The organism is Winogradskyella ursingii (genome assembly GCF_013403975.1).
GTDB classification, from domain to species: domain Bacteria; phylum Bacteroidota; class Bacteroidia; order Flavobacteriales; family Flavobacteriaceae; genus Winogradskyella; species Winogradskyella ursingii.
On sequence record NZ_JABFDH010000004.1, the window covers coordinates 461372 to 519042 of the forward strand.

The following is a 57671-nucleotide window of genomic DNA, read 5'->3' on the forward strand; positions in this document are numbered from 1 at the left end:
GTGACCGTATCCAATTACAAAAGTAGCATTGCCCTGTCCGCGATAAAAACCATCAATCTTACCTTGGGAAAAAGTATGTATAGAATACATGAGAAAGAAAGTTAACAATAAATGTTTCATCATTGTATAAGAATTGGATCCGTTATCATACTTACGGAAAAAGTACTATTGGTAGTTTTGTTATGTTGAATTTAAAAAAATAATAATAAGAATTCTGTCTTATTACAAGACTAAGAGCATTTTATGTAAAACTTGACAAAGCCAACTTATGAAGATGGCAATTAATTCATTTCAAGCTATTTATAAAACTGTAATTGTTCTTAATGCGTAATTTTGTATTAGAGGTAATCAATTTACTTTATTATATTTGAGGATAACCAACCAACCATAATTAATGTCTGATATTCATATCATATCAAATGATACTGAGGATATAATAGATTCTCTATCTATAATATCACAAAAAAATAACTTTGCAAGCGAGAATTATATTGACTTATCACTTAGAAAAAATTTTGGTGCCGGTCATATATCTGTTATAAGAATATCGGACTCGATTTTTAGTTTAAATTTTGATTTAGTATTTGGCAACGACCAAAATTTTATTTTCGAAGATAGATTAACCCATACTATTGATTTCGTCTATTGTCTCGAAGGGCACCTAAAACAAAAATTTTGTTACAGGTCCAGTTTAGAAACTATTGAGTTTCGTCAAAATTCTATATTTGGTCGTACGCCAAAAACAAGAAATACCTTAACATTTTTGAAAGATGTGCCAATAAAAGCATGTGTTGTTGTTCTTAAGACTTCAACCGGCCTTTTAATTGTTGATCAAAATATAAAAAAAAATATTAGAGAGGTTGCCTTACAAGAGTTGTCGGATAATTTTGAAAACAATAATTTTAGCTATCTCGGTAGAATTTCTTTTAAACCAGCCATATATGCCAAGGAATTAATAGGACAGGAAAAGAAGACATCAGCTGATCTACTTTTTACTGAAGCGGCAATTTTAAATATGTTAGCAACTCAATGGCGAGAACATCAAAAAGATTCTTTAGATGAAGGCTTAGAGGTTCCGTTGAAGCCGTCAGAATTGGATAAGGTTGCGGCATTAGAAAAATTTATTTCTTCTAATATTGCTGAAAATTTAAGCGTCAATCGGTTGGTTAATTTAACGGGTTTAAATCCTGCTAAACTTCAATTGGGATTTAACTATTTATTTAATAAGACGATTTCAGTGTATATTAAAGATAAACGACTAGATAAGGCAGCAGAATTAATAAGAGAAACAGACTATAATGTATCAGAAATCGTGTATAGTGTTGGGTTATCTAGTAGAAGCTATTTTACCAAAATATTTAAAAATAGATTTGGGGTATTGCCGTCCGAATGTATTTCTGACCCAAATTTATTAATGGTAGTATAAAAAAACCAAGTCAATAAAATGTTTTATTCTGTAATATACCAATCCAAGGCGCAACCAGATTTTAATCTCAAAAAAATAGAGTTGATGCTTTTAAAAGCAAAACGCAAAAATAAGAGACTTAAAATCTCTGGATGTATTGTTTACTGCAATAATAGATTTATACAATTAATTCAAGGTTCAAAGGCAGATATTCAACAGCTTTATAGTGAAATAAGATCAGATAACAGACACCGTCAGGTTACGACACTGCTAGAACAATCTTCTGAGCATAAAATTTGGTCTGATTGGTCCATGGCTTTGTTGGATTTTTCAGGAGATTCAAAACAAATTATGTATTCACGAATTTTATTAGAATCTTATTTAGGTAACGTCAATCAAAACGAAAAAAATTCTGAAGCTTTTAAGGTATTCCGTTCCAGCGTAGATAGTCTGTTGAGAGAATCAGAACCGTATACGGTAGGCTAGAATATCAACGATGGTGATAAGGTTCATTCTTTAAAATTGTAAAACCCCTGTAAAGTTGCTCAATAAAAAATAACCGCACCATTTGATGCGAGAATGTCATTTTAGATAGACCCAATTTGCCATTCGCTCTGGCATAAACTGCATCAGAAAAACCATATGGACCACCAATTACAAATATTATCGTTTTTATACCTGAATTAAGATGCTTTTGGAGGTAGTTGGAAAAAGCAACCGAGTCCATTTGTTTTCCATTTTCATCTAATAAAACCAAAACATCAGAAGCTTGGGTTTTTTTCAAAATCAACTCTCCTTCTTTTTCTTTTTGCTGTGCTTCAGAAAGATGTTTTGCGTTTTTTATATCTGGGATGATTTCCATTTCAAAACGGATATAAAATCCCAGACGTTTTTTATAATCGGCAATTAGAGTTTGCAGATTTTTATTGTCTGTTTTGCCTATGGCTATGAGTTTTATTTGCATGCTCAAATTTACGATTTACAAATTACGATTTTCAATTTTTCTTTGATCAGAATTAGTAATTCCAAAATCGTATATCGTTAATCAATTTCCTATTTTTACATTAAATAATCACATTAATGATTTCAAAAGAACAATTCATAAAAGAAATAGACCTAATTATAGCCAATGCCATAAGAGAAGACGTTGGCGATGGAGACCACAGTTCATTGGCGTGTATTCCAGTATCAGCAAAAGGAAAAGCTAAACTTTTGGTCAAAGATAAAGGTGTCATTGCTGGTGTGGAATTCGCTAAAAAAGTGTTTAACTATGTAGATGCCGATATGAAAGTGGAAACTTTAATCGAAGACGGAGAGCGTGTAAAGCATGGAGATATTGTTTTTTATGTAGAAGGTGCTTCGCAGTCTATTTTAAAGGCAGAACGTTTAGTTCTTAATGCTATGCAGCGCATGAGCGCCATCGCAACTAAAACAAAACATTTTGTGGATTTATTGGAGGGTACCGGAACCAAAATCCTGGATACCAGAAAAACAACACCAGGCATTCGTGCGTTAGAAAAATGGGCAGTAAAAATTGGTGGAGGTGAAAACCACAGATTTGCACTCTACGACATGATTATGCTCAAGGATAACCATATTGATTTTGCTGGAGGCGTTTCAAAAGCTATAAACTTAACGAAGCAATATTTGAAGGACACTGGCAAGGATTTAAAAATTATAGTTGAGGCAAGAAATCTAGAGGAAATCAAAGAGATTTTAGATTGCGGAGGTATATATCGCATTTTAATTGACAATTTTAATTATGAAGATACCAGAAAGGCAGTAAAACTGATTGGCGATAAGTGTCTCACGGAATCTTCTGGAGGTATCAATGAGCAAACACTTAGAAAATATGCCGAGTGCGGAGTGGATTATATTTCGTCTGGTGCCTTGACTCATTCGGTATATAATATGGATTTGAGCCTTAAAGCAGTCTGAAATAGGATGCAAATTGCAATTGCCGTTACCTGTCTCTATGTTTAGAAATAGACATACGTTTATCAAAAACGAGTTGCCGTATTGAAAAATAAAGAAGTTAAAATAATGTGTTTAAAACACCCAATTAATCCAACAACCCAAGATCTAATATTCTAGACAATGTCTAAAGCCATAGAAGAAAAGTTAGAGAATATTCCTGTAATTAACGTCATTGTGCGTTTTATTAAGCAAATAAAGCTGCCAGGATTCGAAGGTTTATCATTCTATGATTTGTTAGAATTGTACATTATGGGAATAATAAAAGGGGCATTGACCACACGCGCCAGTGCCATTGCTTTTAGTTTTTTCACAGCTATATTTCCATTTTTATTGTTTATCATTATTGTCATTCCTTATATACCCATCGAGGGTTTTGAAACAGAGTTCCGGAAATTTCTTAATTCATTTTTACCACCACAAACATCAGATTTCTTCTTTGATTATCTTTTTGAAGATATAAGCACCAATACAAGTGCAGGATTGATCTCAACTGTATTTGTACTTTCAGTTTTTTTAATGGCCAATGGTGTCAATGCTGTTTTTTCCGGGTTCGAAACGTCGTACCACAGGCAATTGTACAGAAACGTTTTTAAACAATATATTTTTGCGACAGGAATAGCATTGATTCTTGCTTTTATATTAATTCTCACCGTTGCTGTTTTTGGTTATTTTCAAATTTATGTGATCGTACCAATTTACGAAGGATTTACAGGCTATGAGGCATTAATTGAAGGTGCCGACATTGATAACGAAACATTCTTAGGCTGGGTGATTTTTGCGAAGTATTTGTTTTTTATCATCATGATATATTTTGTAACGGCAACGCTATATTATTTTGGGACGAAGGAAGGAAAAAATTCTAGGTTTTTTTCTGTCGGTGCATTGCTCACTACTTTACTTATAATACTAACATCATACTTATTTGGTGTTTATATTGAAACCTTTGCGAGATATAACGAGCTTTACGGCTCAGTTGGTGCTTTGTTGATTTTGTTGTTGTATTTATGGTTAAACTCCAATATTCTGTTACTGGGTTATGAGCTTAATGCCTCACTTCAATTTTTGAGAAAACATCCAATGAAAAAGGAAGATTAGTCTATGGATTTTATCGACGTCATACTTCCAATTCCGCTTCAAAAAGCATTTACATATCACATCACTGAGGCTGAAGCTGATTTTCTCAAAGTCGGAATGCGCGTTGCTGTGCCTTTCGGAAAGAACAAAATTTATACCGCGTTACTATATAAAATCCACCAAAATCCACCAACGGCTTATGAGGCAAAGACCATTCATCAGATTTTAGATGAAACACCAATAATTACTGAAAAACAGTTAAAACATTGGGAGTGGATTGCTGATTACTACATGTGCAGTTTGGGCGAAGTAATGCGTGCTTCTATGCCCAACGCTTTTATTCTGGAAAGTGAAACCGTTATTTCAAGAAATGAAAAAGTTAAAATCAAGGATACAGAATTAAAAGATGACGAATTTTTAATTTACGAAGCTTTACAACACCAAACCTCACTCAAAGTTCAGGATGTGATGGCTATTTTAGACCAGAAACGCGTGTTGCCAACCATCAATAGATTGGTTGAAAAAGGTATTTTAAATTTGCAGGAAGAACTTTATGAAAAGTACCAGCCGAAATTGGTACGCTATGTGAAACTACATAGAAATCATAAAACACAGGAAAAGCTACAAGAACTTTTAGAAGAATTAAGTAGAGCACCAAAACAACGTGAAGTTGTTTTGACACTGTTTACTATGGAAGCATCATTAAAAAAACCGATTAAGGTTTCAGAACTTTCGGAACGAAGTGGCGCTTCAAATTCGACAATTAAATCGCTGATTGATAAAGCAATTTTAGAAGAATACCACATCCAAACCGACCGTGTACAATATGATGGCGATGGCGATTCTGACACTAAAGAATTGAATGAAGCACAACAGAATGCCTATAAAGAAATTGAAAGCTATTTTGAAGAGAAGTCGGTCGTTCTATTACACGGTGTAACGTCCTCAGGTAAAACCGAAATCTATGTGCAACTCATCCAGAAACAATTAGATGAGGGAAAACAGGTATTGTATTTATTACCAGAAATTGCTTTAACAACACAGCTGGTACAACGTCTTCAGGATTATTTTGGGCAAAAAGTCGCTGTGTTCCATTCTAGATATTCTGGAAACGAAAGAGTAGAGGTGTGGAACAATTTGTTACATAATTCCGAAAAAGCTCAAATTATCATTGGTGCGCGTTCATCGCTGCTATTACCATTCAGTAATTTGGGATTGATCATTGTAGATGAAGAACACGAGCAGTCCTTCAAACAATTTGACCCAGCACCACGTTACCATGCTCGTGACGCAGCTATAGTTCTCGCCAATTTACACCAAGCAAAAACGTTGCTAGGTTCCGCAACACCAAGTTTGGAAAGCTATTTTAATTCCAGCCAACAAAAATATGGTTTGGTAGAGTTAAACACGCGTTACAACAACGTTCTGATGCCAGATATTGAATTGGTGGATTTGGCGGATAAATATAAGCGTAAACGCATGAAAGGTCATTTTAGCGACCGCCTTATTGCAGAAATGACGGAAACTCTGGAAGAAGGGCATCAAATTATATTGTTTCAAAACAGAAGAGGATATTCGCCAATTGTAGAATGTACCACCTGCGGTACATCTCCACAATGTCCTAATTGCGATGTGAGTTTAACATATCATCAATACAGAGACCAATTGCGTTGTCATTATTGTGGATACAATGCTGTGATGCTTAAAAGTTGTCAAGCTTGTGGTAATGCAACCTTGGATACCAAAGGATTTGGTACCGAGCAGATAGAGGCAGAGGTAAAAGTGTTGTTTCCAGACCACAAAGTGGCTCGTATGGATTTAGATACAACGCGAGGTAAATACGGTTTTGAGAGAATTATTAATCGTTTTGAGCAAAGGGATATTGATATCTTAGTGGGCACACAAATGCTTACCAAAGGATTGGATTTTAGACATGTTAAGTTAGTCGGGATTATGAATGCGGATAACCTTTTAAATTTTCCAGATTTTAGAGCTCATGAACGTAGTTATCAATTGATGGCGCAAGTATCGGGTAGGGCAGGACGAACGGATTTAAGAGGTAAGGTTTTGATTCAGACTTACAATCCACATCATAACATTTTACAGCAAGTTTCTACCAACGACTATAAAAAAATGTATGCTGAGCAGTTAGACGATAGATATAATTATCAATATCCTCCGATTTTCAGATTAATAAAAATAACTTTTAAGCACAAGGATTATAACCGCGTAAATTTGGCAGCAGATTGGTACGCCAAATCCTTGAGACAAGTTTTTAAAGCCAATGTTTTGGGTCCGGAATTTCCGCCTGTATCACGTATCCGTAATCTATATCTAAAAAATATTTTGGTGAAAATTCCGCCTACTCAATCTTTGCCAAAAACCAAAGAAGCGATTATAAAGATTGAAAATAGTTTTAATGCTGTAAAAGATTTTAGAGCAGTGAGAGTGATTTTGAATGTAGATAATTATTAAAAACACTCCTTGAGAAGACTTTAGGGGTGTTTACCCCTTAGTGGCTTTTAAAAAGCACAAACAAAAAAAACCCAAGCTTTAGCTTGGGTTTTTTTCAAATTTTATAATGTGATGCTTTAATTGAGGGCGTAACGACGTTACATATTGTTTAAAGCATCTACCAATTGGGTCTTTTTGTTTCGACTCAGTGGAATTTCATAAGCGCCAACTTCGACATTTTTACTGTTAAAGCGGTCAATTTTGTCTAAATTCACAATGTAGGATTTGTGAATTCTTAAAAATTTACCTTCTGGCAATTCTTTTTCAAAAGCCTTCATGGTACTTAGTACCACTAAGCTGTTCTCTTCTGTTACAACCTTAACGTAGTCGCCAAGAGCTTCAATCCACTTAATATCCTTAATATAGACTTTTCGTTTTTTTAGGTTCGATTTCACAAAAATGTGCTCGCCATCTGTTTCATTAAAGTCTAATTTTAATTTATGCTGCTCAATAGCTTTTTCTACTGCAGTGTTAAATCGTTCTTTAGTGATTGGTTTTTGAAGATAATCGGTAGCATCGTAATTAAATGCTTTAAAAGCATATTCGGTTTTACCGGTAACAAAGATAATTTGGGGTTTGTTGTTGAGAACGTCTAATAGCTCAAAACCGTTTAATACAGGCATCTCTATATCTAAGAAGATAAGGTCTACCTTGTGTGTATTAAGACCGTTTTTTGTTTCTAACGCACTGCTGTACTCTGCAATAAGGTTAAGTGAGGAATGGTTCTCAATTAACTTTACTATAGAGAGGCGCTGAATCGCAGAGTCATCAACAACTACACAGTTTAAAGTCATAACATTATTATTTATTTAGGTTAAGATATCGACAATAGTACGATAAATTCGGTTAAAAAACAAATTTTGACGATAAACCGTAAATTTTAACATTTTCTTGTTCAGAGTTTTTGTAAGATAAATTTACGTAAATAAAACGTTGCTAGTATTATAAATAATATGTATTTTTGCACCCGTTTTAACAACAAATAAAGTTATTTATTATGAATCATTATGAAACTGTTTTCATCTTAAATCCCGTTTTGTCTGATGACCAGATAAAGGAAACAGTAAAGAAATACGAAGATTTTCTTGTTTCTCAAGGTGCAAAGATGATATCCAAAGAAGATTGGGGCTTAAAAAAATTAGCTTACCCAATCCAAAACAAAAAAAGTGGTTTTTACCACCTTTTCGAGTACCAAGTTGCTGGAGAAGTAATCGCACCTCTAGAGGTAGAATTTAGACGTGACGAGCGTTTTATGCGTTACTTAACTGTGAAATTAGACAAACACGCTATTTCATGGGCTGAGCGTAGAAGAGAGAAATTAAAAACTAAATCTAAAGCAAAAGCAAAAGCGTAATTATGTCATCTATAGAACAACAAGCAAAAGGAAAGAAGGACGGAGAAATTAGATATCTTACTCCTTTAAATATTGAGACTTCAAAAAAAGAGAAGTATTGCCGTTTTAAAAAATCTGGTATCAAGTATGTAGATTACAAAGATCCGGACTGGTTATTAGGTTTTGTGAACGAGCAAGGTAAATTGTTACCTAGACGATTAACAGGAACTTCTTTAAAATATCAAAGAAAAGTATCTGTGGCAGTAAAGAGAGCTAGACATTTAGCCTTATTGCCATATGTTGCCGATTTATTAAAATAAAATATCATAACAATGGAACTTATATTAAAACAAGACGTTGAAAATTTAGGATTTAAAGACGATATTGTAACAGTTAAGAACGGTTATGGTAGAAATTTTTTAATACCTCAAGGACAAGCTGTAATGGCTACGTCTTCTGCTAAAAAAGTTTTGGCAGAAACCTTGAAACAAAGAGAATACAAAGAAAAATCTGTTATTGCAGATGCTGAAAAAACAGCTGAAGCACTTAACGCTCTAGATATTAAGATTACTGCAAAAGCTGGTGCTGGCGCAACTGCTGGAGACAAGATTTTTGGTTCTGTAACTAATATGGATTTAGCTGCTGCACTTAAAGAAGCTGGTCACGATGTTGATAAGAAGTATATTTCTATCAATGGTGGTAACATTAAGCGTTTAGGACAGTACGAAGCTGTAATCAGATTGCATAGATCTGTAACTGTAGATTTCGTTTTTGAAGTTATAGCAGAAGCTTAAACAAATAAATTAAAATAATATTTAAGACCGTTTAGTTTTGCTGAACGGTTTTTTTTGTTGAAACTTCTACTTGAAAAGAAGATTGATTCGCATTAAAATCATATTAATTGAAATAATCCAGCTGAGGAGGTGGATTTCATAAATAAAGTAAATGAATAAGGTTCTCATTCTATTAATATTGCTTAGTGTCTTAAGCTGCAAACAATCCCAACCTAAAGAATACAAGGTTGAAACTGCCAACTCGGAACTGATTGAGCTTTTCAAAGTTTCAACATCAGATTTTCCTAAAATAAGTGTGCACAGAGGTGGAAAAGGTTTGAGAAATTATCCAGAAAATTGCTTGGAGACCTTAAAATACGTTAGCGATAGTATCACCGCAATTTTTGAAATTGATGTGGCACAAACTAAAGATGGTCAGTTGGTGTTAATGCACGATAATTCAGTTGATAGAACCACAACCGGAACAGGTTTGATCAAAGAATTGACTTATAACGAACTGCAAAATTTTAATTTAAAAGATGATTTTGGCAACGCAACTGATTTTAAAATTCCTTTGTTATCGGAAGTTTTGGAATGGTCAAAACAAAATAATTCTATTCTCACCATCGATATAAAACGTGGAGTAGAGCCAAAGGATGTAATTAAGGCCATTAAAATGGCGATGGCGTTAGATACAAGTATAATTATCACTTATGATGTAGAACAAGCTAAAAACGCTTATAATTTAGCTCCTCAGTTATTGCTTTCCGTTTCTGCAAGAAATCATAAAGAATACGATAGATTGTTGCAATCCGGCATTCCAAAAGAAAATATGCTAGCATTTACGGGAACACGTTTGTCAGAACGTTCGTTATATGAACGCCTACATAATGATAATATCGTTTGTATTTTAGGAACATTGGGTAACTTGGATCGACAAGCAGAAGCCAGAGGTGATGAACTTTACAGCAAGTGGTTAGATTTGGGAGCAGATGTTTTAGCTACGGATCGTCCCTTTGAGGTGGCTAAAGCAATAAAGTAAAATTTATTTAATGTTGATTCAGGATATAAGATGGTCTATAAAATCATTTTGTCTTGAATTGCCCAAATGGTAAAAATAATATTGAACAAACATTTTTAAAGGTATAACATCTAACCTTTAAGAAAGAATAGATTTAAACGGATGAAATATACAAGATTAACAAAAGAACAATTCGAAGAATTACATAAAGAATTCATTAATTTCCTGGCCACCCAATCCATAACTGCAGATGAGTGGGAAGATATAAAAAAGAACAAACCTGAAGCCGCAGAGCAAGAATTAGATGTTTTTAGTGACTTGGTTTGGTACGGAGTATTAGATAAGGTTGATTATTTAGAGCATATATCTCCACAACAGATTCACTTGTTTAAATGTAAAGAAAAGCAAATGCATTTAATTGCTCTGAAGCTTAAGCATGACAAGGTCGATTTTACAACAAAGGAAGGTTTTCAATGGTTACGGGATAATCTATTATCTGACGATATAGAATTTTTCAACGCAAATAAGCCTTATTCAGATGATAAACATTTAGATATTTTCAAATTGATTCAAACTGGCGCAAATATTACCAAAGGTGAATTGTTTCAATATTTTGAAAAATTGATAAAAGGATAGTTTGTGATTCTTAATTTAATTCAGAATCTTTTAATATTGAGCGAGAAACGAGTGTCTGTTTTCGCAGTAACACTACTCATATCGTAAAGACTCAACAGGATCTAATCTAGAAGCTTTTGTCGCCGGATAAACACCAGAAACCACAGCCACGATAAAAGCAATGCTCGTTGCCCAGATCATTGCCAGCCAAGGCGTGGAAAATTCAAGATCAAAACCTTTGGAAATTCCCCAACCAATAGCGATACCTAGTATAATTCCTAAAATACCACCAAGTTGACCAATAATTACAGTCTCCATAAAAAATTGAAAACGAATGGTGCCCTGCTTAGCACCCAATGCTTTACGTACACCTATTTCTCGAGTACGTTCTGAGACTGAAACAAGCATAATGTTCATAAGGGCGATGGTGGATCCAAATATGGTTACTATACTAATTACCCAAGCAGCAATATAGAGGTACGAAGTTGTTTCCGCAACTCGGTTAAGTAAATCATCGCTACGCTCAATCCCAAAATTATTTTCTTCAATCGGATTGAGTCCGCGGATATTTCTAAAAGTTAATATAGCATCGTCTTGTGCTCCTTCGAGCATATCTTTTTTGTCTGTCTTAACGCTTAAAGTGTAATTGATGTTCGGATTTGTGAAAATAGAACGTGCTTTTTGAATGGGCATTATCACTCTCAAATCTTGATTATTGCCAAATGTGGAACCTTTTTCTTTTAGCACACCAATGACCTTAAACTTAGAACCTCTAATACTAATGGTTTTATCGAGTGGATTTTCTTCTGGAAATAAAGCCTTTTGCAAATCGCTACCAATTACACAAACAGAACTACTATTTTCAATATCAAAGAAATTCATAGACCTACCATTTTCGATTTCTAAACCTGAATTTTCAATAAAATTCTCATTAGCACCAATAACAGATACCTCCGGATCGGTTTTTTGGTTTTCGTACTTTACTTCTGCAGCAAAAGTTCCCGTAAATGATACAGCGACTTTGGTAAACGGAAAATCATAATTATCTTCAAAATCCTTTACATTTCTATATGTAATTATTGGATTCACTTTTTGTCGATCCCTTCCGCTCTGGCGCTGTGCAGTAAATTCATAACGCTGAAAATTAAAGGTGTTCGCACCCATGGATGAGAAATCACTGGATATGGTATTTTCTAGTGCTGTCAGTCCACTTAATATACCGACCAAAGCCATGATGCCGATGGCAATAATTAAAACAGTTAAAATGGTTCTAAGTAGCTGACTTTTAATGGAATCGAAAGCAATTTTAATATTCTCGCGGACTAAAGAAAACATAGTTTTGTATCAGGTTATTTGTATTACTTAATCTATAAGACTAATTAAAGTCAATAAAGTTACTATAAAATTGAATTAACTTGGGATAGCCTATAAAAATTATAATATTTTTGTGAGCTAAGAGATTATATTTCTTTTAATTCTTAAGTCACACTGAGCGGAGCACAAGTGTTGTTTGAGTTATATAATATTTTGAATCATTCTCGTTGGGATTTCTCGATTTCTCTCGAAATGACAGTCAAATATAAAAAGTTTCACTAAAAAAGATTCCCGTTTTCAGGGAAATAAACATGGCACAAAAACCAAGCATACCAAAGGGAACAAGAGATTTTGATGCAGCCGAAGTGGCGAAGCGATCCTACATAATGGATACGATTAAGCAGCAGTTTCAGTTATATGGATTTCAACCTATAGAAACACCAAGTTTTGAAAATTCTGAAACCTTAATGGGAAAGTATGGTGATGAAGGTGACCGCTTGATTTTTAAAATATTGAATTCGGGTGAATTTTTAAGCAAAGTGTCAGATCAAGACTATGATTCCAAATCTGAACAAACAATCACACCAAAAATTTCGGAAAAGGCGCTAAGATATGACCTTACAGTTCCATTTGCACGTTACGTCGTACAACACCAAAACGAGATAGAATTTCCGTTTAAGCGCTACCAGATTCAACCTGTTTGGCGAGCAGACCGACCTCAAAAAGGACGTTTTAGAGAGTTTTTTCAATGTGATGCCGATGTGGTTGGTTCTGATTCTTTGTTTCAGGAAGTTGAATTTGTGCAACTATATGATGCGGTGTTTTCAACTTTAAAATTAAAAGGTGTTACCATTAAAATCAACAACCGTAAAGTTTTATCTGGTATTGCAGAAGTGATTGGAGCACAAGACAAACTTATCGATTTTACAGTTGCCCTTGATAAACTGGACAAAATTGGAGAGGAGAAGGTGAAAGACGAAATGAGAAGTAAAGGAATTTCTGATGAAGGCATCGAAAAACTTCAACCATTGTTTGGTTTAAAAGGTGATTTCGGAACTCAAATTGAAAATTTAAAATCAATTTTGAGCACTTCTGAAATTGGATTAAAAGGTATTGAAGAACTGGAATTTATAAATAATGCTATTTCAACAGTAAAATTAAAAACAGCAAAACTTCAACTCGATGTTACATTGGCTCGTGGGCTAAACTACTACACAGGTGCTATTTTTGAAGTTTCAGCACCGGAAGGCGTCAAAATGGGTTCTATTGGCGGTGGTGGCCGTTACGATGATTTAACAGGAATCTTTGGATTAAAAAATATGAGTGGAGTTGGGATTAGCTTTGGTCTGGATCGCATCTATTTAGTTTTGGAAGAATTGAATTTATTTCCAGAAACCATAGCGGATTCCACAAAGGTGCTATTCATAAACTTTGGTAAAAACGAAGCGATGACCTGTCTCAAAGCTGTAACTAAATTGCGACAAGCGGGTATAAGGGCAGAATTATATCCAGATGATGCCAAGATGAGAAAACAGATGAACCACGCCAACCGTCGTAATATTCCATTTGTAATTTTGGTGGGAGAAGAAGAAATCAAAGACGAAAAGTTTACTCTTAAAAACATGGTCTCAGGTGAGCAAAACAAATTGAGTTTTTCTGAACTTCAGGCAACATTGAAATAACTATTAATAATTTAGAATGATAAAAAAAAGCCCTGATTTCTCAGGGCTTTTTTAGGTTAAGATTTAAGATTTGGGGTAAAGATTATTTAACCAAAACTTTTTTAGATACTGAACCGCTATCAGTATATAATTTAATAATGTAAGTTCCGGTACTTAAGTTCTTAACTTCATATTCAGAGTAACCGCTCTCTGAAATATTTTCAATTGTTGTTACGGATTGTCCTAATATATTGAACAATTCAATAGAGTTGATTTTTGCTGAGTTTGGATTGAATAATACAATCTTTTCAATATCGTTAGAATAAACAATGTTGACACCTTGTATCAGTTCATCATCAATACCTAAGGCATTGTTATTGTCTTTGCTAAATGTAAGTTCAAATCGTTCCAGGTATTCACCAGCGTTTAGGAAAATTACGTAGTCACTTTCTCTAAGATCATGATAAATATCTAATTCCTTATCATGGAGATATATTTCTGTATCGCTAGGAACATTTTCCAGTTTATCGATGGTAATTACGTTATTTCCGTCGTTTTTTGTTTTTATTCCCAATGGGTACACTGACGAAGTTTCAGCTTCATTACTTGCCTGGATATTATACTTTCCATCGTTAATCATCCAGAATAAGTCATCCATTTGCTGTAGATATAAAGCTCCATCATAACCCCAATCTACATCTTTAGTAGCATTATCATCAATAGTTAATAAAAGCTGCCTGTGAATTGTATTTACAGAATTATAACCAAGTCTTATTTTCATTCTTGTGTCAGCATTTTGAGCATCGCCATTTGTTCCATTTGAATTATTGGCAGTAGATCTAACAAAAACAGAACTAGCACCACCTTTTTTCTGGAAAACGCGTTGGCCATTATTAAAGTTTATAGTTCCTGTATTTTCGCCAACTACAAAGAATCCTTGTCCCACAGGAATGTAACGACCTGGCGTTTTAGTTGGTGTACCACCTGTACCTACATCGGGATCATTTGTTCCCATAGAAGCTGCCGCTACACCACCTGAAAGATTATAGGTAGCGTAACCACCTTGATATTCATGTAAATTGTGAGACCCTCCGCCCCAATGTTCCCAGAAATAGAGTGTGCCACTAGTAAGTGGTAATGGATCAATTAATTCATCTAATAGTAATTCTGGACCATTATCAATAATAAATTGATTGGCGTCTATTGCTGAAGCATAAGGATTTCCAACTAAATAATCATTACCAGCATTTAATGTTAAATTAATATCACCGTTATTTGGTTTTCCTAGGTACACATAATTTTGTTCTGCACTGATTGGGCCTGTTCCTGGTCCTTTCATCGTAAATCCTTCGCCAGCTCGTAATGTTCCTGTTCTTCTAACATGTTGCCAAGCAGAGTAATCATCATCTAACTGATTTGCAAATTTCCATATCCAGTAATCTGCAATAGTTATAGGACTTCCACCAGAACCATTATATCCAGCACCTGTAAAATTAATTGGATTTGTACCGTCGTACATGATATCCTGAACTGTGTATTGATAATCATTTTTAGCTGTATCAGTTTCACCGACAGGAGCAGACCAATAATTGTACGTATATGTATCTGCAGTACCTTGTTGGTCTTTTTCGAGTAATCCTGTAGCTGTTACATCTAGATCGCTATTGATTGGCTGAATTAATTGAGACTCTCCTTCAAGATCAATTTTGCCATTTAGTCTGAGATAGTGTGAGACGGTTAGTCCGTTTCCGGTATCAGAAGCATTATTACCAATTAAAGTCAGTTCGTTTGAATCTACATAAAGGCCCAAAAGCTGTCTGTTTTCTAAGCTTGAAGCAGGTAATGAAGCATTGTCGATACTAATGTTGTGATTGGTTCTAACAATATTCCAATTTACCGCAATGGTAGGATCTACTATAGATGCTGATCCTGGAATGTATTGAATATTACCATTTATCCAAGTCGAGTTAGTGTCCCAATTGCCATTTTGAGTTGTCTCGTATGGTAAAGGCGCTGTTTGTCTATCTACAGTATTTAAGTTACGCAATGCTCCTTGACGCCCATTACCTGAGCCATCATCTGTATTTGTATACGTGTAAACAGACATAGGATAGTAACCTGCCAACTCAGTCCAAGGTATGGCGCTTACGTCATTTTTGCTTATTGATGTAGGTAACTCTGTTCCCATCACTTGGCCTGCATTATCAGCAATTTCTTGGTTCATCACAAATCTGAGTTGATCTATTGATAATTCTCGATCCCAAACACGGACTTCGTCAATGTTTCCCTGGAAAAATTGAACAGGTGCATTTTTACCTGCTGCACCAATATAAAAGGATTCGGTGGTTGTTAGTGGGGCAGTTCTATTGGCAGATCTGTCCAAGACACCATCTATGTAAAGACGAACTTCAGTTCCTGAATATATAGCAGCTACATGATGCCATTGGTTGTCAGGTATACTTGTGTTTGATGATAATGTTTGAGCTGTCCCATTCATCCATCTGATTTCGATCCTATTATCATTCAGCACCCTAAAATCATAACCTTGGGTAAACCCAGCATCACTTTTTGAAACTATGGAAGAAGTACCACTATCTGCAGCATCTCTTTTAACCCATGCGGAAATAGTAAAACCAGTAGGGTTTAGGTCAAGATTATCTTTAACATCTATGAAATCATTGGTTCCATCGAAATAAACTGAGCGTTCTACGATGACTTGAGGAGCGTATCCAAAAGTGATGTATTTTGTGCCATCGAAATCATATTCTGTTTCTAGGTTGCCACTACCATCGGGTGTCATAACACTATAATCGGCCGTTGGATCAAACACACCTGTATCGGAAATAAACATATAATAATTTCCTGGAGGTGTAATATTTCTAATAGCAGTTTGAGGTATTCTAACCTTAACTTCAGGAATGTCTCCACCATTTTCTACCACTTTCCATACGCGCTGCATTGCGGTAAAGGTAACGTTGGTTGTTAGGGCAGGTGTAATTCCAGCACTCATGTTTACAGTTACTGTGGATGCCGCGAGGTTTAAATCTGCACCATTATTTCCCCACATTAAGAATTCTTTATTGTCAAATGTTGTAGCGTTAACATCCTTATTTTCTTTGTTTGTATTATAAATATCAGTTAACCCAATTGTTAAAATGCCTTCAATAGGACCAGACACATCCGTTGCATCATTGACGCTACTTGATTGTTTCTGGTTTAATTCTGAAATATCATCTCTGCCAATACCTGCGATATCATAGTTATAGCCTATGTTGGCAGATTGATCCCAAATAACAGAACCATCACTATCTACATAATCTTGAGAGGTGCCATTGACACCAAGGGTAATACCATATTTAATCCCTAAGTAGGATTGAATTCTATTTCTTTCTTGTGTTAAACTGGCATCATTATTAGTATTAGAATAGGTGATGACTTCGGCAATACGGCCATCAAAACTACCATTCCAATACTGGCTTCTTCCCAACCAAAATCGTGTGTTATTGATAGAAGAAAAATCTGCAGGATCATTTGTAGTATCACCCACTTGGTTTGCATTGAGATAGAGCTCAGCACCAGTGTCTGTAGAATTATTTCTTATATTAATTAGACTAATTTGGTTGTAATCATTACTACCAGATGTATCGGCTCTACCATATCCTGGTCCACCGCCCGTTCCAGATGTTACACCAATACAATATCCTAGGTACTCACCAGTGAACCTTGCACTGTAGGCGCCATATCCAAATCCAGTTACATCTTCGGTTTGCGCATCATTTGTAGAAGGGTCTGTACTCGTGAATGTATCCAACGGAATCATAGAAGTCGTAATGGTTGGATCTGGCATAAGTATCACGAACATGTCAGTACTGTTAAAGCCACCTGTACCCATTAATTCGTCACGACTCCCATCGTTAATAATATAGGTCATGTCCCTATTTGCAGTCGTATTGTCATTTTCAAAATCTATAACAGGATTAAAGTTGAAGTTACGAGTAATATTATCTCTGTAAACTGGTTCTTGACCTGCAACATTTGTTTTGGCATCATTACCTCTTCCGTTATCTGCCCAAAGATTTACTAAAGAAGCATCAGTTGCTTCACTAACTCCATCAACCTTATCAGCCTTTAACCAAAGGTCTAAATTAGAAGTAACACCACCTGGTGCTTCTGTAATATCACAAAAATTAGTACCTGTTATAGTAATATTATCTATAAATATTTCATCATCATCGTCACTTGCATTGGCTCTTACCCTAAAGCGACCAGTATTGGTTGATGTTGGATGAGCTACGCGCCAAAGCGTTACCGTTTTGCTATAAAATATAGCTGAAGTAGTAGTTTCAAAGTCCGCATCTTTGGTTGCAACAGTGCCACCTTCAAAATTTTGTATTTCTATCCATGTAGTTCCGCCATCAGGACTATACTCTATTAGGAATTCTTCTCCGTCTTCTACACTATCTGGTGCAAAGAAAAATTTGAAGTCTATTTTATCATAAAAATATAGTGCAAAATTTGGCGAATCAAAAGACGATGCCGCGCCAGAATTATCTCTAACCCTTAAGCTATTGTTTCCTGCATAAGACCAGGTACCATCAGTTACTCTAGCGGCATCTGCACCTCCAGAAGTCCAGCCATCTGTTCCACTCTCAAAAGTGGCGTTGTGGATTACATATTCATCGCAAGAAATATCATTGTAGCCATTACCACGAATATTAAAATTATAGGGATTCTCATTGCTATCATTATTCGCTATATTTAAAACTGCATTTCTTACACCTGTGGCACTAGGGTTGAATGTTACTACTAGATTAGTAGTATTAGCAGGGGCAACTGTTGCAGCGGGACTTGTTGTTACTGTGAAATCTGCTGCATTAGCACCGGTAATTGATATTGTGCCAATAGTTAAATTTGAGGTACCAATATTTTCTATGGTAAATGTTTTTGCAATAGTACCAGCAGTAACTTCAGCAAAGCCAAAATTAGTATTATCGGTTAAACTAGGTGTTGTATCTCCGTCTGTAATACTAATTCCAGAACTTGTTACGTCTATTTCTGGGCCGCCTGAGCCCGCAAGCATACTTACATTATCTATGGCAATATCACTGCTCCATCCATTAACGGTACTACCACTTATAGCTCTAAATCTTAATTTTATAGTCTGACCAACATATGTAGTTAAATCAATCGTATCTCTATTCCAGAAATCTCCTATATTACCAGAAAAGGTTCTTAAGGTCGTTGGGTAAGTTGCTCCGTTGTCAGTACTAACTTGTACTCTCAATGAACCAACATCATTACCATACATATGAAAGCTATAACTAAAAAATGCAGAAGTAGCACTTGAAATATTAAAGCAAGGACTATCAAAATTTGCAGATCTACTAGGATAGCCTGTACCATTACCAGAGGCTTCCATGTACATGTACCATGTGTCGCCATCTCCTGTACTTGGGCCAGTATTGACAGATGGCGTTCCACCAGCATCTCTGGTCCAATTAATATCATCTCCTCCGCCTTGAGTCCATCCTCCGACATTAGTTTCAAAATTTTGTGAATAAGGGAACGTGGAGACTGTTGTGACACATTGTGAATAGGCTAAGTCTGTAAACAAAATTGCACATATCAACAATGCCAACCTTGATAGGGTATAGGTAATAGTTTTCATAAGCGGTTAAATTTAGTTTGGGACTAAAATTATAAGCCAAACATAACCTTTAAGTCTATTAAAAGCAAATTTATTCGACGAAATACATTAAAAGTGTTGTTTTTGTAAGAATTTTAATAAAATTTAATTCTGTAATAAATAATAAAGCCGAAGAAAATACTTCTCCGGCTTTCATTATATCAATTAAATAAATTATTATTCAATAATCACTTTTTGTGAAATATTAGATGTGTCATTGCTCACTTGTACGATATAAACACCACTGTTTAAACCATTGGTATTTATGGTATTTTCTGTTTTGTTAATATTTAATTTTTGTCTGTTTATTTCTCGACCCTGTACATCATATAGAACCAAGTCAGTATTATGGCTTAATCGACCCTGAACAATAATCTGTTGCTCATTTTTATTGGTATATATTTTTATAGTATCCAAGTCTTGAGCATTTACGGTTAATACAGATGCTTCAAACCTTAGGTAGAAACGTCCTGTATTAGATATATTTGAACTTGGAGTAAATATATAATTAGATGTATTTAAAAGTGTATTGCTATTTGTAGCTCTGTCTTCTAAATATATGTCATAGTCAATATTATTGTTATTGAGACTAATATTCACTTGCTGTCCAGCTTTTGCATTCACTCCCAAAGGAATTATAAGGGTATCTACTATATCGTCTGACCCAAATGCTTGTATAGCTAAATCAGAACCATTGTTGTTTTCGACTAATTCTGAATATATAGCGAAGTCAGCAGGTGCACCCTCAAATAACTCAGCGTCGTAACCTAAGTCTAACCCTAAAGAAGCGTCATTGGTAATATAAAAATCTGTACCAAAATTCTTAGTCTCTGAATTCATTTCAAGAGCAAAATGAGTGATTTGGTTGGATGTTCTACCTTCGATAAAATCATCTGAAGAACCTGAAGATCTCATTGTTGGATTAAAGGTCATAGTACCACCACCAGTTTTTGAGGAGACAAAGAAACCTTGTCCAGGTGCTATTAACGTATTAGGATTTGCTGCGGCGTAAGCAAGATTCCATATCGTCCAGTAGCTTCCGTTGGTATTATCTGCGTCATAACCATAAACAGCTACACTTTGCGTGTCAAATTCTGTAATATTGGCATTAATAAAATCTTCTAATTTAATGTATGAGGTATATGGATTTCCAATAAGGTTCCATTGCTCAAAGGCAGTTCCTGTTTTTTCAACAGGTACATTTACGACTGATGTTGTAACGTCTCCTTTAAAAGTAAAAGTTTGATCGTCAGTGGATGCAGCTCTATAACCTATACCAGCTTCAAGTGCACTATTCTCACTATTGGAATAAGTAATATAATCACTTACACTTTTATCAAACGGTCCAAAAAGATAATTTGTGGTATTGTTGACTATATTGTTGTTGTTTGCAATAAAGTTTGTGAAAATTTCACCACTTACAGGTGCTGCGATTAAATCGTTTCTGTCTGTATTTGCATTAACATGACGATTGTATTTAATGTTACCATTAGCCGTACCATTAAGCAATAGACTCGAAAATTCATTAGAATCTGAATTCAATACAAATTCTCCATTGTTTGTAATGTTTCCGTTTACTGTAATGGCATTAGCCTTATCTATATTGATTTCAGATCCAGAAGCAACTATAATATTGTTAACACTAATATCATTGCTCACATTATATATTCCATCTAAAACCATAATGTCTTCAATACCAGTTGAAATTGTGGGAGCATTTGGTGTCCATGCATTACTGCTATATATTAATCCGTTGAATAAATTTATAGTATAATCTTCAACTTCTCCGTACTGAAATGTTTCACAAGAAGTAGGAACTCCGTTCCATTTCATTGCAACTCGCATCCTTGTATTTCCGTTAAGAATAGTTGCTGGAGTTGTAATGTTACCACTTACAGCATTTCCGCCTGTTACAGGATTTACGGTAAAAACTTCTTCGCCAGCATCTTCAAAATCGCCATCTTTATTATAATCAATCCAAACACCATATCCAACAGGCTCAGTTGTTGCTGTATTATAAGTTGGAGTTATGGAAATACTATAAGTTGTGTTCTTAGATATAGTTGTTGAAATTAAAGTAAAATCCGAATATGTATCAGCACTAGTATTTGTATTATTTATTGTGTTGAAGTTTACGTCTCTGATACTTAGGAGTTCTTGAGTATCCGTTGCGGTTGCAAAGCAATTTTCGCCTAAATAAATTTGGTCAATCGCAATATCACTTCTAAATCCACCACCTGTAACAGCGGTAAACCTTAATTTTATAACACTTCCTAAATAACTGCTCAGATTTATATTTTCAATTCTCCATTCATCAAGACTCCCGTCAGCTGCAGATCTAGAAAAAATGTTTGTCCAACTAGACCCGTCGTCATCAGAAATTTCAAGATTTAATGTACCTAAATTATCACCATACATATGGTAGAAGAATGAAAGATTTGCATCAGCCAAATTGGCTATGTTATAACAAGGGCTGGTTAAAATCAAAGTAGCACCTGATCCTACGCCTCCATTTGCAGGTGTTGAAGCTTCTGTATAGAGGTAATTTCCTCCTCCAGAAATATCATCCGAAGGACCTGTTTGTCCAGAAGGTGTACCGTTAGAATCAAGTAGCCAATCTCCATCATCATTAGAGTTTTGACTCCAATCCCCTAAACCTCCATCAAAAGTTTCTAAATACGGAAATGTATCTACAAATGCACCTGTGCAATTGATGACTTCCGTTGTTGTGAAAATTTCAGAAGTGCTATAACTTGAGTCTGTTGTATCACATGTACTCCTTATCTGTACTTCATACTCAGTTAATGGAGTCAATCCAGTAAAAGAATAATCTGCGGCAGTTAAATCAGAAACGTCAATCCATGTAGATGATCCTGTTTCACGATATCGCAAATCATAGGTTGCAGAAGGGATATTATCCCATGATACATCAGCAGTAGCAGACCTTACAGTACTAAATGCGATATTAGCAGGCACACTTAATGTACATGGGATATCTTGACTAATTATTTTAAAGTCATCTATAAAAAAACCATCATTTGTAGTAGTGTAACTCTCATTTACATTTAAGGCATCTGTCCTAAACACAAATCTAATTTTAACGTCATTAGAATTCAGTAAAGATGCGTAGCTATCGTCAATGGTAATTTCTTCCATTACCCAATTATCCATTCTATCTCCGTCGTAAACTTGTCCACTACTATTTGCTTGAAAATTAGCGTAGGTACTACTTTTATTATCATGGCCTGTTGTGGCACTAGTAGCATTTGGTTTAGTGTAATTTCCTTTTAATGATATCCAGTTAGATCCACCATCTGGTGAAGCTAAAACCTCTACAAAATCATAATTTCTTTCAATATCCCATTTTGAATAAAACTGTATGGCAACTTCAGCAGAATTGGAAAAATCAAAACTGTTTGTAGTCGTTAGGGTTTTATTCGCATTAGTAGAATAGGTACCTGTATTTATTGAAGTGCTTCCGGAATAAGCATCAGACGTTGTAGTTGCCCAACCGCCGGACTGTGACCAACCCGTTAAACCATCTGTATCTGGGTTATGACTGAATAAGACTGTTGGTTGGTAATATTTTTCGTAATTAGCTTCGTAAATAACTCCATCATCATTAGACAGTTTCACGTTGTACTCAATTTTTTCGTTGGCTGATGTACTTGGGTCGAGTTCTAAGGTTGCAGTTACATTCCTTTGATTTCTAAAAGAAGGATTTGTTGTAGTCTGGATTGGAATACCTGTTTGTGTGGACGGTGAAGTAATGCTAACAATATTTGAAGAAATAGGTGTTACTGTTACTGTAAATCCACTCTGCGTTTGTCCTATTCTTTCTATACCAAAATCCAAATTTGTTGTAGTGCTATTAATACTAGTTTGAGTTAAATCATGCAGTTTTGCATATTTACCGCCATAGTAAGCTGTAGCTAATGAGATACGCATGGATTGTTGAGCGATAGGAATAATGGTTGATGGTGTAGGCCAAAATCCTTGTCCGCCATGCTCTGGAGTGGTTGCGATAATGCCTTGCCCAGACCCTGTAGATCCATTAAGATCAGCAATTCCTCCCATCATCCAGTCATCTGGCAAACCGTTTGATTCATAAAATATAGTGGCACCATAGAGGTATCTATTATATCGAGTCATTTCTTCATGCCATCTGTAATATTCGTCTTCTCTTCCTGTATTGTCATCTGGTTCACCTCCGTAAGGATGCGGAACAGAATTGGCAAAAGAGTGATTCCAAACGGCAGATTTAAAATTTCTACTCATTATAAAATCTACCATGATTTGAGTTTCTGGTTCAGATTCTGGACTTGGTCCTCTGTAAGTACCACTTGCTCCATTGTTATTTCCTATTGGACTAGAACCAATATCATTATATCCCCAATAATAATCGAAATTCCTATTTAAATCTACACCTCTGGTATCAGATGTGTTTCCAGTACCTCCTGTGTTTGGTCTTAAGTTTTTACGTTGAAATCTACCGCCATCATCTACTTGATTATCAGCTACAGCATCAATATGCTCATTCCATCGTAAACCATCAGGATTTACCACTGGCACAAAATAAAGTTCGTTATTATCCACAAGTTCTTTAATAGCTGGATCTGTATTGTAATTTTCTATAATATACCACATAAAGTAGATGTTGTTCATCAAAGCACTCACTTCTCTTGAGTGAATCATGGAGGTGAACAACATTTGCGGTTTTGTATTTTCTGCTGTATTACTTTGGTTCCCGGTAATTCTTACATACCAAATGGTTTCTGGGTCCCAAAACGTTTTTCCAGTTTCAATATTTGGGTCACTTTCAAAAGAACTAGCTGTTCCTTGCCCCGAATAGGTAAGGCCATTGTTTGTAATTGTCCCTGAAGGATTTCCCCAAGTTGTCTGGTTTGTAGATGACGCATCCGTTCTTTGTGAGACAATATTTAAACCATTGGTTTGTGAATATGCGTACATATCATCCAATTCATCTTTCATTTCTTTATAGGTTAAGCATCCTGCCCAACTTCCTAAATTAAAGTTTTGGGGTACGGCAAAATCTATTTCGTCTTCCCCAGTATACTGGATAATATTGTTAGTTATCATGTTAGAGACAGAAGATCTTTGAATGCTATTATTTGATGCTGAAGCTGCTTTCATAGCATTTAATTTTGCATTTGCAAAAGGTAAATCTTGTTCGGCCCTATCGCTATAAAAAGCAGACATATCTTCTATCTCAATTGTATACGAGATATTATTTTGCAGAAGTTTATTGATCTCAGCTTCTGATAGTTCAATTATTATATCATGTCCATCATGTTTTGATCCACAGCTAAAATCAATTCCTTGTGCGGCCATTGTATTTATGGTTGATTCGCTAGGATTCGTGATTTTAATTCTAGAATACTTTTCTTGTGAAAAAGAAGTCTGCACCATTATAAATAATAGTACAATTAAGTAGGTAGTTTTTTTCATCAGTTTGGGATTAATGAATTTATATTAGGTGGCTAATATATTACAATAATTGAATTTTATCCACAAAATGCAAAAAAAATCGACGAAATGCATAATACAATTTTTAAGTGATTGATATTTAATGATATAAAAAAAGCCCAATTCTTTAGAGAATTGGGCTTAATATTAATAAAAGTCTAAGTTTAATTTTTGCTAATACGAGTCTTAGTTCTTAACTCCTGGTAATCCTTCTGGACGTTTTGTTTGCCAGTGAAACGTTTCTGCTTTCTTTTCTCTTGGCGCTACTTCATCTAGTGTATTGGCATCATAAACCATTCCGTTTTTGATGACGTGAGTTAAAGTATTTGTGTTTCTTAAGTTATCGAGCGGATTTTGGTTCATTATTAAAATATCTGCAATTTTTCCTGTTTCTAATGAGCCTAAATCGTCATCTAGCCCTAAAGCCTCACAACCTTTAATAGTGGCTAATCTTAACGCATCGTAATTGTCCATACCGCCACTAGCTACAGCCCAGAGTTCCCAGTGAAAACCAAGACCTTGTAATTGTCCATGGCTACCAATGCCACCAATTCCGTCAGCTTCGATGAGGTCTTTCATGAATTCTGCGTGTTTTTTAAATACATGCTCATCATCCATAAACCAACCTGGTCTTCTTCTTGATTTTTGTGCTAATTCTTCATAAGGAGTAAAACGTTGAAGTTTTTTATCATTATATGGATTTTCCCTAGAATAGAAATAATTTTCTGCCCAAGGACCTCCGTAGCTTACCAAAAGTGTTGGTGTTATCGCCATTTTAGACTCGGCTGCAACTTTAATAACATCATCATACAGAGGATAAATTGGGAAGGAATGCTCATGTCCAGGGTTTCCATCTATCATATTTACCATATTTTGCTTAAAATCTAATCCTCCTTCTGTGGTTGGCATTAGTTTTAATTCCTTAGCTGCCATTATAAGCCATTGGCGTTGTTGTCGATTACCAACGATATAGCTCTTTATACTTTTAGTATTGTAGTATTCGCTGTACTGTTTTAAAACTTCTTTGGCATGATCTAAACTTTCTAAATTGTAAGCCCAAAACCCAACTCCTGGTCCTGTGCTATAAACTCTTGGACCATGAATCATCCCAGCATCTACCATATCTGCGTACGTTAAAACATCTGTTGTTGCAGTTTGAGGGTCTCTTGTTGTGGTGACACCATAAGCTAGGTTGGCGGAATAAATCCAAACCTGATTTTTATGAACTCCCCAATTTGGCCACATATGTGCGTGGGTATCTACAAAGCCTGGTGTGAGTGTTTTACCTGAAACATCGATAACTTTAGCATCGCTTGGAGCTGTAAAACTACCTGATTCCCCAATATTAGTTATTCGGTTGTTTTCAATTAAAATATCACCTTTTTCGATGACTTTTTTGCCATTCATTGTGATGAGTCTTCCGCCTTTTAAAAGAGTTTTTCCTTTAGGAATGTCACGTTTATAAGACACCTTTACTTTGTATTCTTCTGCTTTAAATTTAGGCGTATCCTTCTTATCTTCTTTCTTTTCTTCTGTTTTGGTAGAATCGGATTCTTTCTGCGACTCCTTTAATTCTTTTTCTTTCTTTTTAGCAAGCTTTAAACTATCTGCAAAAGCTTTACCTTTTTCTAGATCATATATAAAATGACTCGATCCTAATGACCAATGTACTTTTTTACTATCACTGGACCATTCTGGAAATTCACCACCCATAACAGTCAGCTTGTTGGCAGGGAACGCTGCATTATCTGGTTTTGCAACTGAAATAGTTGGTGTTTCACCAATCATTGGGATGATTACAGAATAGATATCATTATTGATTTTTGCAAGAGCATGTGTGCCATCTGGCGAAATACGAATTTCACTCGGTGTTGAGCCTTTGTTATTTTCTCTCCAGCCTTCCTCATGTGTTGGCATGGCTGTTTCATGGTCTTTTCCAAACACATCTGAAGATCCATAGGTCTTAATTCCCGTGAGTTTTAAATGCTCTTTTTCATCGCTGCCATCCCATCTAACCGAGATTAATCCTTTGTTTCCATGATTAAGATATACACGGTCATTTGCTTTAGTAAAATGTGGCATTCCTCTTCCTTTTGCTCTATCGATAACGGTGATTTCTCCACCTTCTGCAGGAATCCAAGCTAATGTTTCAACAGATCTGCTACTCGTTGGTCCGATAGCATCATCATAGGTTTGGGCAGAACCTTTGGTGAAAGCAATCCTGTTGGTATTATATGACCATGCAGGATCGGTATAGATGCCGCGTTCCTCAGTTAATTGAACAGCTTTTCCTTTTCCAGAAGCATTCACTTTGTACAAGTGTCCGCCATCTGGTTTCCACGTCGTAAATACAATTTGTTGACCATCTGGTGACCATGCAGGCATGGCTTCTGTAAAATCGTTATCGGTTAATCTTTTTGGAGTACCATTAAGGTCCATTATGTACAAGCGATTGAGTGCGGTAAAAACAATCTGCTTTCCGTCTGGTGAAGGTTTTGCACCTCTAATTTGAGTCACAAAAGCTTCAGGTGAATCGTCAATAGGATATTTAAAATAAACCAATGGACCTAGGTCCAAATCTACATCTACAGAAAATGGAATTTCTTTGGCGTTTCCGTTTTCAATACCGATACTATAAATTTTACCACCATATGATGCAATTAAGTTTTTGCTGTCTGGTGTAAATGACATAGCTGGTAAAACGCCAAGTGGAGCAATAGATTCTTGGTCGTCACGCTGGACGGGATATGCCAACCAGCGCTCTTCACCTGTGTTTAGATTACGCAACACTAAACCTGTATGCTCCTCAAATCTACTTCCGTAAACCATCCATTTTCCATCTTTAGATAATGTTGGTGTAAAGGCCGAGCCATATCTTGAAGTAACATTCTCGGTTGATGCATCTTCACGATCAAAACTCATAATTTGGTATTGCGGTAATTGCGCATTATAATTCCAAGCTCCAGTTCTTGTCGAAAAATAAATATGCTTACCATCTGCACTAAAAGCTGGATCAATAAATTTCCTGGCTTTTTGTTTAGACAACAAATCTGCACCAGAACCTCCATCTTTATGTACAATAAATGGTTTTACATTTCTTCTGCCTCGTGTACCAACAATATACTCTCCGTCTGGACTCCATGATGCCGAAACATGATATTTATCTTTGTCTTTTGTTAGCTGTGTTTCCTCTTTAGTTTCTAAATCCATTGTCCATAGATTGTCCGATCCACTTTTATCAGAAATATATAAAATGCTTTTACCGTCGGGACTATAGCGCGGATGTACATCGTATGGCATCCCTTGTGTAATTCTTGTGGCTTTACCACCAGAAATAGGAATAGTGTAGAGGTCTCCCATCATATCAAACATAATAGTTTTTCCATCGGGACTTACATCAAGTGAGATCCATGTGCCTTTATCTGTTGTGAATTTCACCTTTCTTTCAGGTTCTAGAGGTAATTCCTTTGTGGCTTTTTTTGTTGAGTCTTTTTCTTTTGAATCGTTTTGGGCAATTAAAACTGAAGAATTGATTAATAGAAGTAGGGCAATACAAAAACGAATGTGCTTGATCATATTGAAATATAGATTAATTATAAGGACTAAAAATAAGGAATAAATATTTACAGAAATGTTAATTGTTTCTGAGCGAAATTCTATAAAAAGAGAATCGATAACATTTGTGCTAGTCTTATGAGATCTATTGATTGTGCGTCGTTAAGATTGTTGAATTTGTCTTAAGTGTAATCAAATTAGACACAAAAATTATCAAAATCGACATTGAGCCATTGGAGAATTGTCCAATTTTGGTAAAGGGTTAATTAGTTCATTGATTATTAGGGGAATCAATATGAATGATAGTTTTACTATAAATCTACAAAATGGTTGTAATAACAGCCATGATTATTTTAGGGGAAAGATTGAACAAATTGAGCTCATTAAGCAGCTCACTTTGTTCAATTTTAATTTTCAATGTTTAGGGGCATTTAGCGCAAAATTAGAATCTGATGATAATACATCGATCTATATTATTGTAAATATGGCTCAAAAACCGTTTCAAATAACAAACTCCGATGGTGTTAATAAATGCGTTGGTGGGTATTCTAGTATTCTATTACCTCTTAGCAATGCACATTGCATCACTTTTAATTATGAAACTGATACACTCTATAATATCGTTGTATTAAAAGTAACAGAATCGCATTTTGATGACGGTCAACTACAGTTATTGCAATCTTACAAACCTAAATATGCATCTGCAATTTCAATTCCTAATCTCGCTATGAACGAGATTGTGGGAAAACTTATTAAATTAGATAAGGAAACCTGCGAAGACAGCTGTATGGCTACGGGTTACTGCAATATTATAGTAGGTCTTCAGCTTAAAACCATTCAGAAAAAAGAGGAGGCAACTTATCTTTCTTCATTTAGATGTTATGAGATTGAGCAATTAGAAAAGCTCACCAATAGTATTAAAGATAAGCCTTACCAGGATTATTCAATAAAGGATATGTGTAAGCAAACGGGTCTGTCGTCAAACAAATTGCAAAATGGTTTTAAAGAAATGCATAATCATACTGTGGCTATTTATGTAAGAAATAAGAGATTAGATATGGCAGTGGAGCTTTTGGGCAACCCAGATCTTAATATATCGGAAATTGTCTACACTATAGGATTGAGCAGTAGAAGCTATTTTTCCAGGATTTTCAAGGAACGTTTTAATTGTTCGCCGTTAGAATATAGGTCTAAAATTATGCGATCTAGAAATAGCCAATAAAAGAATTCTCTGAGAATATAATTTTAAAATATTGAAAAACAAGCGCTTGTATAATTTGTTTTTGGCAATTGTCTATAATCTATTTATTTGCCTATTCTGCTTTTTTATGATTTTAAATGCTCTGGTGTTCTTTTATTGGAGTAAGTTTAGCTTATAGGATTTTATTTTTGAAACCTTCACGGTTTATAAAGCCCAAAACGTATTTGTAAAAATAGACTTACACGATTTTTGTTCAAAATCATTAATCATAGGGTCAATTTCAATACTTATTGTTTAAGGTTTATGTGTTCTTTGTTAGACTAACCTTAAAGCTATTTTTTTGAGCAAATCCATTTATATAACTCATAGAATCAATGATTTAACTGCCGATAAATTAGCATTACATTTTCATGGTAAACACTCTAAATTCTGTGGTGAGCATACCATTAGCTTTGATAACAGTCTGGGAAAGGGAAAAATAACTATGGTGACGTTTAACCACGGTATGGCTTTATTGTCTTTTAGGATGAAGCTAAACACAGATTTTTATTTTGAAACGTGTTTCGATGGTCATATTCCAATGGATTTTATGTTTTTAACTACTGGTACAATGGACTTCACCGAAAACGGTGAAACTAACACCATATTAAGCTATCAGAATGTTATCATCAGATACGAAAAAAAACGAAAAGCATTGTTTAGGCTAGGAAAGGACGAAGAAATAATGTTGAATATTGTTCAGATATGTCCAGATCAATACATAGAAAAAGAGGGTAGTAGAGTCTCATTTTTTCCTGGCGAAATAAAAAATATTTTTAGAAACGGCAATTCGCCAAATATGTTATACCATTTTGGGAGTTTTAACTTAAAGATTGCTGACTATATAAGGCAGTTAAATAGTAACCCGTATTTGGGTCTAATAAAAAGAATCATAACAGAAGGTAATGTAAACATTATAATGGGGTTGCAACTGCATGAATACGAAAATTACTATACCGATTCAACACTCCCTCCATCCTTAGTTAGAAAAGATCTGGTAAAGATTAAAAATGCGACAGAGTATCTAAAGAATAATATAGACAGTAATATTTCTGTAAAGGATCTGGCAAAAGAAATGCAATTATCACCACAAAAATTGCAAACTGGCTTTAAGTTTCTGTTTCAGAAAACAGCACATAATTATACCAAGGAAATAAGACTGCAGGAAGCCTATAATTTGCTATCTACAAAAAATTATTCTGTATCTGAGGTGGTGTATAAAACAGGTTACAATAGCCGAAGTTACTTTACTCAGATCTTCTTTGAGCGTTTTGAGATATTACCAAGCGATTTTCTTAAAAGTAATAAATAAACTTCTATATTTTTAGGGCAAATCTCTTACGTTATAAGGCTAAATTTGGTGATATCTCTGTTGTAAATTTGGGTATGTTTAACTCAAAAACTTACAGCCATGGACATTTTAAACCACAACAATTCCCGAAGGTTGCAAGACAAATGGAACCATATACGGCATAACTATCACAATCATTATCCAAATGTAAGGGAAGAGGATCTTTCTTACCAAGAGGGAGGATTTTACGATATGACCGAACGCATCGCGAAGCGTACAAACAGAAGTCGTAAAGACGTGCTAAATGAAATTGATAATTGGTAATTTTTAGGGGAAGGTCTATTGTTTCATTTATGGACATGTGTCAATTACAATTTCAATGAAACCCTATAATTTTTTATAGGGTTTTTTTATTCGGCTCATGTTTATTTTTTATAAACGGCCAATTCTGTTTATTTAAACCCGATGTTATTTCTATGGATATAGTTAAAAATATTGATTAAAATATTTTTAATTTCATATGTGAATATCAGCAAGTTAATAGATTTTCAATGTCGGAAAAAAAATTAAAAAGATCCCTTGGCTTTTGGGACATTATCATGTTTGGTGTTGGAGGCATCATCGGAGCAGGAATCTACGCTATAATAGGTCAGGCGGCAGGACTCAGTGGTAATATGCTATGGTTAAGTTTTACCATTGCAGCCATTGTCGCATTATTAACTGGATTGTCCTATGCTGAGTTTGTAAGTCGTTTTCCTGATGCAGGTGGTAGTTTTGAATATATAAAACAAGGCATAGGTGAGCGTACCGCATTAATCATGTCCGTATTCATGACCTTTACTGGAATTGTTGCTCCAGCAGCTATTGCCATTAGTTTTGCTGAATATTTAAGCCGTTTATTTGACATTACAAATTGGATTGCTGTGGTAGGGATCGTAATATTAATGGCGCTTTTTAATATAGTTGGCTCAAAATACAGCTCTTACTACAATACGGTGGCAACCGTAATTACGTTATTGGGTCTTGGATTGGTGATTGGTTTTTGTATTCCCGACTGGGGAAATGTTTCTCTATTAGAAACAGGAGAAGATGGTTTTACAGGAATCATGGCTGGTGCCGCACTAATATTTTTTAGTTATGTAGGTTTTGAGGATTTGGTAAAAATGGCCGAAGAAACAAAAAATGCCAAAAAAGTGATGCCAAAAGGTGTACTGATCAGTGGAGTTGTTGTGCTTATTGTTTATGTCATGATTGCCATAAGTGCGGTGAGCACATTTAGCGCAGAAGAGTTGTCTCAAAAAACTGGGCCTCTTGCAGCGATCATCAACGAGCAATGGAGTGCAATCGGTGGAACTATTTTAGTGGTAGTTGCATTATTTGCAACCAGTAAAACTATTCTTAGTAATATTTTGGGTGCATCACGATTATTATATGATGTGGCTAGGGACAGTAAAATATCTTGGCTCAAGCGTTTTACCTCAATAGAGGGTTACGGAGAACGCACACCCAATTATGCCATTGCTGCTATTGCCATAGTCACCATTGCATTTGGGCTCATTGGCAATCTAAAAATTGTGGCATCAATTAGTAACATCTTTATTTTTACCGTATTTGGTATGGTGAACATAGCTCTAATTAACTACAGGTTAAAACACAAAAATAAGGATGAAGCAGAGGTCTTTAAGATTCCAATTAACATTAACAATGTACCAATTCTTACGGTACTTGCATTAATAATTATTTTAATTCTATTTGGGTTTAATCTTTATAATCTGTTTGAAGGAAATTTTTGAATGAGCGTACTTATTTTACAGCCAAATTATACCGAGTAAACAGTATTTTTGATGTATAATTAGTCCTCATTTTTTAATTTCAGATTCTGTAATAATCGTTTTGCATGATAACTATAAATTTCATCACCTTCATAAGCTTCATCCAAAGTTTGCTTGAATAAATCAGACACTTCATCAACCTTTAGATGTTGGCTATAAAGTAAGGCGGTTTCGTAGGCAGAAATCTGAAAATGTTGAATGTTGCGTAATTTTGATACGATACCTACATCCATTAATAAACCTTTTGCAAATTCGTCATAAAGCCATTTGACATCCTCTATAAGTGCACGAATAATATTGCCATCCTGAACGGCAACTTTAATGTTTAAATAATTACCTATGTCTGTGAGCCTTTCTTTTTGACGGTAAGTTTCTCCATAATATAAGTTAACCGCATCTTTTAATTCTTCATCTCTAACATGCTGCATCAATTTGGGAATTGAGTTTACTATGAGTATTTCAGAATTATATAGATTTTGTAATTTCTTTTCAAAAAGATCTAGCAGTATTTTTTCCTTAGCCATAATCGTTTTTTTCGCCACAGATTTTAAATTTAAAAATGTGGTTTGTGATTTATTTAATCATTTTTTTCTATATCATAAAGGTTTGTCATAATAGTAACCGCTTATAAATTTAATTACTTTATCTAAAGGGCCATTGGTGTAAATGGGAAAGTCCCATATCAGTGGTTTAGGCACCCATTTTTACTATGCTTTAATCTGAATTTCAAAATTTAGGGTAAAACCATTTCTGATTAAAATTCGCATTTTATCAATTGTTCCAGTTTACCATCCAGCCAATACCAAATTTGTCAGTACAGCGTCCAAAATGTCCCCATTCTCTTTCGCGATATTCATGATGAACATTTCCGCCATTTGACAATTTTTTAAAAAGATCTTCTCCTTCTTCTCGGTTTGAAACATCAACACTCATATGAATCTGATTACCGTTGTTTAGGGGAGTATCTGGCGAAACATCGTAAGCCATAAGATGAATGTTCTTACCTTTTAATTCGGCATGTTGCAAATTATTTCTATAGGAAGATGGAACATCCATTTCTTTATCTTCATAAGTTTGACGGTTAACAATCTCTGCGTCAAATAATTCACTGTAAAAGTTTAATGCCTCTAGGCAGTTTCCTCTAAATGATAAATATGCTTGTACTTTCATGATAATTTATAAGGTTTAGATTTGTATTAATAAAATTTTATTTTGCATTGAGGTAAGTTGTGTACGTCTAGTTTTACCTTTAATATTTGTACCTATCTGCCCAATCACGGTACATGCCATATTGCATTTCGTTAAGGACAGCGTTGAGAGCTTTGTCTTCCTCTTTTAAAGTTTGTTTTAAGTCCATTGATTTATTTGGATTGTTTTTTTCCCAATCGCTCATTACAGCCTTTATGCTGTTGTTGTATTTTCGTTGTTGTGCTTCGGTCATTTCCAAATCCTTAAACATTTTATAATTTCTTTGTTCAGAATTATCTATGTTGTCATTGACATCGGACTTTCCATCAGTTGTATTATGATGTTTAGGGCCATTAGAATATTGAGGTCTTCTATGACCATAAGCTTTGTATAGAATAGCTGCGCTAGCACCAATGATAGATAGCGCAATTGAATTTTTTAGAATGCTCATAAATTGAAATTTTGTTAATACCTAAATATACATTTTGAGCATTGGTTTTATGACCTTTAAACAAATCATCTTTGATGCAAATGAAAATTTAATAAATCTACTCTACCTAGTGATTTAAGTATAATATTGCGAAAAATATTTTGAAAGTTGAATCAACTGAATTGATGGGAAAAAAGGATGAAAACAACTTGTTTTGTAATTCTACCGCTGTAATTTAGTTAAGCAAAGTTTTAATCTAGCGCATCTTTATGTAGATGTGTGGCTACAGATTTGTAATGTTCACCTTATTTAATCTTCACTTACTAAGCTATACAATAATTATCAGCTTCTTAGATAGCTGGCACCGTTTACATCAATAATAGTCCCAGAACAATAAGATGCTTCTTTTGAGGCTAGAAATAGAATGGCATGGGCTACTTCTTCCGGTTGTGCCATACGCTTAAAAGGAGATTCCCTGAGTAAATTTTGGCGCTCAATATCAGTTAATGTTTTAGAGCCCATATCAGTTTCTGTAAAACCTGGTGCTACGACACCAACAAAAACATTATAGGGAGCTAATTTTTTGGCCAATGATTGACTCATAGCATTTAGAGCTGCTTTACTGGCACCATAAGCAGGTTTAGTTGGTTCTCCTCGAAAGGCACCACGAGAGGATACATTTACAATATGACCTCCGCCAGTTTTTATCATTTGTTTTGAAGCTAAAAAAGAAAGGTTGGCCGCTGCAAACAAATTGGTTTGGAGGGTATCTTTCCATGCGGAGGCCCATTCTTCAAAATTGATATTATCAAAGTCGTGACTTATAGAAATACCTGCATTATTAATTAAAATATCTATAGTGCCGTAGGTATCAATAAAATCTGCTATTAAATCTTGTGACGCCGCTTTATCTGCAATATCATATTGAAACAGTTTATGCCCTGTACCTTCTAATTCTTTAAGCGTTTTAAGCGCCTCATTGGTCTGACTTCTATAATTTATGCCTACAACACCTCCGCGCTTTGCAAATGCAGTTGCTGTTGCTTTTCCTATGCCTCGAGATCCTCCAGTGATGAGTATTTTTTTGTCTTTAAAATCCATGTTTATCGATTATATTATAGTAATAAATAGAAGTACCGGTTTGATATAATTCTAAATATATCAATTTGGCAAAAAAGGTGGCAATGGTACTTAGCTAAAGCTAAAAATACATTAACTTTTTGTTTGCTGAGGATTTTGTGAAGTGAATTTTATAGTTGAAATGTTGAAGCTAGCTCAGTAGTGACAAACTTTTTAATTGGTTAGTCTATTATAAACTTAATTGTATTTCCATATGCAATATTTAAAAAGTAAATGCCTTTGCTACGAGCTTGAATGTCGATTCTTTCGTTTTGAGAAGTCGTGCCAGTTTTCACTTCTTGTTCTAATCTGTTGTATTGAGTAGGTTACATTTTTCTTCAATCCACCCATCTCAATAAAATTGCGATGGTATTGGAAAAACGCAAATAGTCTCTATATCAGAATCGGTATTCCCAAAGAAGGATTATTTGTGGGTAAATTATCGGAACCCAATCCTGTGTCTGTTGGAGATGTCACTGTGAAGAAAGTCACATCGGTCCGGTTGAAGTCCAATTGGGCAACACCACCGATTAACGAAGCCTCTATGGTTGAGTTATTTCCGCGAGTTGGCGTAAGTTTGTTTAGCTCAAAGTTTGATTACATTTTTTTGTTCTGTGAATTTAGTTTTTAATTAAACCTTCATTTGGAATTATTCAAAAAGGTCCGAAGATAAATAACGATCACCTCGATCACAGATAATGCTAACAATCACACCTTCTTTTAACTCTTTAGCAAGCTTAAGTGCTGCTGTTGTGGCACCACCACTGCTCATGCCAGCAAATATGCCTTCTTCTTTAGCTAATCGTCTAGCCATTGTAATGGCTTCTTCTTCGCTCACCTCATAAATACGATCTACTTTATCGGCATTAAAAATTTTTGGTAAGTATTCTTGTGGCCATTTGCGTATACCTGGAATACTAGAACCTTCTGTGGGCTGAACACCAATAATTTGTACGGATTTGTTTTGCTCCTTTAAATATGTTGAAGTACCCATAATAGTGCCAGTAGTACCCATAGATGAAACGAAGTGTGTTACTGCTCCTTGAGTGTCTCTCCATATCTCTGGTCCCGTTGTTTTGTAGTGTGCTTTCCAGTTTGCATCGTTAGCAAATTGGTTAAATGAATAAAAGCCCTCATTGGTTACTTTATTTTCTGCGTAATCGCGAGCGCCTTCTATACCATCTGGATGTAAGGTCACTTTTGCACCATAAGCTTTCATGGTTTGTACCCGTTCTCGGGTGGCAGTTTCAGGCATTACCAGTTCAATATCCAATCCAAAAACGCCAGCAATCATTGCTAATGCAATGCCGGTGTTACCACTGGTAGCTTCGATTAGTTTTGTAGATTTAGTGATTACATTGGAATCTAAAGCCGTTTTGATCATGTTGTAAGCCGCACGATCTTTTACACTTCCACCTGGATTATCGCCTTCTAATTTAAAGTAAAGCTCTACGTTTGGATTGGTATTTAAGACCATCGATTTTACAATTGGAGTATTACCAATTTGACTTAATAAGGATTTGCTCATAATTTCATCGGAATTATTTCAATTTGAGGACTGTGTGTAACTATAGAATTTTTAGGTACTGATTCTGTTAGCCATGCATTTCCTCCAATAATGCTATTTTCACCTATGATAGTTTCACCACCTAAAATGGTAGCATTGGCATAAATTATCACATTATTATTAATCGTTGGGTGTCTCTTTTTGTTTCTAAATTCTTTTTTAACTTTTAAAGCTCCAAGCGTCACACCTTGATAGATTTTGACGTTATCATGGATAATTGCCGTTTCACCGATCACTACACCAGTGCCATGATCTATAAAAAAAGATTCACCAATATGAGCACCTGGATGAATATCTATTCCGGTAAGTTGATGTGCATATTCCGTCATCAGTCTAGGAATAAGTGGTAGTCCTAAACGATGAAATTCTTTAGCCATTCTATAAACAGAAATAGCAAAAAAACCAGGATACGCCAAATAAACTTCACTTAGTGATTCGGCAGCAGGATCATTATTAAAAATAGCCTGGGCATCTTTTTTTAAGTTGCAAAATAAATCTGGTATGCATTCAATAAAATCATCCCACGTTTTGCATGGCTGTCCTGCAATTTCTGGGCACGCAATATCTCTTATCTTTATAAATAAGGTCTTAAGTTCGACCAAAGATTTTTCGGTATCCGTTTCGCTATCAAAAAAGGTGTTAAAAATTAATTGTGTAAAACGATGGGACTCTAATTTTAGAGTAGAAGATAGTTTAACGTCCTCTTTTTGGTTCTTAATTACTTCAATTAATTTTCTCTGATTCATGATCTTGAGCTCTGTTTGTTACAAAGTTGATTCATTAATTTTAAATCTGTGATAAAATGAAGTGAAAATATTCCCAAAATTGTTACCATATACACTTAAGGTGAAACTCTTTTAGCGCATGGTTATATGAAATACAGTAATGTTGAAAAAGTCTACTTTTGATTTTCTACTGGCAATAATGTCTGTATAACTTATATAGCTAATCCTTTTATTTTAATTGAAGATTTTCCGATGATTCTAGGTTCATAATTTTAAGTCCATCAGAAATAAGAGAGCCTAGCTCTGGATGGGACTTAATTAATTCTGAGAAATAATCTTTAACTAATACCGCTAGATTATTATCCTTTGAAAGTTCAAATATTTCAAGCATCAAGAGCCATTCTTTAGGGTATTCTGCTCTTAGTTCTTCAAAAATATTTTTTAGTATGGCAGGATCGTTTAATTCATCATGACGATAATTTCTTATCGATTCATAATAATTTTCCAATTTTGTTTGAGATACTGATTTTTTCTTTTTTATGGTCAGGGTAGTGGATTCGCCATATAAATTTGGGAATGAATTACTATCTGCAGATCCGGCGAAAGCGGAAACAATTTCTTTTCCTACTACCATGTTGTAAATACCGTGTTCTGGCAAGAATAAAAATTCGTCATTATAGGATACTGTACAATCCTTGAGTTGAATCAGCATTAATTTTCCCTGAATATTTCTAATCCCAGTAACATTTAATCCCTCGACTTTAATCCCACTCTCAAACTCAAAAGAAAGCCGTTTTCCATCATAAAAATTATAAGCTTTTAAGTCCACAGGTCCCATGTCTTCAATGGCAAGATTAATATTTTTTAATTTACCCAAAGGGGAGCTAAACCCATCCTTGTGATGCTTTATACCATGGCCTATCAATTCTTTTTCCCTAAATGCTAAAGCGGTTGGTCCTTTAGTTTGAAAGAAAATCACCTCGTTATCTTCATTTAAAATCGCCCTTGAAAAATTGCCTGAGATTTGTAGCCCTGTACTCAGTTCAATGCTTCCTACCATTTGGGAATCAATAAGCTTTTTTAAACCTCTGCTACCACCTTTTCTTAGACTTAGCGTGTTCGAAAACTCTTCTAAGACTTGCATTAAATAAGAGAAGTCAGGTGTAACATAGAGCTGAGGTTGTGGCTTGGTCACATCAAACTCTTGCTGTGATGCTGCTATAGAATAGGGAATTTTTTTAACATCGTCTTTTAAGGACGACTTGCTCTCACCGATGGAAGATAAAAGACCAGCGCCATATAATTTTGGATCATCCATATCTCCAATAAGACCATATTCAACAGTCCACCACTGTAAGTTTCTAATTTGAGCCATTTCAGAAAGCGCGACTTTCTTTTCCTGCAGTTCATTGACATGCGATCTAGCCTCGTCAATTTCTTGTTGGCTTATACCTTGAGCCTCTTCCAGAATTGACAATTTTCTGACAGCCTCATAAACATCCATATCATGTTTTGATAGAATAGCTTTAGAGCCCACGGCTCCTAATCTTCTCAAGTATTCGGCATAATCTGGATTGGCAATAATTGGTGCATGGCCAGCTGATTCGTGAATAATATCTGGAGCCGGAGTATATTCAATATTTTCGAGTTGTCGTATATCTGAGGCAATGACCAATACCTTGTAAGCCTGAAATTCCATAAAAGCATTTGGTGGAATAAAACCGTCTACCGCTACGGCAGCCCAACCGATTTCCTTGAGGATTCGATTCATACCATACATATTCGGAATTTCTTCAATGCCCACTCCGGTTTTTTTTAATCCTTCAAGATAGGATTCGTGTGCAACATCCGTTAAATGGTTGACTAAACGGCGCATCACATATCTCCAAACTGCCTGATCGATAGGCGAGTAGTCGTCATAATTTTGAGGTTTGATAAACTGCTTTAAATGTCTAGGCAGTCGATCGATTAATTCATTGCTTTGGTAGTCTATATGCTCTGGCATGTTATTGTTTTAGTCACTTTAACGACCTGCTAATCGTCATTTTGATTTACTGAGGGAAATATAGTAATTCCTTATCAATTGGTTTGTTATAATTAGTTATTTGCTTGCCTTGTGTTTTTCTTTTTGAGAATTATGATTGTGAAAATCAACAATAACAAACAAAAGACAATAAATGTATCTCCAATCCTTGAATATATTGTCATCGTTCCTTTTGTTGGTAATTCCGTTATAAGTATTTTCTCATCACTATTAAAATGGTTCATTTCGCCAATTACCTCACCAGTATAATCTGTACCAATTGATATACCAAGACTGGTCTGGCGAACAAAATTAAAACCTTGCTCTATCGCTCTAAATTTGGACATATCGGTATGTAGCTTTGCAACTTCTTTCCAATCATTGCTAGGAGCTATTAAAATGTCAGTACCACTTGCGTTTTTTAAATAGTTTGGAAAATCTAAGTCAAAGCAAATTACGGCTGCAATGGTACCATAATCAGTTTCTGTTTTTTGGATTCCGGTAGCTTTATTATTGCTAATGGGTTCTTCTGCACCAGGAACTGAAATACCTTTCCAATAATCAATAATTTTTTTTCCATTGTTGTCAAAAAGTACAAGCTTGTTTTCGAGAAATTTAGTGTTTGTGGGATCGATAACTGCAACGCCTACTCCCAAATAGATATTTTGCTCGGAAGCTACTTTGCTTGCTTTTTTGTAAAGTGCCTTTTCATCTTCTTTTAATATAACTGCATTGCCTTCTGCCCAAAAAACCAGCGCTGCACCAGATTCTGCCTCTTTGATACTTCTATCGAATAAATTTTGATTTAATCGGGTTGTATTTCTTCTGGTTATAGCTTTTACGTCATTTTCGGATTCTTTATTGTTTAGTCCTTGAATATCTACACCAGTTTTAAGACTGTCTATAGCAGAAATTGAAGCAATACGAATAGTTTCGGTATTGGATGGTTGAAATTTTACACGGTAAAATCCAAATGATAATGTAATACCGAAAACAAGACCATAAATTAGCATTGCCTTTTTGATGTTTTTCCAATTATTTTTTTGCTCATAAATCCAATTGCAAATAGAGGCAAACCAAGCCATTAAAAATGAAATATATCCTAAACCAAAAATTGAAATTGATTGCAGCAATATGAGTTGAGATTGCTGAGTGTAAGCTAAATGCCCAAATGTTCCAAACTGATTAAATTGATGATAAGCAAATTCCATCAATACAACCGAACAAGGAAAAATTAAGGTGCTTAGAAATGCATCACGCTTATTTCTGAAAAATGAATCTATCAAGTATGGTATTGAGTAAAAAAAACTAAAAATCAGAGTCACAATAATTGGAATCTCGATAGGTAAAAATGGAACAACATTAAAACCTATATAATAGCCTATGCCAATAGCTACATAAGCAACTAAAAACCCTTGCCATTTTTTTAACTTTCGAACAGCAAAAAGTAACATTGCTATAAAAACCCAGATGGCAAAAAAGACCACGTACTGTCCGTTAGAAAATACAGAGACTAATAATAGTACAAATACGAAAAGGATTTTTTTTATAGTGCTAGAGCTCATTTTTACTGTATTTAAAAGTTGATACAACAAATATGTAATAATAACCAGTTTTTTACCTGACACCTATGTGACAAAATTATTTTTTTGCCAGATTACTTCTAATCCTACTTAAAGATTGTCTTTCAATGCCTAAATACGATGCTAGATGGGTTAAACTGATACGGTTGGTCAATGCTTTATTTTTGGCAGTAAAGTTTAAATATCGTTCTTCAGCATTTTCAAACATAAGGCTTTCCACTCTATCGGTTTCTCGTGTTAAAACACTTTCAGCAACTAATCTTCCATACATTTCGTTACCTTTATGTTTGTAATAAGCTTCTTGTAATTTTGCGTAAGACACGTTCACGATAATTGTTGGTTCGAGACATTGAATATGAAATTTAGAAGGTATTTGTCTCAAAAAAGAAGGATAGTCGGTAGCATAACCATTTTCACTTATAAATCCTGTAATTATTTCATTACCCTTTTCATTTAGGTAATATTTTCTTAAAAGCCCTTGACATACAAAACCGATATCTTTTTGTACCTCACCAGCTTTATAGACAAATTCTTTCTTTTTATATTTTTGAATGGTTAAAAACGAGCGTGTAAATTCTTTAGCTTCAATGCTCAAACGAGGAAATTGGTCTATGAATAAATCAAAATAGAATTCGTTTTTTTTATCGTTTTGGGTCATTTATAATTTTATTACGGATGTTTTTTTGCTTGTTGCCGACGTGTTTGTTTATGGAAAGTTGCATGTTTGGGCAATTAATTTAGCAAATAAAAACGAACGTGAGAAAATTCCGAAGGAATTTTTCAAATAAGCAACGACCAAAGCAATTGATTATTCACGTTGTTGTAGCACGTTTTTATTCCGCAACGCTTAATTTCCGAAGAAGTGAATTTGACCTTAAATCTAAATTTGTATTACCAAAATTATAATTTCTCATAAGTATTACTCCATATTCGCTGTCTTTTTCATATTCGAAATTAGCTGAATATCCAGCTTTAGAACCTCCGTGTCCGACAGTATTTATTCCTTGGTCAGAATATAATTGAAAACCAAAACTATAATTAGACCTTAATCTTGTTGTTGGTGTTTGTGTTGTTTGTAGCATTTCAATACCACTATCATTTAAAAGAGTTGAGTAGCCCATACAAGCTTTCATAAACTTAACCATATCGCTTGATGTAGAGTAAATGCCGCCATTAGGTATTCTGTATCCAACTTCATTATGCTCGCGTTTAGGTCGCTCGTGATCAAGTTCAGCAGTTGGTCCACCAGCCATTCCTTTTGCTAAGTTGTTCTTTTGGTTTTCAGGAACTTTAAAATACGTGTTATTCATTTCTAAAGGTCTGAAAATCTTATCTTGAACTAATTCGATATAAGGTTTGTCGGCTACTTTTGAAAGAGTTAAACCTAAAATTGCAAATCCAATGTTTGAATAGCCAAATCTTTCACCAGGTTTTGAACGAAAAGAGGTTTCTGGAATTGCTTTAATAAGATTGTTTTCCCAATCATTAATATTTCCAAAACGTACATTTTCATCTCGACTTCTCGATTCTCTATCTAACCCAGAAGTATGTGTAGCTAATTGTTTTAGAGTAATAGGTGGATGTTTATCATAATCAACTAATGATTTAATTTCTGGTAAATATTTTTCAACAGGGTCGTTTATATCGAGCTTTCCGTCTTGTTGAAGTTGCATCATTAAAAATCCAGCAAATGATTTTGAAATTGAGCCAATTCGAAAAATAGTATTCAAATCTGCATTTCCGTAAGATTTCAATACTAAAGTTGAATCTTTATGAATGATTGCAAGAGAAAAACTTCCGTCAATATTATCGTCTTTAACGTCACTCTTTACTAGTTCGTTAAAGTTTTCTATTACTTCGTTTTTAGTTGGTTTTCGGTTTTCATCTTCTTTTATTGGTGTATTACAGCTAAATATTAATAAAACAATTGCGAGTGATAAAATTCTTTTCATTTTCTAAGTTGGAATTAAGATTAGTTTTTAGATTTTGAATGAAAAGATACCAGTTGAGATATTCGAATTCATTAACTCTACAAATGTAGAATAAAAAAATGATTCTACAAGTGTAGAGTTGGTTTTTCTCAAATGCGCTACAACGTGTTTGTATATGGTTTGTTGCGGAATGGTTCGGCAGAACTATTCCGCCGTAAACCAAAGTTAGCAAATACGCAGGAATTTCCGAGAGGAAATTCCGCCGCAATGAACTATTGCCGTTGTTGTGCTTTCGTTATTTTTATTAATTAGACTTCTAATATTTTTCAATTTCATGTATAACGTCCTTACCTAAATCAATAGCTATAGATGCATTATTAGACCGAAATCTTGCAGGACCAATCATTTCATAAATTCTCACCTGGACAGGTTCATTCTGCTGTATAAATTTTAATGGATTGTCTTTAAAGTATAATTCCATAGTTAATACTCCATAGTTATCCCTTAAAAAAGTTCTATATGAAATAGCAAGATCTTTATTCCAATCATCTATCAAGAAATTACTATTTACAAAACTATAGTACTTGTTAATTGATTTTTTAAGGGAGTCATTTTTTATGTTGGAAAATAAACCAGTACTTTTTAATTCATCTAAAATGTTTTTATTGATAATCACCTTATCGTGTACACCAGAACAGATAATTGTACGGTTTATTAAGTCCATATTCAAGGTGTCAGGATAAGGTCCTTCCCAAAAATTATTATTCTTATGTTTAGGAATGGGTGTATTAATAATTGAATTTTGTTCTAAATCGTGTTTTGCAATTTTTAGTACATACGATAATGAATTAGAACGGAATTCTTGTAGAATTTCAGTTTGAGTGAGATAGGCTTTGTCTTCTTCGATTGACTTAACTAAATTGTTTAACAGGGATTGAATTTGCTTATTTGATTTTTTTTCTTCATTCCAATTATTAATTTGTAAGGCTATCAAAATTCCCATAACTACCAGGATAATTTCACCAAGGCCGTATTTTAGGTATTTACCTGTTTTGTTTTTTTCCATAAGGTCATAACGCATTTTTCTAAAGATTTTTATCATAATCTACATCCCGAAAGCGGGAATCTTATTGCTTGGTTGTAATGGCGTATTAAGGTTCAGGCTCTTGCCACCCTCTTCGATACCTATATAAATGGTTTATCACACTTATTATGCTAATGACGCAATTGCTATGAAAAACTATATGGTTTAAATAAAAACAGCTCATGTGTTTTAGATGAGCTGTTCCTAATTACATTAAGTTATAAACCGTTAATTGGCATCATTATAAAATGTAATGGTTGGAGCACCAATAACGCCTGCTTCTTCCATTAATTTTTTGAGTTCAGGATCATTAATTCTAGCTTTGGCTTTGTCTATATCTGTCACCGCAAATACGACGTGTACCATGTTTGGGTCATCCACACCTCGTCCGAGAGCTAAATCATTTAAGCCATTAGCGGCTCTCGTCTCTTTACCTTCACGATCATATCCTTTTACCCATGTATCAAAATCATTTACCTTATGTGTAATTTCTAGTCGGGTTCCGCCATCTTTTTTATGCTCTGTATTGTATCTTATGATATTCCAGAAATGTATTTCGGGCTTCGATAAAACTCCAAGACTGTCCATTACTGTTTTTAGTCTAGGGTTGTCTATAAATGATTTCGCATCATCCATATCTGATGGTGCCAAAACAATCTTTACGTCATTAGGCTTCTCTACTGATCTCTCAACAGCAACAAAGGACAAGCCACTAGCATTTCTTGCTACGGAGTCTGCATCAAATCCTCGACGCCAAGAATCATAATCTCTAACCGTATGGTATACCGTAATAACATCCATTGGCAGTGTAGGCGCGTTGTCTAGTTCCTGGTTAACTTCCGTAGTTTCAACCTCAGTGGTTTCTTCAGTGATGGCTTTTTCGGTATTGTCTTTGCAAGATGCAAAACTCAACGTTATAAGTAATGCAATGAATAAATGGATTTTTCTCATGAATATTGATATTTAGTTTGCCTACTCTAAAAGGTTTTCGGCTTCCCCAATTGATTTGATATTAGTTGTAATGCTTAGGGTCAAGTCATGAGAAGTTGGGCGACTGACATCTAATTTAGTGAAAATTTCACAAATGAAAATTTAATACACATATTGAGTAAACTATTTCAGGAAATTACATTTCTCTAATTAGCTACAACGCTCCCTGTGTATAGCGTAGTGAGGCGCGCCTCACGAAGAGCTATGTTCGCGCCTGATTCGCTATACACCATGTTGTGTGTAGTTTCGTGAGGAGCTCACGGGGAACCTTATAAATATACTATAAAATTGCCAGGTGCGATCAACAGGGAGCGTTGTGGGATAATTAGTAGAAAAGGAAGCGTTCGCAGAACGTGGTTTCTACGTGCCGCAGGCAATTATCCCACAACGTGTTTGTGTATGATTTCGTTGCGTGTTTGAGCAACTAAATTAGTAAACTAAAACGAACCAGAGGAAATTCCGAAGGAATTTCCAAGTAGGCGAGTACTAGCAATGAATTATACACGGTGTTGTGCCTAGTTTTTTATTCTTTGGTCTTTGTATTTAACGACCCATTCTTTTGCTTCTTCTAATGTTTTTGGATAACTGACATAATTATTTGATTCCGATTTATAATATTCCGATTTCCCTTCTTGATAAACGTGATGGAAAGGAAAACCTTCTGAAATCATAAACTTTACAAGTTCCCATTTTTTCTTATCAGTCTTTTTTGGTGGTCGAAAGCTATGATTAATAAAAATCATCTGATTTGAACACAAAGGGCATTTTCCAAGATGTAGATTGGTTAAATCTAATCCCAGATTTTCTACTCTATAACATTCTAAACAAACAGATTTGTGTCCCATTTATTCTTTTATATTCAGTTTTATTTTTTGTCCATCTTTCAAATCCTTTATTTGAAATCCTAAATCTCCGCTAAAAGCAATTAATTCCACAAAACTAATTTTTCCGAGATTCGATTTTTCGTATTCTCCACCAATAACAGCAGACATTTTTAAACAATATTTTTCGTTTTCTTTTAATTCTCCAAGTTCCGATTTCGCAATATTCACAAGGTTTGTCATTTCCCAATCTTCTATAAATTCAGAGTCAGATGAGATTTTATTAAATTCAGATTCCGATTCCGCAATTTTTTTGCAACTAATTTCTTCTGGACAAATTCTCCAATATTCGTTTTTATCCGTTTTGAAAATCACGTTGCCAAAGTCATTCGTCCGAACTATTTCGGTCGCATTAAATCCTTTCCAATTCCAAGCTTTATTTATTTCCGCAATCATTTTCTCAAATTAGGCACAACGGTCTCGGCTATGAGTAGTTGCGTTTGTTAGCACTTAACTTTGCAGGTACACACCAAGTTGGAAATTCCGCAGGAATTTCCAAAGTAGGCGAGAACAAGCAATTACTTATAGCCATTGTTGTGCGTTCGTATTTTTTCCAGCGTAGAACTTTTATTGTTTCATTTCCACTCTTATTAGTCGAATTGTTACAGTGTCACTCAAATTTTCTACAGAATGAGGTGCTTCTGGTTTTTTATACATTGTCAAAGGGAAAGTAAGTGGTTCTGGTATTTTGCGAGAATCCATAATTACATTTCCTTCTCCATCACGATCAATAAAATCTCCAGCCTCCATAATATAAAGTACACTCGGCCATTGATGATGATGAACAGCTTCTAATTCATTTGGCTCAATTGTTACTTCCAGAACTCTTACTTTGTCATTTTCCAACAAAATTTTATGATTTTTTGGTGCAGAAACTACAGCATCTTGTTCTTTAGGCCAATCCGCGGGATTTCCTGTTTTGTATAAAAGTTTTTGTTCTTCAGTTATTTGTCCGAGAACTGAAGTAGTTGAAAATACCGAAAGGCAAATCAAAGTAACTAGAAATTTAAAAGGTGATTTCATAATTGGTCATTTTTAGTTTTTAATGCTTACTCTAATCGGTTTTCAGCTTCCCCGTTTTTCTTTTTTAGAGTCGTTTGTCATATGACGCACAACGGTTGGTATAAAAAGAGTTGCGGGTTTACGTGCGAGGATTTTCCGCAGGAAAATCAGACGTAGTAAACTTGCAACGCCATTGGGTTAAGCCTAAAACTAAGCAATTATTTTTATACTGTGTTGTAAAACGTTTTTTTATTCAGTCACGTAAGTTTGATTGAAAGCTTTTACTCGATTTCTTTCTTCTTTATTTAGAATGCTATAAATCCACACAGGAAACAGTAGTCCGCACGCAACTACGAAAATTCCAATGACTGTTTTCATTTCGGAAATCATTTGCATCACAAAATAAAGTCCGATAAGAGTTCCTGCTAAAAATAAAATTCCAGCAAGAATTGAAATCAGTTTAAATTCCTTTGCGTAAAATTTATTCACGTTTAGAGTAGACTTCTGATTGCAATTTTTACAGTCAGTTTTTCTGTTCTTCCCGTTTTCCATTGCGAATTCAATCCGAGTACACGATTCCGTTTTTAATCGGTTTTCATAGTGACAATTCGGACATTTAAAATAAACTCTCAATTTTGGTCAAAATGTTTTACAACGTGTTTGGCTATGGTTTCGTTGCGTGAAAATCCGCGAGGATTTTCCGCCGTAAACCGAAGATAGCAAATTTGCGAGGACTTGCCGAGAGGAAAGTCAGAAGCAATGAACTATAGCCGGTGTTGTGCATAGTATTTTTATTCTTTGCATATTATTCCGTCTTGCGAAATTTTTTGTCCGTCGTTTGTTGTCATAGTTGCTGTATAATACAGACATCTTTTTTCAATTTTTGTTTTTGAGACTACAATTCCGTTATTGTCATTTACCCATTTTTTTCCTTCATCCAATTCAGATTTTGATGAGTCATAAGTCAGTCGGTAAGTACAGTCGTCAATCCATTCAATGATTTCGTATTCAGGATTTCCATTTCCAATTCCGTTTTTCCATTCCACTTGAGTGTTTTTAGCACGAACAACAATGTATTTATTAACAGTTAAATCACGTTCAGCGGTCATTTCTTTAATACTATCATTTGATATTACAGTATATTTTTTCATTTCATCATCGGTTGGAATATAAAATTGTCCAATTTTAAAATCCTCACAAGTCAATTCCTGCGCATTGATTTTAAGTCCGATTAGCAGAAATATTGCAATTAGGATTATAGTTTTTTTCATTCAGCGTTTTGTTTGTCAATATTATGCACAACGGTCTCGGCTATGAGTAGTTGCGTTTGTTAGCACTTAACTTTGCAGGTACACACCAAGTTGGAAATTCCGCAGGAATTTCCAAAGTAGGCGAGAACAAGCAATTACTTATAGCCATTGTTGTGCGTTCGTATTTTTTCCAGCGTAGAACTTTTATTGTTTCATTTCCACTCTTATTAGTCGAATTGTTACAGTGTCACTCAAATTTTCTACAGAATGAGGTGCTTCTGGTTTTTTATACATTGTCAAAGGGAAAGTAAGTGGTTCTGGTATTTTGCGAGAATCCATAATTACATTTCCTTCTCCATCACGATCAATAAAATCTCCAGCCTCCATAATATAAAGTACACTCGGCCATTGATGATGATGAACAGCTTCTAATTCATTTGGCTCAATTGTTACTTCCAGAACTCTTACTTTGTCATTTTCCAACAAAATTTTATGATTTTTTGGTGCAGAAACTACAGCATCTTGTTCTTTAGGCCAATCCGCGGGATTTCCTGTTTTGTATAAAAGTTTTTGTTCTTCAGTTATTTGTCCGAGAACTGAAGTAGTTGAAAATACCGAAAGGCAAATCAAAGTAACTAGAAATTTAAAAGGTGATTTCATAATTGGTCATTTTTAGTTTTTAATGCTTACTCTAATCGGTTTTCAGCTTCCCCGTTTTTCTTTTTTAGAGTCGTTTGTCATATGACGCACAACGGTTGGTATAAAAAGAGTTGCGGGTTTACGTGCGAGGATTTTCCGCAGGAAAATCAGACGTAGTAAACTTGCAACGCCATTGGGTTAAGCCTAAAACTAAGCAATTATTTTTATACTGTGTTGTAAAACGTTTTTTTATTCAGTCACGTAAGTTTGATTGAAAGCTTTTACTCGATTTCTTTCTTCTTTATTTAGAATGCTATAAATCCACACAGGAAACAGTAGTCCGCACGCAACTACGAAAATTCCAATGACTGTTTTCATTTCGGAAATCATTTGCATCACAAAATAAAGTCCGATAAGAGTTCCTGCTAAAAATAAAATTCCAGCAAGAATTGAAATCAGTTTAAATTCCTTTGCGTAAAATTTATTCACGTTTAGAGTAGACTTCTGATTGCAATTTTTACAGTCAGTTTTTCTGTTCTTCCCGTTTTCCATTGCGAATTCAATCCGAGTACACGATTCCGTTTTTAATCGGTTTTCATAGTGACAATTCGGACATTTAAAATAAACTCTCAATTTTGGTCAAAATGTTTTACAACAATTGGATATACGTATTAACTATATCCACATTATATGTCGTCTAAGATAATAAATCTTTTATGTTAGAAAAGGAACTATTGGCAACATGAGTGTAAATTTCCGTGGTTTTAGTAGAACTGTGTCTCAACAAGAGTTGAATGTGCCTAAGGTCAGTACCATTTTCTAAAAAGGTGTGTTGCAAAACTATGTCTGAGCATATGTGGTGTAACTTTTTTACGTATACCCGCTCTTTTCGAGGCTGATTTTACAATTTTTAATACACTAGATGCACTGTACTTGCCACCCTTTTGACCTTCAAACAGATAAATTGTAGGTCGATATGCTTTGTAATAAACTTTAAGGTTTTTCAGAAGTCTCCCACTCAAGACGGTGATCCTGTCCTTGTTGCCCTTTGCATTTTTGACCATACCATACGCTTGCTATCGATATCAGCAATTTCAAGGTTTAAAAGTTCGCTGCGACGAAGACCTGAAGAATAAAGAAGTACCGGTATGCATCGGTGCTTGATGTTTTTGGCACACTCGATAATTTGAAAAATCTCGTCCTTTAAAAGGACTTCAGGAAGTAATCTTGTCTTTCTTGGGCGCTCAATAGAGTAGAAGCGGTTGGGCATTCCCAGAACTACTTCATAATAGAACTTGATACTGTATTAAGCGTAGTATTATATCCTTTTGAAATACTAACAATATCATCAAAATCTGCTGTTATCAAATCAGAGGTTGCAGCTAAAGATAAAACTTCATTAAATAAGCGTTCTTATAACTACAATCATTTTTGCCCTAATCGGATTGCGTTATTAATTATCTTATTACAGACTTGATTTTTAATTTTAGACAATTAATTTTAATTCGTCAGTATAGAACATTTGTAACGACCAAAAATTTAAGTAAAATTCATGAACATTATTGAGGTAATCGGTTTGTTAGCTGGTCTTTTTACCACAATTGCTATTATTCCACAAATTCTAAAGGCTATCAAAAGTGGAGATGTAGATAGTATAAGTCCATTCTTTTTTATCATTCTTATAATTGGCGTTGGTCTTTGGACCGTATATGGCATTTTAAAGGAGGATTGGCCCATTATTATTACAAATGGCATTTCATTTTCGTTAAACCTCACTATGTTACTAATTTATTACAGTAAGAATTAAATGGACGAATTATCATATAAAAATTTAGAAGCGGAAGAAATGGTCCGTGAGTTTATTCTAGACGATCATCCTTGTGTTATGGCGCAGAGCGTTGTGGCAGATGATAATATTACAGTACGCTCGTATGAGGGTATGACTGAAAATGCAGCTAAAAATATTATTGAAGATTTGAAGGATTATTTGAACGATGTATCAACAGATTCAATGAAATTTCAAACCTTTATTGCAGTTTTTGGTAAGAATAAATTTTCATCCGAGAAGGGTTTTGAAAAATCTCTATGGAAGTTATTGAATATTTTGCATCAAAGAGATGAATACCCTTGGGACCCAACAACAAGTTCTAATCCCAAATCTTCAAATTTTAGTTATAGTCTTTTGGGTCAATCTTTTTATATTGTAGGTATGCATCCCAATTCCTCGAGATGGGCGCGTTCTTCGCCGGTTCCGATGATAGTTTTTAATCTTCATAGTCAATTTGAATTGTTGCGAAGTGCAGGAAGATATCATAGGGTTCGAGACATAATACGAAGAAGAGATAAGGCTTATCAAGGCTCAATAAACCCTATGCTAGAGGATTTTGGCACACATAGTGAAGCTAGACAGTATAGTGGTAGGGCTGTGAACGATAAATGGAAATGCCCTTTTAAAATTGATGAATAATATGCAAATAATCCCACCAAAATCAGGTACATCCTTTAAGCTTAATAAAGGTCAAGTTCTCAAAATAATAGATATTGAAGGGATGCAAGTTTCGGATATATTGTTTTTTAATAGTACGGATGTTAATGAAAAACTGTCCTCGGGAAAAACAATGGATTATGAGGAATCAATACTCTTAACTAAAGGCAATTACTTATATAGCAACCGCAGCAATAAAATGGTTAAAATTATAGAGGACACCAATGGCAGGAATGATTTTTTACTCGCACCTTGCGATTTGAAAACTTTTGAGCATTTTTATAGTATGACCGATTACCATCCCAGCTGTTTCGAAAATCTTTATAAAAACCTAAAACAATATGGCGTAACCAAAGATGGAATTCCAACTGCGTTCAACATTTTTATGAATGTGGTCTTCAACGAAGAAGGTAAAATACACGTGAAGCCACCAACTTCCATTTCTGGCGACTATATTTGCTTTGAAGCACAAATGGACTTAATTGTAGCTATGACAGCTTGTTCTGCAAAAGACAGCAATGGTGGTAGCTTTAAACCAATTGGATACGAAATTTTATAGATATGAAAAGTTTCTTTCTAAAAAATAAAAAAGCTTTGTATGGTGGGCTTATCACTACATTCATCATCGCCTTAGGTGTATTTCTATTGGGCAATATTTCAGGATATGAAGCCAAATTATTATTAAAATCCTCAATGCAAGGGTTAAATATGCTTTGTAATACAATCGTCTTAGCTTCTGCAACCATATTGGCACTATTGCTAACGCTTTTAGGAATAAGCATAGGTACAAGCAATAAATTAAAGGAAACGCACTACAAACAAGTGTTGAACATTGCCAAGTTTGATACTATACTTTTTATTAGTGCATTGGTGCTTTTTCAGTTTTTTAACATACCCATTACCGAAGCCGATAATGTGGATATGTCGTGGTACAAGTATATTTATTGGGCAACATTGTTCTCTTCCTCTATAATTAGTGGTATGATGGTGACAACAGTATTAATGCTCTATGGAACTGTTACCAACATAATAGTAATTGTGGGTTTAAAGAAAAGCAACCATCAGCTTATCATAACCGATGATGAAGAGGATATGGACGGTGAGAGAGATGAAGAGGACGAAAAAAACAATGCGGGAAGCGAGTGAATTTAACTGTGTTACTACACGATTATTTTTATATCAGATAATCCCTATAGCTTTAGAGTGGGCAATCGCTTCGCTACTATGTTTAAAATATAAATGTTTAATATTTAAGGTCTCGATATTTGCTAAAACGGTTTTTACTTTTTCCTTTGGTTCTTTCTTGGTTTGTCTAATGTAGATGGCCGCTATGTTCTTTGGAAACACTTTACAGATTCGCTCATAGAGATACGGGTCTTTTTGGGAATCATCACCTAACAAAACGTATTTAAGATCGGGATAAAAAGAGATGATTTCTTTTATTTTTTCAAATTTATGGTCGTGGCTACCACCACCTGTAAAGAAGAAATCGCCCAGTCCGGTCTTTATTTTTTTGAGTTTTAGTACTGCTTTAGGTAATTTATATTTATTAGCTATAGCAACAATAAATGAATATAAATTCCATTCACTACTAGATACATAGAAAAACGAATTAAATGAAGTTTCGTGTTGTTGTCCAGCTTTACTTAGAGCTTGGTAATGTGTAGGAACATCATCAAACACTTGACGGTTGTCAAGGTTTTGGGTTAACATTACGTACAGCTTTTTAAAAGCGTTTGAGCTATGAGAAATTAAAAAAGTATCGTCAATGTCTGAGATTATTCCATAGGTGCCAGTATATGGTTTTAAAATTTCACCAGTGGATACGATGTTGAATTTTCCGATATCGCACTTTACAACACAAGAATGCCAACCGCTTGGTAGTTTTGTGTCAAATGGAATTCTAAAATTAAAATAACCATCCTTCATTGTTTTGGTAAATACAGTCTCATCTTTAAATTCGAGTATAACTTTTTCATTAGCCATAGGCTTTATGGTAAACATTTTCAAAATAGAAAATGAATGTTTTAAAGCCCTTTTTTCAATACTATATTGGCTTGGAGCCCAAGATTTAAAGACGTGTCCAGAGACTATTAATTCTTTATCATTCATAAAGCCTCGATAGATACTTATGTCAAGTTTCATAAATTTTACCTTAAAATTAGATACATTTATAATACTAAAATATATTATATAAATGAAAACAAATGCGCTCTTGGTCATAAATCCTACTGCTGGTTCAATCAATTGTAATGAGATTGAGACCAGAACTAGAGAGAGCGCTGAAATATATAATTTTAACCTCAAAATTTTCCAAACTTCAGGTAAGGATGATAAAATAAAAATTGAAAGATTATTAGATACTATAAATTTTGAGCGCTTATTAGTTGCAGGTGGTGATGGCACTGTAAATATGGTCGCATCTATACTTATTAACAGGGATGTTGTTATGGGTATTTTGGCCTGTGGTTCTGCCAATGGATTAGCTACTTCCATGGGTATTCCCAAAAATTTAGATGAACAACTAAAAATTGCCTTGAACAATAAATCATTTACTATCGACACGCTTTTAGTAAATGAAAAATTATGTGTTCATATTGCAGACATTGGAATAAATGCAGAATTAATTTATAATTACGAAAAAGCTAATGCAAGCGGAATGTTAGGTTATGCATTTCAAAGCATTCCGACATTATTCAAATCTAATTATCCCTATAAATTTTGGATTACAATCAACGATTCGGTTGAAAGTTTTAGAGGAGTCTTATTAGCTTTTGCCAATGCAACAAAATATGGGACAGGTGCCAATATAAATCCAGAAGGTCAACTAGATGATGGGTTTTTTGAGGTTACTTTATACAAAAGATTAAGTGTGTGGGCAATTTTGAAAACCTTTTTCAAAAAAACTAAAGACAAAAGTAATTCTACAAAAATTTTCTCAGCAAAAAATGTTTCAGTAAGGTGCGAAAATCCAATTGCCCTTCAAATCGACGGCGAGTATATAGGTGAATATACTAGGTTCACGGCAAAAATTCAATCTAAAAGTTTAAAATTAGCTGTTCCCAATTCTTTCTAAATTGTAATAAAATATTTTAATAGAATCATCAATTACTTAAAGGTGTGCTATTCACTTACCTAACTTTTAATTTGAGATACACAGATACGACGCTAAAAAACCATTATTAATACGGCTGCAAATCCAAAAATATAAATTTTGATAAGCGCTAGAATAAGGCATTAACGTTGCACATCTTTTAACAACCAATCATCAATACCATCATTATCTCGTTTATGCAGAACGACCAAATTACCAGTGGTCTCAAAAATAACTGCTTTAATTTCTGAGAGTTTTGTCACGTTCGCTTCACGAATCTTTGAGCGTAAATCACCTTCGGTTAATCTTACTGCTTTCAAATTTTCCTTAAGAATAGTTTGACCATCCATAACTAAAGTCGGCTGATTGTCTATTCGTTTTCTAAACCAATTGTACCGGCGAAAGTAAGCTGCTATAAGCTGAAGAATATATACCATTAACAAACCTACTGCCCCTTCAAAAAAACTAACAGTTTCAGAAAGTATAGTAGTTGCGGTTATAGAACCTACTGCTACGGTCATTGCAAAATCGAAACTTGACATCTTAGAGAAACTTCGTTTTCCAAATATTCTGGTGTAAACAATTATGGCAGTATAAATTCCAATGCTAGATAAAATAATCATTAGCATTGAATGTAAGTCGGTATCGAAAACACCTGATGATTTTTTTGCAGATTGATTTATAATAATTAACAAATAATTTATTGCTAGTGCATTCATTGATCTAAATTTTAAAAGTTTGTTTGTGTTAGATTATCTAATGCCTTTTCCATATCAATTCCTTCGCCTAAAATATTTAAAAATGGGTCTTTTTTATTCTCAAATATTTTGGGAACAGTATGGATGTTGTAATTTTCTATTCTAAGTTTTTTATTTACATCTTTCCAGTCCATAGGTGTTGAGACAGTTGCATCTGGTTTGGGTCTTAAACTAAATGCTGAAACGATAGTCTGCCCTTTTCGGTTCTGTAAATAATCCAGGTAAATTTTAGGACCTCTTTTTTTAATGGAACGTTCTAAAGTGGTTATTTCTGGCAGTTGCTCTTGGATGTAATAACATAGTAACTTTGTGAAATCCCGAGCTTCACTAAACGTGTATTTTCCACCTAAAGGAATATAAATATGGATGCCTGATGCACCTGAAGTTTTGCAATACCCTTTAATATTAGCACTGTCAAGAACAACTTTGGCTGCTTGGGCAGTTTCAACAACTTGCTCAAAGGTGTTTTTTTCAGAAGGGTCTAAATCTATAATGGTATAATCCGGTTTGTCTAATTGATAGATTGTGGAATGCCAAGGGTGTAGCTCAATGCAGCCCAAATTATTCATATAAGTTAATGTTGCCTGATTTTGACAGACCAAATAATTAATATCCCGTTCTGAATATTTTGAATGAATCTTAAAAGTTTCAATCCAATCGGGCAGATGCTCATTATCTTTTTGGTAGAACGACTCACCGTTAATTCCGTTAGGATGGCGATGCAGACTTTGAGGTCTGTCCTTTAAATAGGGAAGGATGAAATCAGACATTTTTATGTAGTAGTCCAATAAATCATATTTAGTCAGATTTGCATCAGGCCAATACACTTTTTCAATGTTCGTAATAGATACATTAATTGTATCTATTTGCAGTGTTGTATCAGAGTTTGGTTTGGGTTTTTTGTTCTGTATGGTCCTGTGATCCTTTGAAACTTCTACTGGTACAGATTTATCATCTCGCATTCGTAAGAATACTGGATGCCTCATCACACCGCTTTTTGTCCATTCGGCAAATTTTACTTCGCATATCAATTTCGGAATCATCCAAATGGCTTTTCTGCCTTTTAAATGTTTTGAAATTTTAAATACGGGTTCTTCAGTTAAATAGGGTTCAAATTGTTGATGCAATGCCTTAATTTGCTGGGACGAAAATCCAGACCCACAAGTACCAACATACACTAGCTCGCCATCTTCAATCATTCCCAAAATTAGAGAAGCGAACTTTTTGGAACTGTTGTTAGATTCAGTATAACCACAAATAATAGTTTCTACATTTACAATTTTTTTAAACTTTAACCAGTCTGGTGTTCTGGTATTCGTGTAATATTTAGAATTGGCTTTTTTAGCAATTACACCTTCCATTCCTAATTTTAATGCTCTATCATACACCGTTTTACCCATTCCTTCAATGTGGTCGCAATAGGTAATATGGTTGGACTCTGGCAACACATCTTTGAGCAATTCCTTTCGATCTATAAGCGGTAAATCTGTTGTGCTATGACCGTTGAGAAATAATAGGTCAAAAACAAAATAATGAAGATGACCCTCTGTAGTTTTCGGGTTGTAGTTTTGAAGCGCATTAAATTGCGGAATTCCCTCGCTATCCAAAATTACAATTTCACCATCTAAAATGGCGGTGTGCTCAATGGATTCTAATTCGTTATGAATAGTATTGAAAGTGGAATTTAAAGATATTCCATTACGAGAGTATAATTCAACTGACCCACCATCTACATTGGCCAAAGCACGATAACCATCATATTTTAATTCGTATATCCAGTTTTTGTCATTGAATATTTCCTTTGCTGGCGAGGCCAACATTGGTTTTACTGTGGATTTTAGGTTTAAGTCTGAAGTTTTCTCAGTGAACTGTTGTTTTAAATCTACAACAACATAATCCTCTGCATCATAATTTAAATTTGTGGCATACTCATCTTCGTGCTTAATGAACAGCCATTGTTTTTTTTTGTTCATTGAAGATGAACGCACCAATGTGAAAATACCTTTTACCTTGTTACCTCTAAAAACAAGTTTTAATTTTCCTTTTGAATAATCTGTGGTTAGATCGTTATTATCGTATAAGCTCTCGAAAGTTCCTTCATCCCAAATCGTCATTTTCCCAGCACCATAATTTCCCTTTGGTAT

General features: G+C 34.7%; 51 protein-coding genes and 1 pseudogene (2 of these 52 running past the window's edge). 21 read left to right on the top strand and 31 right to left on the bottom strand.

Annotated features, from left to right (window positions below):
- Positions 1-90: the 5' portion of a hypothetical protein gene (locus tag HM983_RS12440; RefSeq protein WP_179345818.1), read on the bottom strand. Its footprint begins 693 nt before the window's first position; only the first 90 of its 783 coding nucleotides appear in the window; its start codon is at positions 88-90; its stop codon lies off the left edge, out of view.
- Positions 91-394: 304 nt separating this feature from the next.
- On the opposite strand from HM983_RS12440, the gene HM983_RS12445 reads away from it, so the two are divergent.
- Both HM983_RS12445 and HM983_RS12450 read left to right on the top strand, forming a co-directional pair.
- Positions 395-1426 (top strand): helix-turn-helix domain-containing protein, encoded by a 1032-nt coding sequence (locus tag HM983_RS12445; protein ID WP_179345820.1) that lies wholly within the window; start codon positions 395-397, stop codon positions 1424-1426.
- 18 nt (positions 1427-1444) lie between these two features.
- On the top strand, positions 1445-1891 hold the full coding sequence (locus tag HM983_RS12450; RefSeq protein ID WP_179345822.1) for a BLUF domain-containing protein: 447 nt from the start codon (positions 1445-1447) through the stop codon (positions 1889-1891).
- 4 nt (positions 1892-1895) lie between these two features.
- Here the strand turns inward: HM983_RS12450 and rlmH are convergent, their stop codons facing one another.
- Entirely contained in the window at positions 1896-2369 is a 474-nt protein-coding gene (rlmH, locus tag HM983_RS12455) for a 23S rRNA (pseudouridine(1915)-N(3))-methyltransferase RlmH (protein ID WP_179345824.1), read from the bottom strand.
- Positions 2370-2485: 116 nt separating this feature from the next.
- Here rlmH and nadC point away from each other — a divergent pair, with 116 nt between their 5' ends.
- The 3 genes from nadC (at position 2486) to priA (ending at position 6931) form a co-directional block, all read left to right on the top strand.
- A complete protein-coding gene (gene nadC / locus HM983_RS12460) occupies positions 2486-3343 on the top strand; it encodes a carboxylating nicotinate-nucleotide diphosphorylase (protein ID WP_179345826.1) in 858 nt (285 codons plus the stop codon).
- 159 nt (positions 3344-3502) lie between these two features.
- Positions 3503-4477: a YihY/virulence factor BrkB family protein gene (locus tag HM983_RS12465; RefSeq protein ID WP_179345828.1), complete on the top strand. Its 975-nt coding sequence runs from the start codon at positions 3503-3505 to the stop codon at positions 4475-4477.
- 3 nt (positions 4478-4480) lie between these two features.
- On the top strand, positions 4481-6931 hold the full coding sequence (priA, locus tag HM983_RS12470) for a replication restart helicase PriA (protein ID WP_179345830.1): 2451 nt from the start codon (positions 4481-4483) through the stop codon (positions 6929-6931).
- 137 nt (positions 6932-7068) lie between these two features.
- On the opposite strand, the gene HM983_RS12475 is transcribed toward priA, so the two are convergent.
- Positions 7069-7764, bottom strand: coding sequence for a LytR/AlgR family response regulator transcription factor (locus tag HM983_RS12475; RefSeq protein WP_076620930.1), 696 nt, complete (start codon positions 7762-7764; stop codon positions 7069-7071).
- A gap of 203 nt (positions 7765-7967) precedes the next feature.
- On the opposite strand from HM983_RS12475, the gene rpsF reads away from it, so the two are divergent.
- The 5 genes from rpsF (at position 7968) to HM983_RS12500 (ending at position 10733) form a co-directional block, all read left to right on the top strand.
- Complete coding sequence (gene rpsF, locus HM983_RS12480; RefSeq protein WP_179345831.1) at positions 7968-8324, top strand: 30S ribosomal protein S6; 357 nt, start codon at positions 7968-7970, stop codon at positions 8322-8324.
- Positions 8324-8623, top strand: coding sequence for a 30S ribosomal protein S18 (gene rpsR / locus HM983_RS12485; protein ID WP_179345952.1), 300 nt, complete (start codon positions 8324-8326; stop codon positions 8621-8623). Before rpsF ends, rpsR begins: the two co-directional genes overlap by 1 nt.
- Before the next feature lie 12 nt (positions 8624-8635).
- Positions 8636-9097, top strand: a complete 462-nt coding sequence (rplI, locus tag HM983_RS12490) for a 50S ribosomal protein L9 (RefSeq protein WP_179345833.1) — start codon at positions 8636-8638, stop codon at positions 9095-9097.
- 151 nt (positions 9098-9248) lie between these two features.
- A complete protein-coding gene (locus tag HM983_RS12495) occupies positions 9249-10118 on the top strand; it encodes a glycerophosphodiester phosphodiesterase family protein (protein WP_179345835.1) in 870 nt (289 codons plus the stop codon).
- Between the two features lie 141 nt (positions 10119-10259).
- Positions 10260-10733, top strand: a complete 474-nt coding sequence (locus HM983_RS12500) for a DUF6495 family protein (protein ID WP_179345837.1) — start codon at positions 10260-10262, stop codon at positions 10731-10733.
- Positions 10734-10805: 72 nt separating this feature from the next.
- Here the strand turns inward: HM983_RS12500 and HM983_RS12505 are convergent, their stop codons facing one another.
- Positions 10806-12047 carry an ABC transporter permease gene (locus HM983_RS12505; RefSeq protein WP_179345839.1) on the bottom strand — a complete coding sequence of 414 codons (1242 nt, stop codon included), beginning with the start codon at positions 12045-12047 and terminating at the stop codon, positions 10806-10808.
- 290 nt (positions 12048-12337) lie between these two features.
- On the opposite strand from HM983_RS12505, the gene hisS reads away from it, so the two are divergent.
- A complete protein-coding gene (hisS, locus tag HM983_RS12510) occupies positions 12338-13708 on the top strand; it encodes a histidine--tRNA ligase (protein WP_179345841.1) in 1371 nt (456 codons plus the stop codon).
- Between the two features lie 82 nt (positions 13709-13790).
- Here the strand turns inward: hisS and HM983_RS12515 are convergent, their stop codons facing one another.
- The 3 genes from HM983_RS12515 to HM983_RS12525 all read right to left on the bottom strand — a co-directional run bounded on the left by HM983_RS12515 (position 13791) and on the right by HM983_RS12525 (position 28436).
- Complete coding sequence (locus tag HM983_RS12515; RefSeq protein WP_179345842.1) at positions 13791-19355, bottom strand: LamG-like jellyroll fold domain-containing protein; 5565 nt, start codon at positions 19353-19355, stop codon at positions 13791-13793.
- A gap of 195 nt (positions 19356-19550) precedes the next feature.
- The gene (locus HM983_RS12520) at positions 19551-24842 is read right to left on the bottom strand and encodes a M14 family zinc carboxypeptidase (protein ID WP_179345844.1); all 5292 of its coding nucleotides are present in this window, start codon (positions 24840-24842) and stop codon (positions 19551-19553) included.
- Positions 24843-25046: 204 nt separating this feature from the next.
- Complete coding sequence (locus HM983_RS12525; RefSeq protein WP_179345846.1) at positions 25047-28436, bottom strand: amidohydrolase family protein; 3390 nt, start codon at positions 28434-28436, stop codon at positions 25047-25049.
- A gap of 274 nt (positions 28437-28710) precedes the next feature.
- Here HM983_RS12525 and HM983_RS12530 point away from each other — a divergent pair, with 274 nt between their 5' ends.
- The 4 genes from HM983_RS12530 (at position 28711) to HM983_RS12545 (ending at position 32739) form a co-directional block, all read left to right on the top strand.
- The gene (locus HM983_RS12530) at positions 28711-29637 is read left to right on the top strand and encodes an AraC family transcriptional regulator (protein WP_179345847.1); all 927 of its coding nucleotides are present in this window, start codon (positions 28711-28713) and stop codon (positions 29635-29637) included.
- 319 nt (positions 29638-29956) lie between these two features.
- Positions 29957-30967 (top strand): helix-turn-helix domain-containing protein, encoded by a 1011-nt coding sequence (locus HM983_RS12535; RefSeq protein WP_179345849.1) that lies wholly within the window; start codon positions 29957-29959, stop codon positions 30965-30967.
- Between the two features lie 99 nt (positions 30968-31066).
- Positions 31067-31270, top strand: a complete 204-nt coding sequence (locus tag HM983_RS12540; protein WP_179345851.1) for a hypothetical protein — start codon at positions 31067-31069, stop codon at positions 31268-31270.
- 227 nt (positions 31271-31497) lie between these two features.
- The gene (locus HM983_RS12545; RefSeq protein ID WP_179345853.1) at positions 31498-32739 is read left to right on the top strand and encodes an APC family permease; all 1242 of its coding nucleotides are present in this window, start codon (positions 31498-31500) and stop codon (positions 32737-32739) included.
- 59 nt (positions 32740-32798) lie between these two features.
- On the opposite strand, the gene HM983_RS12550 is transcribed toward HM983_RS12545, so the two are convergent.
- The 5 genes from HM983_RS12550 to HM983_RS16050 all read right to left on the bottom strand — a co-directional run bounded on the left by HM983_RS12550 (position 32799) and on the right by HM983_RS16050 (position 35811).
- Positions 32799-33302: a DUF892 family protein gene (locus tag HM983_RS12550; RefSeq protein ID WP_179345855.1), complete on the bottom strand. Its 504-nt coding sequence runs from the start codon at positions 33300-33302 to the stop codon at positions 32799-32801.
- 247 nt (positions 33303-33549) lie between these two features.
- Complete coding sequence (locus HM983_RS12555) at positions 33550-33948, bottom strand: VOC family protein (RefSeq protein WP_179345857.1); 399 nt, start codon at positions 33946-33948, stop codon at positions 33550-33552.
- 79 nt (positions 33949-34027) lie between these two features.
- Entirely contained in the window at positions 34028-34417 is a 390-nt protein-coding gene (locus tag HM983_RS12560; protein ID WP_179345859.1) for a hypothetical protein, read from the bottom strand.
- 321 nt (positions 34418-34738) lie between these two features.
- Complete coding sequence (locus HM983_RS12565) at positions 34739-35497, bottom strand: SDR family NAD(P)-dependent oxidoreductase (protein WP_179345861.1); 759 nt, start codon at positions 35495-35497, stop codon at positions 34739-34741.
- 200 nt (positions 35498-35697) lie between these two features.
- A complete protein-coding gene (locus HM983_RS16050) occupies positions 35698-35811 on the bottom strand; it encodes a hypothetical protein (protein ID WP_179345863.1) in 114 nt (37 codons plus the stop codon).
- Between the two features lie 134 nt (positions 35812-35945).
- Here HM983_RS16050 and HM983_RS12575 point away from each other — a divergent pair, with 134 nt between their 5' ends.
- Positions 35946-36146 (top strand): hypothetical protein, encoded by a 201-nt coding sequence (locus HM983_RS12575; protein WP_179345865.1) that lies wholly within the window; start codon positions 35946-35948, stop codon positions 36144-36146.
- An 18-nt stretch (positions 36147-36164) separates the two neighbouring features.
- Here the strand turns inward: HM983_RS12575 and cysM are convergent, their stop codons facing one another.
- From cysM to HM983_RS12655, 16 genes and pseudogenes are all read right to left on the bottom strand, one after another.
- A complete protein-coding gene (gene cysM, locus HM983_RS12580) occupies positions 36165-37043 on the bottom strand; it encodes a cysteine synthase CysM (protein WP_179345867.1) in 879 nt (292 codons plus the stop codon).
- The gene (gene epsC, locus HM983_RS12585) at positions 37040-37828 is read right to left on the bottom strand and encodes a serine O-acetyltransferase EpsC (RefSeq protein ID WP_179345869.1); all 789 of its coding nucleotides are present in this window, start codon (positions 37826-37828) and stop codon (positions 37040-37042) included. Before epsC ends, cysM begins: the two co-directional genes overlap by 4 nt.
- A gap of 208 nt (positions 37829-38036) precedes the next feature.
- Positions 38037-39812, bottom strand: a complete 1776-nt coding sequence (locus tag HM983_RS12590; RefSeq protein ID WP_179345871.1) for an aromatic amino acid hydroxylase — start codon at positions 39810-39812, stop codon at positions 38037-38039.
- Between the two features lie 92 nt (positions 39813-39904).
- Complete coding sequence (locus tag HM983_RS12595) at positions 39905-41395, bottom strand: nitrilase-related carbon-nitrogen hydrolase (RefSeq protein ID WP_179345873.1); 1491 nt, start codon at positions 41393-41395, stop codon at positions 39905-39907.
- 76 nt (positions 41396-41471) lie between these two features.
- Positions 41472-42071 (bottom strand): Crp/Fnr family transcriptional regulator, encoded by a 600-nt coding sequence (locus tag HM983_RS12600; RefSeq protein ID WP_179345876.1) that lies wholly within the window; start codon positions 42069-42071, stop codon positions 41472-41474.
- A 175-nt stretch (positions 42072-42246) separates the two neighbouring features.
- Positions 42247-43365 carry a serine hydrolase domain-containing protein gene (locus HM983_RS12605; RefSeq protein ID WP_179345878.1) on the bottom strand — a complete coding sequence of 373 codons (1119 nt, stop codon included), beginning with the start codon at positions 43363-43365 and terminating at the stop codon, positions 42247-42249.
- A 295-nt stretch (positions 43366-43660) separates the two neighbouring features.
- A complete protein-coding gene (locus HM983_RS12610) occupies positions 43661-44410 on the bottom strand; it encodes a DUF6090 family protein (RefSeq protein ID WP_179345369.1) in 750 nt (249 codons plus the stop codon).
- Positions 44411-44656: 246 nt separating this feature from the next.
- Positions 44657-45379, bottom strand: a complete 723-nt coding sequence (locus HM983_RS12615) for a hypothetical protein (RefSeq protein ID WP_179345880.1) — start codon at positions 45377-45379, stop codon at positions 44657-44659.
- A 554-nt stretch (positions 45380-45933) separates the two neighbouring features.
- Complete coding sequence (locus HM983_RS12620; RefSeq protein WP_179345882.1) at positions 45934-46263, bottom strand: hypothetical protein; 330 nt, start codon at positions 46261-46263, stop codon at positions 45934-45936.
- Entirely contained in the window at positions 46264-46695 is a 432-nt protein-coding gene (locus HM983_RS12625) for a T6SS immunity protein Tdi1 domain-containing protein (protein WP_179345884.1), read from the bottom strand.
- Positions 46696-46866: 171 nt separating this feature from the next.
- Positions 46867-47322 (bottom strand): cupin domain-containing protein, encoded by a 456-nt coding sequence (locus HM983_RS12630; RefSeq protein ID WP_179345886.1) that lies wholly within the window; start codon positions 47320-47322, stop codon positions 46867-46869.
- Positions 47323-47550: 228 nt separating this feature from the next.
- Positions 47551-47790, bottom strand: a complete 240-nt coding sequence (locus HM983_RS12635; RefSeq protein ID WP_179345888.1) for a hypothetical protein — start codon at positions 47788-47790, stop codon at positions 47551-47553.
- A gap of 302 nt (positions 47791-48092) precedes the next feature.
- Positions 48093-48572 (bottom strand): hypothetical protein, encoded by a 480-nt coding sequence (locus HM983_RS12640; RefSeq protein WP_179345890.1) that lies wholly within the window; start codon positions 48570-48572, stop codon positions 48093-48095.
- Positions 48573-48755: 183 nt separating this feature from the next.
- Positions 48756-49211, bottom strand: a complete 456-nt coding sequence (locus HM983_RS12645; protein WP_179345886.1) for a cupin domain-containing protein — start codon at positions 49209-49211, stop codon at positions 48756-48758.
- 228 nt (positions 49212-49439) lie between these two features.
- On the bottom strand, positions 49440-49679 hold the full coding sequence (locus HM983_RS12650) for a hypothetical protein (RefSeq protein WP_179345888.1): 240 nt from the start codon (positions 49677-49679) through the stop codon (positions 49440-49442).
- A 208-nt stretch (positions 49680-49887) separates the two neighbouring features.
- Positions 49888-50493, bottom strand: a pseudogene (locus tag HM983_RS12655) (tyrosine-type recombinase/integrase); the annotation flags it as partial.
- 249 nt (positions 50494-50742) lie between these two features.
- On the opposite strand from HM983_RS12655, the gene HM983_RS12660 reads away from it, so the two are divergent.
- The 4 genes from HM983_RS12660 to HM983_RS12675 are packed head-to-tail and all read left to right on the top strand — an operon-like array spanning position 50743 to position 52821.
- Positions 50743-50997, top strand: a complete 255-nt coding sequence (locus tag HM983_RS12660) for a SemiSWEET family sugar transporter (protein WP_179345892.1) — start codon at positions 50743-50745, stop codon at positions 50995-50997.
- Positions 50998-51657, top strand: coding sequence for a guanitoxin biosynthesis heme-dependent pre-guanitoxin N-hydroxylase GntA (gene gntA / locus HM983_RS12665; protein WP_179345894.1), 660 nt, complete (start codon positions 50998-51000; stop codon positions 51655-51657).
- A gap of 1 nt (position 51658) precedes the next feature.
- Positions 51659-52234, top strand: a complete 576-nt coding sequence (locus HM983_RS12670) for a DUF1989 domain-containing protein (protein ID WP_179345896.1) — start codon at positions 51659-51661, stop codon at positions 52232-52234.
- Positions 52235-52236: 2 nt separating this feature from the next.
- Positions 52237-52821 (top strand): hypothetical protein, encoded by a 585-nt coding sequence (locus tag HM983_RS12675; RefSeq protein ID WP_179345898.1) that lies wholly within the window; start codon positions 52237-52239, stop codon positions 52819-52821.
- Positions 52822-52854: 33 nt separating this feature from the next.
- Here the strand turns inward: HM983_RS12675 and HM983_RS12680 are convergent, their stop codons facing one another.
- Positions 52855-53820 carry an App1 family protein gene (locus HM983_RS12680; RefSeq protein ID WP_179345900.1) on the bottom strand — a complete coding sequence of 322 codons (966 nt, stop codon included), beginning with the start codon at positions 53818-53820 and terminating at the stop codon, positions 52855-52857.
- 52 nt (positions 53821-53872) lie between these two features.
- Here HM983_RS12680 and HM983_RS12685 point away from each other — a divergent pair, with 52 nt between their 5' ends.
- On the top strand, positions 53873-54751 hold the full coding sequence (locus tag HM983_RS12685) for a diacylglycerol/lipid kinase family protein (RefSeq protein WP_179345902.1): 879 nt from the start codon (positions 53873-53875) through the stop codon (positions 54749-54751).
- 161 nt (positions 54752-54912) lie between these two features.
- On the opposite strand, the gene HM983_RS12690 is transcribed toward HM983_RS12685, so the two are convergent.
- Both HM983_RS12690 and ligD read right to left on the bottom strand, forming a co-directional pair.
- Complete coding sequence (locus tag HM983_RS12690) at positions 54913-55488, bottom strand: DUF421 domain-containing protein (RefSeq protein ID WP_179345904.1); 576 nt, start codon at positions 55486-55488, stop codon at positions 54913-54915.
- Between the two features lie 11 nt (positions 55489-55499).
- On the bottom strand, positions 55500-57671 hold the 3' portion of the coding sequence (ligD, locus tag HM983_RS12695) for a DNA ligase D (protein WP_179345906.1). The gene runs 261 nt beyond the window's last position; 2172 of the gene's 2433 nt are visible here — the last part of the coding sequence; its start codon lies off the right edge, out of view; its stop codon occupies positions 55500-55502.

Bases quoted from the DNA above. Each gene is read 5' to 3' on its own strand.
- HM983_RS12445 (WP_179345820.1), top strand. From the start codon at position 395: ATGTCTGATATTCATATCATATCAAATGATACTGAGGATATAATAGAT.
- HM983_RS12450 (WP_179345822.1), top strand. From the start codon at position 1,445: ATGTTTTATTCTGTAATATACCAATCCAAGGCGCAACCAGATTTTAAT.
- rlmH (WP_179345824.1), bottom strand. From the start codon at position 2,369: ATGCAAATAAAACTCATAGCCATAGGCAAAACAGACAATAAAAATCTG.
- nadC (WP_179345826.1), top strand. From the start codon at position 2,486: ATGATTTCAAAAGAACAATTCATAAAAGAAATAGACCTAATTATAGCC.
- HM983_RS12465 (WP_179345828.1), top strand. From the start codon at position 3,503: ATGTCTAAAGCCATAGAAGAAAAGTTAGAGAATATTCCTGTAATTAAC.
- priA (WP_179345830.1), top strand. From the start codon at position 4,481: ATGGATTTTATCGACGTCATACTTCCAATTCCGCTTCAAAAAGCATTT.
- HM983_RS12475 (WP_076620930.1), bottom strand. From the start codon at position 7,764: ATGACTTTAAACTGTGTAGTTGTTGATGACTCTGCGATTCAGCGCCTC.
- rpsF (WP_179345831.1), top strand. From the start codon at position 7,968: ATGAATCATTATGAAACTGTTTTCATCTTAAATCCCGTTTTGTCTGAT.
- rplI (WP_179345833.1), top strand. From the start codon at position 8,636: ATGGAACTTATATTAAAACAAGACGTTGAAAATTTAGGATTTAAAGAC.
- HM983_RS12495 (WP_179345835.1), top strand. From the start codon at position 9,249: ATGAATAAGGTTCTCATTCTATTAATATTGCTTAGTGTCTTAAGCTGC.
- HM983_RS12500 (WP_179345837.1), top strand. From the start codon at position 10,260: ATGAAATATACAAGATTAACAAAAGAACAATTCGAAGAATTACATAAA.
- HM983_RS12505 (WP_179345839.1), bottom strand. From the start codon at position 12,047: ATGTTTTCTTTAGTCCGCGAGAATATTAAAATTGCTTTCGATTCCATT.
- hisS (WP_179345841.1), top strand. From the start codon at position 12,338: ATGGCACAAAAACCAAGCATACCAAAGGGAACAAGAGATTTTGATGCA.
- HM983_RS12515 (WP_179345842.1), bottom strand. From the start codon at position 19,355: ATGAAAACTATTACCTATACCCTATCAAGGTTGGCATTGTTGATATGT.
- HM983_RS12520 (WP_179345844.1), bottom strand. From the start codon at position 24,842: ATGAAAAAAACTACCTACTTAATTGTACTATTATTTATAATGGTGCAG.
- HM983_RS12525 (WP_179345846.1), bottom strand. From the start codon at position 28,436: ATGATCAAGCACATTCGTTTTTGTATTGCCCTACTTCTATTAATCAAT.
- HM983_RS12530 (WP_179345847.1), top strand. From the start codon at position 28,711: ATGAATGATAGTTTTACTATAAATCTACAAAATGGTTGTAATAACAGC.
- HM983_RS12540 (WP_179345851.1), top strand. From the start codon at position 31,067: ATGGACATTTTAAACCACAACAATTCCCGAAGGTTGCAAGACAAATGG.
- HM983_RS12545 (WP_179345853.1), top strand. From the start codon at position 31,498: ATGTCGGAAAAAAAATTAAAAAGATCCCTTGGCTTTTGGGACATTATC.
- HM983_RS12550 (WP_179345855.1), bottom strand. From the start codon at position 33,302: ATGGCTAAGGAAAAAATACTGCTAGATCTTTTTGAAAAGAAATTACAA.
- HM983_RS12555 (WP_179345857.1), bottom strand. From the start codon at position 33,948: ATGAAAGTACAAGCATATTTATCATTTAGAGGAAACTGCCTAGAGGCA.
- HM983_RS12560 (WP_179345859.1), bottom strand. From the start codon at position 34,417: ATGAGCATTCTAAAAAATTCAATTGCGCTATCTATCATTGGTGCTAGC.
- HM983_RS12565 (WP_179345861.1), bottom strand. From the start codon at position 35,497: ATGGATTTTAAAGACAAAAAAATACTCATCACTGGAGGATCTCGAGGC.
- cysM (WP_179345867.1), bottom strand. From the start codon at position 37,043: ATGAGCAAATCCTTATTAAGTCAAATTGGTAATACTCCAATTGTAAAA.
- epsC (WP_179345869.1), bottom strand. From the start codon at position 37,828: ATGAATCAGAGAAAATTAATTGAAGTAATTAAGAACCAAAAAGAGGAC.
- HM983_RS12590 (WP_179345871.1), bottom strand. From the start codon at position 39,812: ATGCCAGAGCATATAGACTACCAAAGCAATGAATTAATCGATCGACTG.
- HM983_RS12595 (WP_179345873.1), bottom strand. From the start codon at position 41,395: ATGAGCTCTAGCACTATAAAAAAAATCCTTTTCGTATTTGTACTATTA.
- HM983_RS12600 (WP_179345876.1), bottom strand. From the start codon at position 42,071: ATGACCCAAAACGATAAAAAAAACGAATTCTATTTTGATTTATTCATA.
- HM983_RS12605 (WP_179345878.1), bottom strand. From the start codon at position 43,365: ATGAAAAGAATTTTATCACTCGCAATTGTTTTATTAATATTTAGCTGT.
- HM983_RS12610 (WP_179345369.1), bottom strand. From the start codon at position 44,410: ATGGAAAAAAACAAAACAGGTAAATACCTAAAATACGGCCTTGGTGAA.
- HM983_RS12615 (WP_179345880.1), bottom strand. From the start codon at position 45,379: ATGAGAAAAATCCATTTATTCATTGCATTACTTATAACGTTGAGTTTT.
- HM983_RS12620 (WP_179345882.1), bottom strand. From the start codon at position 46,263: ATGGGACACAAATCTGTTTGTTTAGAATGTTATAGAGTAGAAAATCTG.
- HM983_RS12625 (WP_179345884.1), bottom strand. From the start codon at position 46,695: ATGATTGCGGAAATAAATAAAGCTTGGAATTGGAAAGGATTTAATGCG.
- HM983_RS12630 (WP_179345886.1), bottom strand. From the start codon at position 47,322: ATGAAATCACCTTTTAAATTTCTAGTTACTTTGATTTGCCTTTCGGTA.
- HM983_RS12640 (WP_179345890.1), bottom strand. From the start codon at position 48,572: ATGAAAAAAACTATAATCCTAATTGCAATATTTCTGCTAATCGGACTT.
- HM983_RS12645 (WP_179345886.1), bottom strand. From the start codon at position 49,211: ATGAAATCACCTTTTAAATTTCTAGTTACTTTGATTTGCCTTTCGGTA.
- HM983_RS12660 (WP_179345892.1), top strand. From the start codon at position 50,743: ATGAACATTATTGAGGTAATCGGTTTGTTAGCTGGTCTTTTTACCACA.
- gntA (WP_179345894.1), top strand. From the start codon at position 50,998: ATGGACGAATTATCATATAAAAATTTAGAAGCGGAAGAAATGGTCCGT.
- HM983_RS12670 (WP_179345896.1), top strand. From the start codon at position 51,659: ATGCAAATAATCCCACCAAAATCAGGTACATCCTTTAAGCTTAATAAA.
- HM983_RS12675 (WP_179345898.1), top strand. From the start codon at position 52,237: ATGAAAAGTTTCTTTCTAAAAAATAAAAAAGCTTTGTATGGTGGGCTT.
- HM983_RS12680 (WP_179345900.1), bottom strand. From the start codon at position 53,820: ATGAAACTTGACATAAGTATCTATCGAGGCTTTATGAATGATAAAGAA.
- HM983_RS12685 (WP_179345902.1), top strand. From the start codon at position 53,873: ATGAAAACAAATGCGCTCTTGGTCATAAATCCTACTGCTGGTTCAATC.
- HM983_RS12690 (WP_179345904.1), bottom strand. From the start codon at position 55,488: ATGAATGCACTAGCAATAAATTATTTGTTAATTATTATAAATCAATCT.